Origin of the sequence: Nocardiopsis sp. NPDC058631, from assembly GCF_042716955.1 — a bacterium.
Taxonomy (GTDB): domain Bacteria; phylum Actinomycetota; class Actinomycetes; order Streptosporangiales; family Streptosporangiaceae; genus Nocardiopsis.
In genome coordinates, this window is record NZ_JBHXQY010000024.1 from 1 (window position 1) to 57,671 (window position 57,671).

44 protein-coding genes and 1 tRNA gene (1 of these 45 running past the window's edge) are annotated in these 57,671 nt (G+C 71.2%); 29 read left to right on the forward strand and 16 right to left on the reverse strand.

Translation table 11 applies throughout. The features are described from left to right. Positions 1-305 precede the first annotated feature (305 nt). Entirely contained in the window at positions 306-974 is a 669-nt protein-coding gene (locus tag ACFWTE_RS10795; RefSeq protein WP_378779117.1) for a hypothetical protein, read from the reverse strand. A 428-nt stretch (positions 975-1,402) separates the two neighbouring features. Next, positions 1,403-2,158 carry an SDR family NAD(P)-dependent oxidoreductase gene (locus ACFWTE_RS10800; protein ID WP_378779118.1) on the reverse strand — a complete coding sequence of 252 codons (756 nt, stop codon included), beginning with the start codon at positions 2,156-2,158 and terminating at the stop codon, positions 1,403-1,405. 164 nt (positions 2,159-2,322) lie between these two features. Here ACFWTE_RS10800 and ACFWTE_RS10805 point away from each other — a divergent pair, with 164 nt between their 5' ends. Beyond that, positions 2,323-3,153, forward strand: a complete 831-nt coding sequence (locus ACFWTE_RS10805) for a helix-turn-helix domain-containing protein (protein ID WP_378779119.1) — start codon at positions 2,323-2,325, stop codon at positions 3,151-3,153. 175 nt (positions 3,154-3,328) lie between these two features. Here ACFWTE_RS10805 and ACFWTE_RS10810 read toward each other — a convergent pair. Then, positions 3,329-3,399 (reverse strand) — tRNA-Gly (locus ACFWTE_RS10810). 135 nt (positions 3,400-3,534) lie between these two features. Between ACFWTE_RS10810 and dcd the strand changes: the two genes are divergently transcribed. The 4 genes from dcd to ACFWTE_RS10830 all read left to right on the forward strand — a co-directional run bounded on the left by dcd (position 3,535) and on the right by ACFWTE_RS10830 (position 7,757). Further along, entirely contained in the window at positions 3,535-4,125 is a 591-nt protein-coding gene (gene dcd / locus ACFWTE_RS10815) for a dCTP deaminase (RefSeq protein ID WP_378779120.1), read from the forward strand. 429 nt (positions 4,126-4,554) lie between these two features. After that, positions 4,555-5,553 carry a glycine betaine/L-proline ABC transporter ATP-binding protein gene (locus ACFWTE_RS10820; protein ID WP_378779165.1) on the forward strand — a complete coding sequence of 333 codons (999 nt, stop codon included), beginning with the start codon at positions 4,555-4,557 and terminating at the stop codon, positions 5,551-5,553. After that, positions 5,550-6,782 carry an ABC transporter permease gene (locus ACFWTE_RS10825; protein ID WP_378779121.1) on the forward strand — a complete coding sequence of 411 codons (1,233 nt, stop codon included), beginning with the start codon at positions 5,550-5,552 and terminating at the stop codon, positions 6,780-6,782. The genes ACFWTE_RS10820 and ACFWTE_RS10825 overlap by 4 nt, the downstream gene beginning before the upstream one ends. Positions 6,783-6,824: 42 nt before the next feature. Further along, positions 6,825-7,757, forward strand: a complete 933-nt coding sequence (locus tag ACFWTE_RS10830; protein WP_378779122.1) for a glycine betaine ABC transporter substrate-binding protein — start codon at positions 6,825-6,827, stop codon at positions 7,755-7,757. Between the two features lie 111 nt (positions 7,758-7,868). On the opposite strand, the gene ACFWTE_RS10835 is transcribed toward ACFWTE_RS10830, so the two are convergent. Next, positions 7,869-8,483: a rhomboid family intramembrane serine protease gene (locus ACFWTE_RS10835; RefSeq protein ID WP_378779123.1), complete on the reverse strand. Its 615-nt coding sequence runs from the start codon at positions 8,481-8,483 to the stop codon at positions 7,869-7,871. A gap of 112 nt (positions 8,484-8,595) precedes the next feature. After that, a complete protein-coding gene (locus ACFWTE_RS10840) occupies positions 8,596-9,069 on the reverse strand; it encodes a hypothetical protein (RefSeq protein WP_378779124.1) in 474 nt (157 codons plus the stop codon). Positions 9,070-9,733: 664 nt separating this feature from the next. Here ACFWTE_RS10840 and ACFWTE_RS10845 point away from each other — a divergent pair. The 6 genes from ACFWTE_RS10845 to ACFWTE_RS10870 all read left to right on the forward strand — a co-directional run bounded on the left by ACFWTE_RS10845 (position 9,734) and on the right by ACFWTE_RS10870 (position 20,004). Then, positions 9,734-11,425, forward strand: coding sequence for an ABC transporter family substrate-binding protein (locus tag ACFWTE_RS10845; RefSeq protein WP_378779125.1), 1,692 nt, complete (start codon positions 9,734-9,736; stop codon positions 11,423-11,425). A gap of 180 nt (positions 11,426-11,605) precedes the next feature. Then, a complete protein-coding gene (locus tag ACFWTE_RS10850; RefSeq protein WP_378779126.1) occupies positions 11,606-12,616 on the forward strand; it encodes an ABC transporter permease in 1,011 nt (336 codons plus the stop codon). Positions 12,617-12,707: 91 nt separating this feature from the next. Then, entirely contained in the window at positions 12,708-13,547 is an 840-nt protein-coding gene (locus ACFWTE_RS10855; protein ID WP_378779166.1) for an ABC transporter permease, read from the forward strand. After that, the gene (locus ACFWTE_RS10860) at positions 13,544-15,784 is read left to right on the forward strand and encodes a dipeptide ABC transporter ATP-binding protein (protein WP_378779127.1); all 2,241 of its coding nucleotides are present in this window, start codon (positions 13,544-13,546) and stop codon (positions 15,782-15,784) included. Before ACFWTE_RS10855 ends, ACFWTE_RS10860 begins: the two co-directional genes overlap by 4 nt. 238 nt (positions 15,785-16,022) lie before the next feature. Continuing rightward, positions 16,023-17,642, forward strand: a complete 1,620-nt coding sequence (gene dacB, locus ACFWTE_RS10865; RefSeq protein WP_378779128.1) for a D-alanyl-D-alanine carboxypeptidase/D-alanyl-D-alanine-endopeptidase — start codon at positions 16,023-16,025, stop codon at positions 17,640-17,642. Positions 17,643-18,009: 367 nt separating this feature from the next. Next, on the forward strand, positions 18,010-20,004 hold the full coding sequence (locus ACFWTE_RS10870) for an ABC1 kinase family protein (RefSeq protein ID WP_378779129.1): 1,995 nt from the start codon (positions 18,010-18,012) through the stop codon (positions 20,002-20,004). A gap of 160 nt (positions 20,005-20,164) precedes the next feature. On the opposite strand, the gene ACFWTE_RS10875 is transcribed toward ACFWTE_RS10870, so the two are convergent. Then, on the reverse strand, positions 20,165-20,716 hold the full coding sequence (locus tag ACFWTE_RS10875; protein WP_378779130.1) for a TIGR03086 family metal-binding protein: 552 nt from the start codon (positions 20,714-20,716) through the stop codon (positions 20,165-20,167). A 139-nt stretch (positions 20,717-20,855) separates the two neighbouring features. Between ACFWTE_RS10875 and ACFWTE_RS10880 the strand changes: the two genes are divergently transcribed. Next, on the forward strand, positions 20,856-21,659 hold the full coding sequence (locus ACFWTE_RS10880; protein WP_378779131.1) for a DUF6597 domain-containing transcriptional factor: 804 nt from the start codon (positions 20,856-20,858) through the stop codon (positions 21,657-21,659). Here ACFWTE_RS10880 and ACFWTE_RS10885 read toward each other — a convergent pair. Together ACFWTE_RS10885 and ACFWTE_RS10890 are read right to left on the reverse strand one after the other, a co-directional pair. Then, complete coding sequence (locus ACFWTE_RS10885; protein ID WP_378779132.1) at positions 21,595-22,203, reverse strand: TetR/AcrR family transcriptional regulator; 609 nt, start codon at positions 22,201-22,203, stop codon at positions 21,595-21,597. The genes ACFWTE_RS10880 and ACFWTE_RS10885 overlap by 65 nt on opposite strands. Before the next feature lie 14 nt (positions 22,204-22,217). Continuing rightward, the gene (locus ACFWTE_RS10890) at positions 22,218-22,541 is read right to left on the reverse strand and encodes a DMT family transporter (RefSeq protein WP_378779133.1); all 324 of its coding nucleotides are present in this window, start codon (positions 22,539-22,541) and stop codon (positions 22,218-22,220) included. Between the two features lie 307 nt (positions 22,542-22,848). Here ACFWTE_RS10890 and ACFWTE_RS10895 point away from each other — a divergent pair, with 307 nt between their 5' ends. Continuing rightward, positions 22,849-24,147 (forward strand): Ig-like domain-containing protein, encoded by a 1,299-nt coding sequence (locus ACFWTE_RS10895; protein WP_378779134.1) that lies wholly within the window; start codon positions 22,849-22,851, stop codon positions 24,145-24,147. 90 nt (positions 24,148-24,237) lie between these two features. Here ACFWTE_RS10895 and ACFWTE_RS10900 read toward each other — a convergent pair whose 3' ends face one another. Next, the gene (locus tag ACFWTE_RS10900; RefSeq protein WP_378779135.1) at positions 24,238-24,888 is read right to left on the reverse strand and encodes a TetR/AcrR family transcriptional regulator; all 651 of its coding nucleotides are present in this window, start codon (positions 24,886-24,888) and stop codon (positions 24,238-24,240) included. A 214-nt stretch (positions 24,889-25,102) separates the two neighbouring features. Here ACFWTE_RS10900 and ACFWTE_RS10905 point away from each other — a divergent pair, with 214 nt between their 5' ends. The 5 genes from ACFWTE_RS10905 to ACFWTE_RS10925 all read left to right on the forward strand — a co-directional run bounded on the left by ACFWTE_RS10905 (position 25,103) and on the right by ACFWTE_RS10925 (position 32,876). Continuing rightward, positions 25,103-27,610, forward strand: coding sequence for a beta-glucosidase (locus tag ACFWTE_RS10905; RefSeq protein ID WP_378779136.1), 2,508 nt, complete (start codon positions 25,103-25,105; stop codon positions 27,608-27,610). Continuing rightward, positions 27,607-28,995 (forward strand): ABC transporter substrate-binding protein, encoded by a 1,389-nt coding sequence (locus ACFWTE_RS10910; RefSeq protein ID WP_378779137.1) that lies wholly within the window; start codon positions 27,607-27,609, stop codon positions 28,993-28,995. The genes ACFWTE_RS10905 and ACFWTE_RS10910 overlap by 4 nt, the downstream gene beginning before the upstream one ends. Next, positions 28,992-29,966: a carbohydrate ABC transporter permease gene (locus ACFWTE_RS10915; protein ID WP_378779138.1), complete on the forward strand. Its 975-nt coding sequence runs from the start codon at positions 28,992-28,994 to the stop codon at positions 29,964-29,966. Before ACFWTE_RS10910 ends, ACFWTE_RS10915 begins: the two co-directional genes overlap by 4 nt. Next, on the forward strand, positions 29,963-30,889 hold the full coding sequence (locus ACFWTE_RS10920; RefSeq protein ID WP_378779139.1) for a carbohydrate ABC transporter permease: 927 nt from the start codon (positions 29,963-29,965) through the stop codon (positions 30,887-30,889). Before ACFWTE_RS10915 ends, ACFWTE_RS10920 begins: the two co-directional genes overlap by 4 nt. 127 nt (positions 30,890-31,016) lie before the next feature. Continuing rightward, positions 31,017-32,876, forward strand: coding sequence for a discoidin domain-containing protein (locus ACFWTE_RS10925; protein ID WP_378779140.1), 1,860 nt, complete (start codon positions 31,017-31,019; stop codon positions 32,874-32,876). An 88-nt stretch (positions 32,877-32,964) separates the two neighbouring features. Here ACFWTE_RS10925 and ACFWTE_RS10930 read toward each other — a convergent pair whose 3' ends face one another. From ACFWTE_RS10930 to ACFWTE_RS10950, 5 genes are all read right to left on the reverse strand, one after another. Then, a complete protein-coding gene (locus tag ACFWTE_RS10930) occupies positions 32,965-34,338 on the reverse strand; it encodes a hypothetical protein (RefSeq protein ID WP_378779141.1) in 1,374 nt (457 codons plus the stop codon). A gap of 223 nt (positions 34,339-34,561) precedes the next feature. Beyond that, positions 34,562-34,804, reverse strand: a complete 243-nt coding sequence (locus tag ACFWTE_RS10935; protein ID WP_378779142.1) for a hypothetical protein — start codon at positions 34,802-34,804, stop codon at positions 34,562-34,564. A 510-nt stretch (positions 34,805-35,314) separates the two neighbouring features. Next, a complete protein-coding gene (locus ACFWTE_RS10940; RefSeq protein ID WP_378779143.1) occupies positions 35,315-36,064 on the reverse strand; it encodes an SDR family oxidoreductase in 750 nt (249 codons plus the stop codon). Positions 36,065-36,164: 100 nt separating this feature from the next. Further along, entirely contained in the window at positions 36,165-36,734 is a 570-nt protein-coding gene (locus ACFWTE_RS10945) for an NADAR family protein (protein WP_378779144.1), read from the reverse strand. Positions 36,735-36,887: 153 nt separating this feature from the next. After that, complete coding sequence (locus ACFWTE_RS10950) at positions 36,888-37,676, reverse strand: dioxygenase (protein WP_378779145.1); 789 nt, start codon at positions 37,674-37,676, stop codon at positions 36,888-36,890. Positions 37,677-37,757: 81 nt separating this feature from the next. Here ACFWTE_RS10950 and ACFWTE_RS10955 point away from each other — a divergent pair, with 81 nt between their 5' ends. The 6 genes from ACFWTE_RS10955 to fxsT all read left to right on the forward strand — a co-directional run bounded on the left by ACFWTE_RS10955 (position 37,758) and on the right by fxsT (position 47,340). Continuing rightward, entirely contained in the window at positions 37,758-38,264 is a 507-nt protein-coding gene (locus tag ACFWTE_RS10955) for a MarR family winged helix-turn-helix transcriptional regulator (RefSeq protein WP_378779146.1), read from the forward strand. A 186-nt stretch (positions 38,265-38,450) separates the two neighbouring features. After that, positions 38,451-38,894 (forward strand): DoxX family protein, encoded by a 444-nt coding sequence (locus ACFWTE_RS10960; protein ID WP_378779147.1) that lies wholly within the window; start codon positions 38,451-38,453, stop codon positions 38,892-38,894. A gap of 246 nt (positions 38,895-39,140) precedes the next feature. After that, a complete protein-coding gene (locus tag ACFWTE_RS10965; protein ID WP_378779148.1) occupies positions 39,141-40,061 on the forward strand; it encodes a trypsin-like serine peptidase in 921 nt (306 codons plus the stop codon). Next, positions 40,058-41,617: a hypothetical protein gene (locus ACFWTE_RS10970; RefSeq protein WP_378779149.1), complete on the forward strand. Its 1,560-nt coding sequence runs from the start codon at positions 40,058-40,060 to the stop codon at positions 41,615-41,617. Before ACFWTE_RS10965 ends, ACFWTE_RS10970 begins: the two co-directional genes overlap by 4 nt. A 21-nt stretch (positions 41,618-41,638) precedes the next feature. Beyond that, a complete protein-coding gene (locus tag ACFWTE_RS10975; protein ID WP_378779150.1) occupies positions 41,639-42,832 on the forward strand; it encodes an AAA family ATPase in 1,194 nt (397 codons plus the stop codon). Continuing rightward, entirely contained in the window at positions 42,829-47,340 is a 4,512-nt protein-coding gene (gene fxsT / locus ACFWTE_RS10980) for an FxSxx-COOH system tetratricopeptide repeat protein (RefSeq protein ID WP_378779151.1), read from the forward strand. The genes ACFWTE_RS10975 and fxsT overlap by 4 nt, the downstream gene beginning before the upstream one ends. Positions 47,341-47,377: 37 nt before the next feature. Here the strand turns inward: fxsT and ACFWTE_RS10985 are convergent, their stop codons facing one another. Next, on the reverse strand, positions 47,378-47,575 hold the full coding sequence (locus ACFWTE_RS10985; protein WP_378779152.1) for a DUF397 domain-containing protein: 198 nt from the start codon (positions 47,573-47,575) through the stop codon (positions 47,378-47,380). 810 nt (positions 47,576-48,385) lie between these two features. Between ACFWTE_RS10985 and ACFWTE_RS10990 the strand changes: the two genes are divergently transcribed. Further along, positions 48,386-49,063 (forward strand): response regulator transcription factor, encoded by a 678-nt coding sequence (locus tag ACFWTE_RS10990; protein WP_378779153.1) that lies wholly within the window; start codon positions 48,386-48,388, stop codon positions 49,061-49,063. A 3-nt stretch (positions 49,064-49,066) separates the two neighbouring features. After that, complete coding sequence (locus ACFWTE_RS10995) at positions 49,067-50,467, forward strand: ATP-binding protein (RefSeq protein WP_378779154.1); 1,401 nt, start codon at positions 49,067-49,069, stop codon at positions 50,465-50,467. Between the two features lie 48 nt (positions 50,468-50,515). Here the strand turns inward: ACFWTE_RS10995 and ACFWTE_RS11000 are convergent, their stop codons facing one another. Next, positions 50,516-51,469: a TAXI family TRAP transporter solute-binding subunit gene (locus ACFWTE_RS11000; protein WP_378779155.1), complete on the reverse strand. Its 954-nt coding sequence runs from the start codon at positions 51,467-51,469 to the stop codon at positions 50,516-50,518. Between the two features lie 167 nt (positions 51,470-51,636). Here ACFWTE_RS11000 and ACFWTE_RS11005 point away from each other — a divergent pair, with 167 nt between their 5' ends. The 3 genes in view from ACFWTE_RS11005 to atzF are tightly spaced (at most 50 nt apart) and all read left to right on the forward strand, a layout consistent with a single transcriptional unit that may run on beyond the window. Next, positions 51,637-52,404, forward strand: coding sequence for a GntR family transcriptional regulator (locus tag ACFWTE_RS11005; protein WP_378779156.1), 768 nt, complete (start codon positions 51,637-51,639; stop codon positions 52,402-52,404). A 50-nt stretch (positions 52,405-52,454) separates the two neighbouring features. Continuing rightward, the gene (gene uca / locus ACFWTE_RS11010; RefSeq protein WP_378779157.1) at positions 52,455-56,117 is read left to right on the forward strand and encodes an urea carboxylase; all 3,663 of its coding nucleotides are present in this window, start codon (positions 52,455-52,457) and stop codon (positions 56,115-56,117) included. After that, on the forward strand, positions 56,117-57,671 hold the 5' portion of the coding sequence (gene atzF / locus ACFWTE_RS11015) for an allophanate hydrolase (RefSeq protein WP_378779158.1). The gene runs 143 nt beyond the window's last position; the window shows 1,555 of its 1,698 coding nt (coding positions 1-1,555); the start codon lies at positions 56,117-56,119; its stop codon lies off the right edge, out of view. Before uca ends, atzF begins: the two co-directional genes overlap by 1 nt.

Sequence of the window (57,671 nt, forward strand, 5' to 3'; positions counted from 1 at the left end):
GGCCGCGACATCGACCACCGCACCCACAGAACAGTCGTCCACATCACGATCGAAGCCTTGCCAAGCCCACCAGACGGCTAACCGAACGGCATTGGGCCTAGGTGTGCTGGCCCAGGAGGCCAGGTACACGGGTAGCGGGCAGGCCGCGTAGCCGGAGGACGGCCCCGCGCAGGTGGGCGCGGCCGGCCCCGGCTACGTCCGGTGTCGGCTGCCCCGAGCCGGGTCCTGCCGCGCCGGCGCGGGGCACGGCGCCGTGCCCGCCGCCTCCCATGCAAGGGGCGGCGCGGGCATGACGGTGCCGCAGGTCAGACGACGAAGAACGTGAACGCCCCGTACATCGAGATGCTCAGGGTGTACTCGTCGGCCTCCCCGGTCGTCTCGTCCAGTGCCAGGCAGGTGAACGGCGCGTCCGTGTCGGGCTCGCCGCGCACGAGGTCGGCCTCCATGTCACAGAGCACGTACTCGGTTTCCGCCTGCACGCGCAGCGTGTCCTCGACCGCTTCGCGGACGAGCGGGCCCTCCGGGAGCTCCTGCTGGTAGGAGATGAGGACACCGGAGGACTCCACGGTGATCGTGTAGTCGAACTCCTCTCCGAGGAAGCTCACCGTGCACGTGGCGGACTCTCCCTCGGTGCCGGCGATGTCCGGGCACGTGGAGGTGGCGTCCGGGTCGACGACGGAGGCGAAGACGGAGACCTGCTCCAGGGCTTCCCAGGCGATGCGGTCGCCCAGCGGCGCGGCGCTGTCGGGCTCGGCGGGCAGGTCCTCCTCCGTGACCTCCGGCGCGGCGTCGGGGATCGGGCCCTGGTTGAAGTCGGCGGTGTCGACCTCCGGGGTCTCCTCCTCGACCACCTCGGTGGCCTCCGGGGTCGCGTCTGCTTGCGGGTCGGGTCCGCCGCAGGCGGCGAGGGCGAGAGCGGATCCGGCGGCGACGACGCCCAAGGCGACGCGGTGCGTGCGGGGAGAGTTCAGCATGGATACCTCATGGTGTGCTGGAGGGATGAGAGCCCAGGGTGGAGGGACGGGCTCCTGTTGTAGGAGTGCGATGACACCGGATTTGTTGCACTTAAAATCGGTGTCGTCGCACAGCCCACTTCGACGGTCTCCCGACCCGGACGCCACTCCGCGACGGGGGAGCCGGTCCGGTTGTTCAGGGGCGGCCGTCGGCTCAGGCGAGGGCCGCCACGTCCCGCGCGTGCCGTGCCAGGAAGGGGGCCGACACCTCCTCGTCGCACGGAGGCGGTCGTCGTGGCGCCACGCCACGTCCGGTGCGTGGCACGCGGCCCGGGGACGCTGCCCCGAAAACGCGAGAGGTCAGGTCACCGCACCACCGGTCCGACCTGGCCTCGTGCTCGCGCACGACGCGGGCCGCCCCACCCGGATGAACCACCTGTCGGGAGCGGTCACCACGGGATGTCGACGCCCTCCCAGAGGGTGAAGGTACCGGTTGGCCCGTTGGGCCCGAGACGGGCGACGCGCACCACCTCGCGGGATGCGTCCTCGACCGACTCCGTCCCCTCGAAGTTGACCAGCGCGGTGTTCGCGAACCCCGGTGAGACGAGGTTGACCTTGATGCCGGTCGTTTCCAGCTCGGTCATCATGGACAGCGTCACGGCGTTGAGCGCTGACTTGGACGCTGCGTAGATCGGTTCGAACGCCGAGTGGTGCGCGAAGGCCGGGTCCGAGATGGTCGTCAGCGATCCCAGCGCGCTCGTCACGTTCACGATGCGTGCGTCCGACGACTCGCGAAGCAGCGGCAGCATGGCCTGGTACACCGCCAGAGGGCCGAAGACGTTCACCTCCCAGACGGCCCGCACCTCGTCGAGCGGGGCCGTGCTCGCCTTCGCCATGGCGATGAGCTCGGCCATGTCGCGGACGTTGGTGCGAGTGGTGGAGATGGCGGCGTTGTTGACCAGGAGGTCGAGCCGACCGGCCTCCTCACGGATCCGCTCGGCGGCGGAGGCGATCGAGGCCGCGTTGGTCACGTCGAGCTGGAGCGCCGTGGCGCCCTCGCCGATCTCGGAGGCCGCCGCCTCGCCGCGGGCGAGATCGCGCGACCCGACGTACACGGTGACCCCGTCGGAGACCAGCTCTCTCGCGACGTGCCTGCCCATGCCCTGGTTGGCTCCGGTGACCAGAGCGATGCGGTTCGTGGACACGAGGACTCTCCTTTGTCTGGTGTGGCGGTGTTGGAGGAACGCTCATGCCGCCCGGCGCGCGTCCTCTACGGCAACTGTGCCGAACCGACCAAGGGCGAGGAAGACCCTCTTGAACCTGGTACCGGCAGGGCCAGTCGACGGACGGTTACGGCACAATGGCGTGCATGCCGACGGGGATCAGGGCGGGCTTCGGGAACTACCTGCGTCATCGGCGCGCCGTGATGGCGCCTCCCGGGAAGGCCACCAACGGTCCGGGCGCACAGCGCCGGGTCCCGGGACTGCGACGACAGGAACTGGCCGAGGCCGCCGGGATCTCCGTCGAGTACTACACCCGCCTTGAGCAGGATCGGGCGCCGCGTCCCTCGCGGGAGGTCCTCGGCGCGCTGGCACGGGCCCTCGGCCTCTCAGCCGCTGAGCGGGACCACCTTTTCCGGCTCGCCGGTGAGCTGCCCCCCGAACCGCTCTCCCCGGACAGCCAGGTCCGTCCAGGGCTCCTCCGGCTCCTGCGCGGCCTTGACGACACCGTCCCGGTCACCGTCCACGACGGGCGCCTGGAAGTGATGGCGCGCAACGCCGCCGCCACCGAGCTTCTCGGGCTGGAGCACGGCACGGGCCGGTACCGGCGCAACATCGTTCACCACGGCTTCACGGCCACGGCGCGCCGCGTCCTCGGAGACGAGGGGGCCCACCGGTACGCCCAGTGGGCAACGGCGGAGCTCCGCTCGGCCATGGTCCGATACCCGGACGACGAATACCTCCAGTCCCTGCTCGTGGAGCTCTCAGCGACCAGCGCCACCTTCCGGAGCCACTGGGAGCGAGGCGAGGTCGGGGCAGGCCGCTCCCTCGTGAAGCACCTGCTCCATCCGACCCGGGGATGGCTGGAATTCCAGAGCGAGATGCTGCACGACGCCGAACGGGACCACTGGATCGTGATCTACTCTCCTGCCGGCGCGGTTGACCGCCCACCGGCGTCAGGCGAGGCACTACGGGCGTGAGCCCGGGGTTTTCGAGGCGATGGTCCGCTCAGCGGCGGTCGGAGCGGAGCACCGCCCCGGACAGCGACCCTCTGGGCATCCGGCGGCCCCGTGCACCCGCTGGTGCACCCCCAACGCGAAAACGGCCCCTGGTGTGCGAAGGGTCTTCACAGGCCAGGGGCCGTTTTTCGAACGGAGCGGATGACGGGAATCGAACCCGCGCTATCAGCTTGGGAAGCTGAAGTTCTGCCATTGAACTACATCCGCCTGCGACCGCCGGAAGTCCGGTTGTCGACGCACGTCATCCTAGCCCAACTCCGCCCCCCATGGGCAACTCGGCGCGGGGGCTGGGGCCTGGTGATCGAGCCTACGCCGCGTTGTCGCAGGCGGTAGGTTCGGACCGTGCTGCTCTCCGATCGCGATATCAAGTCCGAAATCGATGCCGGGCGGGTCCGGATCGACCCCTACGACCCGAGCCTCGTCCAGCCCTCCAGTGTCGACGTGCGGCTGGACCGCTTCTTCAGGGTGTTCGAGAACCACAAGTACCCCCACATCGACCCCTCGGTCGAACAGCCCGGCCTGACCCGGCTGGTCGAGGCCGACGGGGAGGAGGCGTTCATCCTCCACCCCGGAGAGTTCGTACTGGCCTCCACCTACGAGGTGGTGAGCCTGCCTGACGACATCGCGAGCCGGCTGGAGGGCAAGAGTTCCCTGGGCCGCCTCGGCCTTCTCACCCACTCCACCGCGGGGTTCATCGACCCCGGATTCTCGGGGCACGTCACCCTCGAACTGTCCAACGTCGCGACCCTGCCGATCAAGCTGTACCCGGGCATGAAGATCGGCCAGCTGTGCATGTTCCGCCTGTCCTCCCCGGCGGAGTTCCCGTACGGCTCCGCGGGCTACGGTTCCCGCTACCAGGGGCAGCGCGGCCCGACGCCGTCCAGGTCGCACCAGGGCTTCGCCCGGACCCCGATCAGCCCCGACGCACCCTGACCGGGGGCGCCCCGGAAACCGGCGGGCACTGACGGTACGCTTACGGGCCACCACATACCGTCGTATGGCACATCTGTCTCGCATATGTGACAAGGGTCACCAATAAATCAATAGTGGTATAGATCACATATCGACGTCTTGCGGTGCCTGTATCCGGTGTCATAGGTCGGCGGACGGTTTTTATGCCGTCTAAACATGTTATTTGCCGGTTACCAACCGTCTGAACTGTGCGTACGTATCTCTGTAGGGTTTGCACCCGACGTGAACCAGGTAGCGGTACCGCCCTGACCAGGGGGCGCATGGGGGCCCTGCGCAAGCCAGCTACCTGCGGGAACCGTGGGATGGCAAGGGGCAGGAGTGTGCCCTGGTGCGCCCCGCGGTCAGGACAGCCCCTTAGAGGAGACCGTGCCAGCAGTACGCGCAGACCACTTGTACAAGGTGTTCGGAAGACAGTCCGGAGCCGCCGTCGAGCGGCTCCAGGACGGCAGCCACCGTGACACCATCGCCGACCTCGACGTGACGGCAGCCGTCATCGACGTCTCCTTCGAGGTCGAACCCGGCGAGATCTTCGTCGTCATGGGCCTGTCCGGATCGGGGAAGTCGACCCTGATCCGGATGCTCAACGGCCTCCTGGAACCCACCGCGGGGACGGTCGAGGTCGACGGGGTGGACATCACCGCCCTGAGCAGGAAGGGGCTCCTGAACCTGCGCGGCGAGAAGATCAGCATGGTCTTCCAGCACTTCGCGCTGCTGCCCCACCGCACGGTTCTGGAGAACGCCGCCTACGGCCTGGAGCTCCGCGGGATCCCGCGTGCCGAGCGCAGCCGCAGGGCCCAGGAGACCCTCGAACTGGTCGGTCTCGGCGGCTGGGAGGGCAAACTCCCGGAGCAGCTCTCCGGGGGCATGCAGCAGCGTGTGGGCCTGGCCAGGGCACTGGCCGCGGACACCGACATCATCCTCATGGACGAGGCGTTCAGCGCGCTCGACCCGCTGATCCGGCGGGACATGCAGACCCAGCTCCTGGAACTCCAGAAGAGCCTGGGCAAGACCATCGTCTTCATCACGCACGACCTCAACGAGGCCATGCGCCTCGGCGACCGGATCTGCGTGCTCCGCGACGGGCGCGTCGCCCAGATCGGCACCGCGCAGGAGATCCTCAGCGAACCCGCCAACGACTACGTCGAGCGGTTCATCGAGGACGTCGACCGCACCCGCGTGCTCACCGCCGCCTCCGTCCTGGACTCCGCCGCCCCGTCGGCCGACGCGTCCTCGCCGCAGGTCGCCGCGAGCACTCCGGTGGCCGACCTGTACGCCAGCATGACGACCGCCGACCGCCTCCGCGTGGTCGCCGAGGACGGCAGCGTCCTGGGCACGGTGACACGCAACTCCGTGCTCGCCGCCCTCGCGGCAGGGAAGGAGACCCCGTGACCCCCGTGGAGTTCCCACCGCGCCTGCCGATCGGCGAGGGCTTCGAGGCGGTCAACGCCTGGTTCAAGGCCAACTTCGGTCTCGTCTTCGACGCGCTCGGCGCGTTCATCCGCTGGGCCGTCGAAGCCCTCGCCGGGTTCTTCGTCGAACCGGGTGCGGGCCAGCTCGCCTTCATCGCCGCGGTCATCATCGCCGTGCCGCTGCTGAGGACCCGCCGGCTGCCGCTGGTCCTGATCGTCGCCGTCGTCTCGCTGCTCTACGTCCTCCAGGGGCAGATCGGGTTCGGCGACACCGTCGTGAACCTCCTCGGACGCCCGGCCTTCGGATGGGCGATGGCGCTCTTCGACCAGCAGTACGTGGACGCGTACCTGTGCATCTCGCTGCTGTTCCTGATCGCCGTCACGGTGCTGGGCCTGCTGGACCGGGGGACCCGGCTCAGGACCGGCGTCGTCGCGGGCGGCTGGCTCGCCCTGCTCGTACTGGGATGGCTCGTCCTGCCGACCGTGGTGACGAACCCGACGTCGCTGCTGATGATCCTGCTGCTGAGCCTGCTCGCACTCTCGGTCGCCGGGTGGAGGCTGGGCCTGTTCGCCCTGGTCGCCCTCACCCTCATCGCGTCCGTCGGCCAGTGGACCAACGCCATGGACACCCTGGGCCTCGTGCTCGTGGCCAGTGCCATCGCCGTCGTCATCGCGATCCCGATCGGCGTCCTCGCGGCCTACAACGACACGGTCAGCAAGATCGCCAAGCCGATCCTGGACCTGATGCAGACGCTGCCCGCGTTCGTCTACCTGATCCCGGCGATCTTCTTCTTCTCGATCGGCGCCGTTCCGGGCGTGGTCGCGACCATCGTGTTCGCGATGCCCCCCGGCGTCCGCCTGACCGAGCTCGGTATCCGCCAGGTCGACCGCGAGCTGGTCGAGGCGGGCGAGGCGTTCGGAGCTCCGAGCCGCAAGATCCTCACCGGCATCCAGCTCCCGCTGGCCCTGCCCAACATCATGGCGGGTGTCAACCAGGTCATCATGCTGGGACTGTCGATGGTCGTCATCGCCGGCATGGTCGGCGCGGGCGGACTGGGCAGCCAGGTGTACCAGGGCATCACGCGCAACGACGGCGCCCTCGGCTTCGAGGCCGGTATCGCCGTCGTCATCCTGGCCATCTTCCTGGACCGCCTCACGGCGGCCGTCACCCGTAAGGGGCCGAGGGCGCGCGCCGCCCAGACCTCCTGAGTAGTCCCGCCACACAGAATGACCGAGCGAAGGAACCCCACGATGTACAGCCGCAAGCGCATGACCGCGCTCTCCGCCGCCGGAATGAGCACCGCCCTCCTCCTGACCGCCTGCGGTGGCGGCGGTGAGGACCTGACCGGCCCCGCCGACGGTGAGGCCGGTGACAACAAGGAGATCAACATCGCGCGGATCGCCTGGGAGGAGGGCATCGCCACCACCGCCATGTGGGAGGTGATCCTGCAGGAGCTGGACTACGACGTCACGATCACCGACGTCGACGTCGCCCCCATGTACCAGGGCGCCGCCAACGGCGACGTGGACCTGTTCCTCGACACCTGGCTGCCGATCACGCACTCGGACTACTGGGAGGACTACGGCGACCAGCTGGAGGACCTCGGTGTCTGGTACGACAACGCCATCCTGACGATCACCGTCCCCACCTACATGGAGGACGTGAACAGCATCGCGGACCTGGCCGACCACGCCGACGACCTGGGCGGCGAGATCATCGGCATCGACCCGGGCGCCGGTCTGACCCGGGTCACCAAGGAAGAGGCGATGCCGGGCTACGGGCTGGACGAGGACTTCGAGCTCATCGAGTCCTCCGCCGCGGCCATGCTCGCCGAGCTGGACTCGGCGATCGCCGAGGAGGAGCCCATCGTCGTCACCCTGTGGCGTCCCCACCCCGCCTACGCGCAGTACGACCTGAAGGACCTTGAGGACCCCGAGGGCCTCATGGGCGACGCCGAGCAGATCCACGCGGTGGGCCGTGACGGTTTCACCGAGGAGTACCCGGAGCTGACCGAGTGGATCGGGGACTGGGAGATGTCCGACGAGGAGCTCGCCTCCCTCGAGGTGCTGACCGTCGGTGAGGACGTCGAGGACCCGCAGGCGGGCGCTCGCACCTGGCTGTCGGAGAACCCCGAGTTCCTGGAGCGCACCCTGGGCGAGGACGCCGAGGGCCTGGAGTTCTAGGACTCCCACTCCACCGGGCAGGCAACGCGTGATCGCGTGCGCCGCGTCCGCGGCGAAGACGTGAACGGGCTGTTCCCCTGAGGGGAGCAGCCCGTTCACGTCGTGTGGGGGTCAGGGGGCGTAGTAGCCGCCCTGGGCGCCCCCGTATCCCTGGTTGAGCTGCCGGGCCCTCTCCCGCCTGGGGAGCAGGTACGCCGCGAACAGGCCGCCGAGGAAGCCGAAGAGGTGGGCCTGCCAGGAGACGCCGGGGTACTGGGGGAGGACACCCCAGATCATCGTCCCGTAGAAGATGATCACGCAGATCATGATGACGATGTCGACGGTCTTGCGCTCGACGATGCCGCGCAGGACCGTGTAGCCGAAGTAGCCGAACACCAGGCCGCTGGCGCCGACGGTGATGGAGAAGGGCGAGCTGAACAGCCAGACCCCGACCCCGCTGACGAGGATGATGATCAGCGTGGTGAGCAGGAACCGGCCCAGACCGCTGAAGGCCACGAGGGAGCCCAGGACGAGGAACGGCAGTGAGTTGCCGATGAGGTGTTCGAGGTTGCCGTGCATGAAGGGCGCGGTCACCACGGTCCAGGGCTGGTCGAGGTTCCAGGCCCGTAGGCCGAACCCCTGGTCGAGCGCCCCCCGGAGGAGGAAGCTGTCGAGGATCTCGAGGACCCACATGGCCGCGAGCATCCCCGCTACGGTCAGGATGGCGGTGATTCTGGACTGCTTCACGCCACCGAGGGTAGAGGACACGCGCTTGCGACGGTATGTCTGTGGGGCGTGTGGTGGGTAATTGTCTGCTGTGTCCAGAGTCGTCCGGTCGGCGGGGGAGGCCCCCGGCCGCTCAGGAGGTCAGTGAGCGCTTGCGCGGCGGGATGCCCGCCACGGCCATGAACGACTCGACCTTCGCGGGGCTGGTCATCCCGGTGAGCGGCAGGTACGTGCGCGAGGCGCGGCGGTTCTGGAGCGAGGGGAAGCGCTTGGGCCGCCCGGTGGGGTCGCACAGTCCCAGGGACCGGATGCGGCCCGGCAGGACGTAGTAGGAGCCGATGTCGTGGAAGGGCACGCGCACGATGTACCGGCCGCGCTGGTAGCGGAACTCGCCGTCGGAGATCTCCAGGACCGGTGCCTTGATCATGTGCCCGTGCGCGGCCAGGGCGGCGCCGATGAGCGCGATGAGCACCCCGAACGTGATGTGGGCCCAGTGCAGGGGGTCGATCGCGACCACCACGACCCCGAACACCACCAGAGCGTAACCAGCCCACAGCTCCACGTGCTTACGGCCTACGGGGCAGACCATGCGGACTGTTTCGGACACGGCAGATGCCTCTCTCGCTGGATGCTGCGGTGGGATCACGGCGGTCGCCGTTTCCGACCCTATCGGCTCCACAGGGATGCGAACGGTGGTTTCGGACAGTCTGGGCGGAGGATTCGGCATGGGATATGAGTGCTTTGTTGTGATTAAAGATCTTTGCCGCGTTTATCTGATTAACATCAGATCATCCTATGAATGACTTCGAGGTGTGAGGTTGTCCCGTGCATCGACGTCCGAGAGTGAGGCGAGTTGGGGCTTTCGAGCCTGATGGGGATTTTTGTGCCCAGTGTCCGATTTTCTCTCGGTAATCGTGTGGGGGCGAGCTGTAGTCAAACGTCGTTTACTCCATAGTAAACAACGTTGACGCCATCGAATGTCCTGCAATTCATTTCCGGCTGGTCCGAATCCGGATGATGGCGTCTCTCGTGAGGATCTCCCGCTGACCTGCGATGACGGTCGGTGTTACCGGAGCATTGAGGGTTTGTGTCGACGCCCAAGGACGATGGGCGCGAACCGGTTGCGGATGGGTCACGAATCCGGCAGTGGGGCTATACAGACATTTCGCTCAATGGTCTTCTGATCGACTAATCGCCTAAGCTCGGATGGCTGTGCGTGAACCGCACAAACCCGCGCGTCCGGCTCGCATTAGTGATCAAGGGTGTGACTGATGGAGAATCGAAGGAAAATGTTGGCCGTCGCCGCTGTCGGCGTTTCGGCTGCACTGGTGCTGGGCGCCTGCTCACCGCCGGAGGACAGCGGCGGCGGCGGTGAAGGCAGCTCCGTCACCTGGATCGTCAACCAGCCCGGCGGCGGCTGGAACCACAACGCCCCCGAGGGCGGTTCGGTCTACGTCATCCAGATGGTCCACGGCGTCCTCCCGGTGCCGGGCTTCTACAACCCCGAGGGCGAGTGGGAGTGGAACTCCGACCTCGTCACCAACACGCCCGAGCTGATCAGCGAAGACCCCATGACCTGGGAGTACGAGCTCAACCCCGACGCCAACTGGAGCGACGGCGAGCCCATCGACGCCGACGACTTCATCTGGGCCTGGAAGATGAACAGCGGCAACGAGGACCTCTGCGCCGAGATCTGCAACTCCCGCGGCTCCGACGTGGACCTCCTCATCGACAACGTCGAGGGCTCCGAGGACGGCAAGACCGTCACGGTGACCATCGAGGAGGGGACGCAGTTCCCCGAGTGGTACACCTTCGCCGGGGACGGCCTCTACCCGTCGCACCTGGCCGAGGCCGAGGGCTTCGACCTCGACACCCCCGAGGGCATGCTGGAGTCCTCCCACTGGTTCAACGAGAACCCGGTCACCGTCTCCGGCGGCCCGTACATCTTCGACGGCACCCCGGAGCTCGACGGGCGGACCGTCAAGGTCGCCAACGAGGAGTACTACGGCGCCACCCCGGAGGTCCAGGAGATCATCCTGGAGGTCAACACCGAAGAGGGCAGCTGGGTCCCCGCGCTGACCAACGGCGAGGTCCAGGGCGGCTCCCCGGCCTCCTGGTCCGACGACGTCATCACGCAGCTGGAGGACGCCCCCGACGTCGAGTTCGGCATCGAGTCCGGCGGCAGCTGGGAGCACCTGGACCTCAACCTCGACAACGAGGCCCTGTCCGACCAGGCCCTGCGCCAGGGCATCTTCGCCGCCATCGACGTCCAGAACATCGCGACCCGCACCTACGGCGAGAAGTTCCCCGAGGTCGAGCCGCGCACCAACCACGTCTTCTCCGCGTCGAGCGAGTACCACGAGGACGTCATCACCGAAACCGGCCAGGGCACCGGTGACACCGAGGCCGCGCTGGAGGGCCTGGAGGAGGCCGGCTACGAGCTCAACGGCGACACCCTCGAACTCGACGGCGAGGCGGTCCCCCCGCTGCGCCTGCGCTACACCGCCGGCCACGTCGCCCGCGAGATCATCGCCGAGCTGATCCAGGCCGACCTGGCCGAGATCGGCGTCACCGCCGAGATCGAGACCACCGACGACCTGGGCGGCACCCTCGCCGAGCAGGACTTCGACCTGATGATCTACGGCTGGAGCACCACGCCGGCCTTCGCCAGCTCGCCGTACAACTACTGGCACAGCGAGAGCCTGAGCAACCACGGCAAGCTCGACAACTCCGAGGTCGACGAGCTCGTGGAGGCCGCTCAGAACGTCGCCACCTCCGACGAGGCCGCCGAGTACGCCAACGAGGCCGCCGCGCTCGTCGCGGAGGAGGCCTACGTGCTGCCCTTCGTGGACACCCCGTCGTTCTACTTCTACGACACCAACTACCTCGGCAACGTCACGGACAACAACGCCCAGTCGCGCCGAGCCCAGTGGAACCAGCACGAGTGGACCGCGGTCAACTAGCGCACCTCCCGGCCCGCAACGCTCCGTGCTGAACAGCGGGGAGACGCCCCAGGACCGGTGACCTCCGCCGGGACGCGAGTCCCGGCGCAGGCCCGGGCCAGGGCAGGCACCGCCCGCCCGCCCCCCGTGGCGGGCGGTGCCGCCTCCCCGTTCCGGGAGCGCTCACCGAAGGACCTTCCCATGCTCGTATACACCGCGCGCCGCCTCGCCGTGGCGATCCCAGTGCTCCTGGCGGCGTCGGTTCTCGTGTTCCTCATGGTCGACCTCAGCGGCGACCCGCTGGCGGACATGCGCCTCGCGCAGCCACCGCCCAGCGCGGAGGCCATCGCCGCCGCGGAGGCCCGCTACTACCTGGACCGGTCGACCCCGGAACGGTACTGGCTCTGGATGACGGGGATCGGCGGCAACGGAGACATCGGCCTGCTCCAGGGCGAGTTCGGACCCTCGGTCCGAGGCGGCGCCTTCGACATCGGCGAAGAGCTGGCCTCAGGCATCGCCGTCACCCTCCGACTGGTCACTGCCGCCCTCGTCTTCGCCCTCGGCCTCGCCGTCATCGCCGGCGTCGTCAGCGCGATGCGCCAGTACTCCAAGCTCGACTACGCCCTCACCTTCATCGGCTTCCTCGCCCTCGCCATGCCGACGTTCTGGCTGGGCGCGCTGATCCGCGAGGGAGGCCTGGCCTTCAACCAGGCCACGGACACCTCGTTCTTCTTCACCATCGGGGCGAACTCGGCCCGGGTGGGCAACATGACCAACTGGGAGTACTTCCTCGACTCCGCCGGCCACCTCGTGCTCCCCACCGTCACCCTGATGCTGACCAGCTACGCGGCGTGGAGCCGCTACCAGCGGACGTCGATGCTGGAGGTGCTCAACAGCGACTACGTGCGCCTCGCCAGGTCCAAGGGCGTGCGCAACAGCGTGGTCGTCCGGCGCCACGCGCTGCGCACCGCACTGATCCCCCTGGTCACCGTCGCGACCATCGGCTTCGTCGGCATCATCGAGGGCGTGGTGATCACCGAGACCATCTTCCAGTGGCGGGGTCTCGGCTACTTCTTCATCGAGGCGGTCAAGGCACAGGACGCGTTCGCGCTCATGTCCTGGCTGATGCTCAGCGGCACCCTCGTCGTCGTCGCCAACCTCATCGCCGACATCCTGTACGGCGTTCTCGACCCGAGGATCCGCTATGAGTGACACCGAAAGCCGTACGGCGAGCGGGAAGGGCCCGGTCGGGCTCCCCGCCGGAGGGGACGTCAACCGGGGGGAGGAGCTGAGCCAGGTCCAGATGGTCTGGCGCCGGTTCCGCAGGCACCGGGCGGCGATGGTCAGCCTGGTCGTCCTGGGCCTGATCACGGTCTTCGCCTTCATCGGTCCCTTCGTGTGGCCCTGGGACCACACCGTCAGCCGGGACATCCTCGGCAACCAGGGGCCGAGCCTGCAGCACCCCTTCGGCACCACCAACCAGGGCAACGACGTGTTCGCGCAGACCATGCGCGGCACCCAGCAGTCCCTGAAGGTCGCCCTCACCGTCGCGGTCCTGTCGACCGTGATCGGCTCGGTCTGGGGCGCGGTCGCGGGCTACTACCGCGGACGGATCGACGCGATCATGATGCGCGTCGTCGACGTGTTCCTCATCGTGCCGCTCATCGTCGCCGTGGCCGCGATCAACGGCAACGTGCGGGGCGGGACCACCTGGTACGCGGTGGCGCTGATCATGTGCCTGTTCTCCTGGGCCACCATCGCCCGCGTGGTCCGCGGCGTGGTGCTCTCCCTGCGCGAACAGGAGTTCATCGAGGCGGCCAGGGCGGTGGGGGCCAGGGCCTCGCGGATCATCTTCCGCCACCTGCTGCCCAACGCGGCCGGACCGATCATCGTGGCCGCGACCCTGCTGGTGGCGGTGGCGGTCCTCACGGAGGCCGCGCTCTCCTTCATCGGGTTCGGCATCCAGCCGCCGGACATCTCCCTCGGAAAGATGGTGGAGGGCTCCAGGACCGCGGCCTTCACCCGGCCCTGGCTGTTCTATCCGCCCGGCGTCCTGATCGTCATGATCTGCCTGACGATCAACTTCATCGGTGACGGACTCCGGGACGCACTCGACCCACGACAGACGATGGTGCGGCGATGACCACGACCGAACACATGAGCGACGGCTCCACCCCGACCACCGGGAACGACGTCGTCCTGGACGTCCGGGACCTCAGCGTCACCTTCTCGTCCGAGGACGGCCCCCTGAACGCCGTGCGCGGCGTCACCTACCAGGTCCGCCGCGGCGAGGCGCTGGGCATCGTCGGGGAGTCGGGCTCGGGCAAGTCGGTGACCTCGATGGCGATCATGGGCCTGCTGCCCAGGACCGCCGAGGTGACCGGCTCGGCCAGGGTCCTCGACCAGGAGGTCATCGGGCTCGGTGACGCCGCGATCAGCAGGATCCGCGGCGAGAAGATCGCGATGATCTTCCAGGACCCCCTCACCTCGCTGAACCCGGTGTACACGGTCGGCTACCAGATCGCCGAGGCCGTGCTCACCCACCGGGACGTGAGCAAGAAGCAGGCGCGGGAGCGCGCCGTCGAACTCCTCGACAAGGTGGGCATCCCCAACCCCGACCGCCGGGTCGACCAGTACCCGCACGAGCTCTCCGGAGGTATGCGCCAGCGGGTCGTGATCGCCATCGCGATGGCCAACGACCCCGACGTCATCATCGCCGACGAACCCACCACCGCCCTGGACGTGACGGTCCAGGCCCAGGTGCTGGAGGCGCTGGAGGCGGCCCGCAGGGAGACCGGCGCCGCCCTCGTGCTGATCACCCACGACCTCGGCGTGGTGGCCGGGCACGTGGACCGGGTGGCCGTCATGTACGCGGGCCGCCTGGTGGAGACGGGCACGGTGGAGGACGTCTTCTACCGTCCGCGCATGCCGTACGCCCTGGGTCTGCTGGGGTCGATGCCCCGGCTGGACGGGGGGCACGAACGGCTCACCCCCATCCTGGGCACGCCTCCGTCACTGCTCAACCTCCCCCGGGGGTGCGCGTTCGCGCCGCGCTGTCCGATGGCGCAGGACATCTGCCGGACGGAGATGCCCGAGCTCGCAGAACCGGCGAACATCGAGGCGTCCGCCACGGGGAAGCCGGAGGAGGATCCGCTGCGTCGGCACCGGTCGGCCTGCCACTTCAGCGAGCAGCTGGCCGGGGTCCGCCCGGACGACCTCTTCCGGCCCACCTCCGTGGACGCGGACGCGCCCGCCGAGGTCCTGGCGGCCGAACTGGGGACCGCTCCCGTCGGAGGGGGTTCCGCACAGGAGGCCCCGAAGGAGCGGGCGGAGAAGGAGGACGGCGCGGGGGAGGGCGCGGACGGGGCGCGGGCCGAGGTCCTGTTGAGCGCCACCGACCTGGTCAAGCACTTCCCGATCCGGTCCAAGGGCATCCTGCGGCGCAAGATCGGTGAGGTCCAGGCGGTCTCCGGGATCTCCCTGGAGCTGCGCGAGCACGAGACCCTCGCGCTCGTCGGCGAGTCCGGTTGCGGCAAGTCCACGACCGCGCGCCTGCTGCTCCAGCTGATCCGCCTGACGTCGGGAGACGTCCGGTACATGGGACGGCCGCTGCACGACCTGTCGGACGCCCAGATGCGGCCGCTGCGCCGCGACCTCCAGCTGGTCTTCCAGGACCCGTTCGCCTCCCTCGACCCGCGCATGACGGTCTCGGACACGGTCGCCGAGCCGTTGCAGATCCACGGCAGGGCCAAGGGTGCGAGGACCCGGGTGAAGGAACTCCTGGAGCTCGTGGGCCTCAACCCCGAGCACGGCTCTCGCTACCCGCACGAGTTCTCGGGCGGCCAGCGGCAGCGCATCGGCATCGCCCGCGCGCTGGCGCTCAACCCCAAGGTGCTCATCCTGGACGAGCCGGTGTCGGCTCTGGACGTGTCGATCCAGGCGGGTGTGATCAACCTGCTGGAGGACCTCCAGGACGAGTTGGGCCTGTCGTACCTGTTCGTCTCGCACGACCTGTCGGTGGTCAGGCACATCGCCGACCGGGTCGCCGTGATGTACCTCGGCAAGATCGTGGAGACGGGCACGACCGACCAGCTGTTCAGCGCCCCGGCGCACCCGTACACGCAGGCGCTGATCTCGGCGATCCCGCTGCCGGACCCGGTCAAGGAGAGGACCCGGGAGAGGATCGTCGTCACCGGTGACGTCCCCAGCCCGGCCGACCCCCCGTCCGGCTGCCGGTTCCGTACCCGGTGCCCGAAGTTCGCAGGCGAACTGTCGGAGACCGAGCGGGTCAGGTGCGTGGAGGAGCCCCCGGGCCTGCTGGACAGGGGGGCCGGGCACCAGGACGCCTGCCACTACTCCCAGGTGGTCGAGCTGATCTGAGCCGTTGCGCGACGACGGGCCGGTGACGGGGCGTGAGCTCCGGCGCCGGCCCGTCGTCGTCCCCGGCAGGCGTCCGTCTCCGGCCCTGGGGGTCTTGGCCGCTGCGGCCGCCACCCGCCCCGGGGACGGCGGATGAGGCGGGAACCCCTGCCATGCCGGACGACCCGCGCGCCGGATGGTGGATCGGCGGCCGTTCCTGGGCTAGGGTGCGTTGCTGTTGCCCTCATCGAGGAGACCCATGAGACCAAACACCCTCCGTGACCCCCTGCGCCCCCGCCGTGCCGGAGGGCGCGGCGCCTGGACGGCCGCCGCCGCCCTCGTCACGATCCCCTTGCTGCCGATGACACTTCTGGGAGCGTCCCCCGCGCTCGCCGACACCTCCGCCGCCCGCGTGGCCGACCTGCGCGAGGACATCGACGCCATCCTGGAGGACCCCGCCCTGGAGGGCGCGGTGTCCGGGGTGGTCGTCGTGGACCCCGCGACCGGCGAGGAGCTGTACTCGCGCGACGGCGGCGAGCAGCTGCTGCCCGCGTCCAACATGAAGCTGTTCACCGCGGCCGCCGCCCTGGAGGTCCTGGGCACCGACCACACCTTCGGGACCGAGGTGGCGGCCGAGGACGCCCCCGGGCGCCGGGGGCAGGTCCAGGACCTCTACCTGGTGGGCCGGGGCGACCCGACGCTGTCCGCCGAGGATTTGGACGCCATGGCCGCCGAGGTGGCGGCCTCCGGGGTCCGCACGGTCAAGGGCGACCTGTACGCCGACGACACGTGGTTCGACTCCGAGCGGCTCGTGGACGACTGGTGGCCCGAGGACGAGCCGTACGCCTACTCGGCCCAGATCTCGGCCCTGACGGTCGCCCACGGGGAGCGCTTCGACACCGGTGTCACGGAGGTCTCGGTGGCCCCCGCGGCGCAGGGTGAGCCCGCCGACGTGGACCTCGGCGCGGCCGAGGGCTACGCCGAACTCGACAACCAGGCCGTCACCGGTGCCCCGGGCAGCGGCAACACCCTCGTCATCAACCGTCCGGTGGGCACCAACACCATCGCGGTCACCGGCTCGCTCCCCGCGGACGCCGCCCCCGTGACCGCGTTGCGGACGGTCGACGAGCCCGCCGCGCTCGCCGGGCACCTCTTCGAGGAGGCGCTGGAGAACAACGGCGTCACCGTGAAGGGCGACGTCGGCCTGGGCGGCGTCCCCGCCGACTGGGAGGCGCCCGAGGTGCTCGCCGACCACACGTCGGCCGAGCTCTCCGAGCTCCTCGTCCCCCTCATGAAGTTCAGCAACAACGGGCACGCCGAGATGCTGGTCAAGAGCATCGGGCAGGAGACCTCCGGCGAGGGCACTTGGGACGCCGGGTTCGTCGGCGTGGAGGGCGCTCTCTCGGGTCTGGGAGTGGACACCGCGGACCTGGTCCTCAACGACGGCTCCGGCCTGTCCCGGGGCAGTCTGGTCACCGCGGACGCTGTCGTCGACCTGCTGGGGCGGGCGAGCGGCGCCTCCTGGGAGGAGCCCTGGTCCGCCTCGCTGCCGGTGGCGGGCGAGAGCGACCCGTTCGTCGGCGGTACCCTCGCCAACCGCATGCGCGGCACCGCGGCGGAGGGCGTGGTGCAGGCCAAGACCGGCACGATGAGCGGGGTCAGCGCCCTGTCCGGGTACGTGCCCGGTCCGGAGGGCGAGCTGGTGTTCAGCATCGTCAACAACGGCCACTCCGGCCCCGCGCCCCTCGCGGTCCAGAACGCGATCGCGGTGCGCCTGGCCGAGTACGCGGGCCACCAGGCGCCGGAGGGCGTCAGCCCGCTGCGCGCCCCGGTCCAGGGCAGCGGTGAGCTGGAGTGCTCCTGGGAACAGGCCTGCTGACCGGCGGGCACACCGGCCGACCGGTGCGGTGATCTGAGGGCGTGTTGATCTGAGGGCGCACCGGCCGACCGGTGCGGTGGCCTGAGGACACGGCGACCTGAGGGCGTGCCGGTCGGACGGAGCGGAGACGAGGGTCACGGGGCGAACCCGTGGCCCTCGGGTTTTCCACAGGCGCGGGACCGCGCTTTCGCGGCCGCCCCCGGGATGGCAGTCTGGAACCACGACGCCACCCCACCTCCCACGCGATCGCGTCGCATTCCCTGGCGGTACCCTCCGCGTGCGTGGGGACCGCCGTTCCCGACCTCTCCTCCTCCCGGAGCGGTACCTCCCCGCACGCGCGGAACCACGGAAAGTGAGCGTTCGGATCGTGACCTACCTGGGTGAGGGCATCTCCCAACTCCTGTCGCTGGCCGTGTTCGTCGTCCTGCTCCTCGGGGTCGGCACGCTCGCCAGCCGGATGATGGGCGTGCCGTTCAGCGCGCCCCGGCTGGCGCTGGCCGGCATCGTCGGCCTGTTCCTGGGCTCCATCGCCTCCGTGGTCCTCTACTACGGGTCCTTCGAGGCGCTCGCCGGGCTCGAACGCACACCGGTCCCCGCGTTCGTCGCCGTCATGACCGCGGTATCCGCCGCCGCGTCCCTGCTGGCCTTCGTCGCCCTGGAGCTCGCCCTGCCCCGGGGCACCCGGCTGCGGCCGGTCCAGGCCGCCCGCGCGGTGCTCGACTGGGGCGGGCGGATGCGCCGCTACCGGCAGATCATGTGGATCCTCGCCCGGCGGGGACTGGGAGGCTACGTGAGCGGTCGGCGGGAGACGGGCGAGGGCGCGTCGGGACAGCGCCGCCTGGCCCGCTCCCTGGCCAGCTCGCTGGAGGAGGCCGGGGTGGTGTTCATCAAGCTCGGCCAGGTGCTGGCCACCCGTCGCGACCTGCTCCCGCCGGTGTTCGTGGAGGAGCTGGGACGGCTGCACAGCGAGGTGGCCCCGGCCCCGGCGGACGAGGTGCGGGCGAGCGTGGAGCGCGAGCTGGGCCGCCCCCTGGACGAGGTGTTCGACGACTTCTCCCAACACCCTCTCGCCGCGGCCTCCATCGCCCAGGCGCACACAGCCCGGCTGCGCAGCGGTGAGGAGGTGGTGGTCAAGGTGCAGCGTCCCGGGATCGGCCCGGTCGTGCACCGGGACCTGGACATCATCCGCCGACTGGCCTCGCGCTTCGAGGAGAGCACCGACTGGGGGCCCGCGATCGGCGTGGTCAACCTCGCGCAGGGGTTCGCCGACGCGCTCCGGGAGGAGCTGGACTTCGAGGTGGAGGCCGCCAACATCGCCGCCGTGTCCGAGGCGGCCCAGGGCTCCCGGGTCCGCATCCCCCGGGTGTACGACGCCTACACGAGCAGGCGGGTCCTGGTCATGGAACGCCTGCACGGAGTTCCGATCGGCGGGGCCGACCCGGCCACAGCCGACGGCCCCGGGCTGGCCAAGGCCCTGCTGGAGTGCCTGCTTGAGCAGGTGATGATCAGCGGCATCTTCCACGCCGATCCCCACCCCGGCAACATCCTGCTGCTCGACGACGGCGACCTGGGCCTGCTCGACTACGGGTCGGTGGGCCGCCTGGACGGCGTGACCCGCGAGTCCCTCCAGACGATGCTGGTCGCCCTGGACCGGGCCGACGCGGTCCTGCTGACCGACACCCTCCTCGACGTGGTCACCGACCCGGAGGGGGTGGACGAGGAGCGCCTGCGGAGGGCACTCGGCCAGTTCATGGCGCGGCACCTGCACCAGGGGATGACCGTCAGCATGAGGATGTTCACCGAGCTGCTCCTCATCGTCACCCGGTTCGGGCTCGGCCTGCCCGCGGAGCTGGCGGCGGTCTTCCGGGCCCTGGCCACCCTGGAGGGCACCCTCGTGTACCTGGACCCGGGGTTCGACACGGTCACCGAGGCCAAGCGCTTCGCGGAGGCCCGGATGTCGGAGCGGTTCACCAAGGACAGCCTGCGCGACACGGCGCTGGACGAGGTGATGGCGATGCTGCCCACACTCCGCCGCCTTCCGCGCAGGCTGGACCGGATCACCGACCAGCTGCACAAGGGCAGGTTCACCGTCCTGGTGCGGCCGTTCGCGCACCCGGAGGACAGACGCCTGCTCATGGGGCTCGTCCACCGGATGATCCTCACCGTCCTGGCGGTGACCACCGGCCTGACCGCGGTGGGCCTGTTCAACGTCACCGACGGCCCCCACGTGGTGTGGGCGGACATGTCCACGCGCGCCCAGGTACTCAACGCCTCGGCCTGGCTGCTGCTGGCGCTGGCGGGGCTGCTGGTCCTCCGGCTGCTGGTGGGCGTCTCCAGGGACGGGTCCCCGAGGAGACGCTGAGATACCCGCCGGGCTCCGACGGAAGCCGGACGGGAGCTCCGCCCGGACGGAGCGGCCCGTGCCCGTCCACCCGGCGGGGTGAGGGGAGCCGGCCCGGCCCCTCGGCCCGCCGGGCAGGTCGGCCGCACCGGTCCGCGACCCCGTGGGCGGGGCCGACCGGCTACCAGGCCCGGCGTCCGACGAACGCGAGGAACCGCGTCTGGGCGTCCGCGCCCTCCGGCGGGGTGAGCTCGGGGCCGCAGACGCCCGCGCCGCGCATGCCGTCGCCGAACACGGCCGTGTTCCCGTGTGCCCAGCGCACGTCCTCGGGGGCCAGCCGCTCGTCCAGGCCCGCGGCCCGTGACAGGTCCCAGCGGTGCACGACGAGGTCGAAGCTGAGAAATCGGTCGACGGACAGGGCGAACGTGGTCCGCCCGAAGTACCCGTCGTATGCGGCGTTCGCGAGCTCCGGGGTGTCCAGGTCGGCCTGGACCACCGCGCGTGCCGCGTCCCAGGCGGCGGCGGGGGCCGCGTCCACCGAGGGGATGTCGCCCAGGTCGCGGCCGACCAGGCGGAGGAACATGCCCTGGGTGTCCACCACGTGGCGGACCACGTCCAGGGCGGTCCACCCCTCGCAGGGAGAGGGGGCCGACCAGCGGCTGTCGGGTACGGCCGCGACCGTGGCGGCGAAGTCGTCGGAGAGGCGGGCGTAGCGTGCGCGGATGTCGCTCATGAGGATGTCCCCTTGGTCGTTCGTGGTTCGGACCCATCCTCGTGCGGCGGTCCCGCCGGGGTCTTGAAGAAACGCGACAGGCGCGGTGGCCCGGCTGGTGCACCGGGAACCGTCCGACCGGGGTCCTACGCTGGTGGGTGTGAGACCGGAGCCCGTGGAGCGGGACGCGCGGGGCATCATCGATCCGGAGGCGGGGCTGACCCGCTTCCGGATCGACAGGTACGCGCCCTCCGCGTCGGTCGCCCGCTTCGTGGACCGCTACTGGGTGGCCGCGTGGAACCTGACCGGCCGCGAGCCGTACACCCAGCGCGTCCTCGCCCATCCCGTGGTCAACGTGGTGTTCACCGCCGGCACCGCCACGGTGCACGGGCCCGCCACGGAGGTCACCCCCCGCCGCCTGGAGGGGGAGGGGTGGGCCCTCGGGGTGATGTTCCGACCGGCCGGGTTCCGTCCCTTCCTCGGCCGCCCGATGGTCGGGATCGCCGATGCCGCGCTGCCGGTGGCGGAGGTGTTCGACGGGGAGGAGTTCCCCGGGGAACCGGGTCCCCTCATGGCCGCTGTGGACCGGATCCTGTCCGAGCGGCTGCCCGGAGGGCGCCACCCGGCGGAGGGCACCCGCGACCTCGTGGAACGGGTGGCCGCGGATCCGACGGTGGTCGGCGTCGCCGCCCTCGCCGAGCGCGAGGGGGTCGGTGTGCGGCTGCTCCAGCGCAGGTTCGCCGACCACGTGGGCCTGGGGCCCAAGACGGTGATCCGCAGGTACCGCCTCTACGAGGCGGCGGAGCGGGCGAGGCGGGGGGCCGTGCCCGACTGGGGCAGGCTGGCCGCCGAACTGGGGTTCAGCGACCAGTCCCACCTGACCAGGGAGTTCACCTCCGTCATCGGTGTTCCGCCGGCCCGTTACGCGGCGCGGGGGAGGAGCGGAGGACGAGCAGCCGGTTGAGGATCCGGTGGATGCCGTCCGAGGTCAGTTCCGGATCGGTGCAGGCGCGTACGAACAGGCCGTCGACGGTGGCGGAGGCGGCTTCGCGATCGCCGGGATCGGGGAGGTGCGGTGCGAGGAAGGCGTCCACCGCACGGTTCCACCGGTCGATCTGGGGCCGCAGCGCGGGCCGCCGGGCCGCGAGCAGGAACAGTTCGTACTCGGCGACCGCGGAGGTCCGGCCGTCCCCCGACCCCGCGCCGGCGATGAGTTCGGCGAGCCCTCGCAGCGCGGGGTCCGCGTCGCGGGGGAGGGCCTCCATCGCCTCCACGTAGGTGTCGTTGACCCGGGTGAGGGTGTCCACGAGCAGGTCGTCGACGGCCGCGTAGTAGTAGGTGACGGTGCTGGGCGGCACGCCCGCCTCGGCGGCGACGCGGCGCTGGCTGACAGCGGCCACGCCCTCGCGTTCGACGAGCCGCATGGTGGCGTCGAGGAGCAGCCGGCGCCGTTGCAGCCCCTTGAGCCTGCGGCCGTCGGTGGTCTCCTCGTCGCGGGTGCCGCGCACCGCGTTCCTCTCCGTCAACGCCCGCCGCCCAGCTCCAGCGCCATCACTCCGCCGATGATCAGGGCGATGCCGCCCACCTGTACCCAGGTGAGGGACTCGCCGAGGAAGAGGGCTCCGATCGCCGCCACCAGCGCGATGCCCGCGGCCGCCCACACCCCGTAGGCCACACCGAGGTCCATGCCCCGGGTGAGGGACTGGCTGAGCATCGTGAAGGCGGCGACGTAGCCGACCACGACGACCACCGAGGGGACGAGCCGGGTGAACCCCTCGGAGAGTTTGAGGGAGGTGGTGGCGACCACCTCGGCGGTGATGGCACCGACCAACCAGAGCCAGGGCATGAGACCTCCGGAGGAGAACTGGGCAGGTGCTCAGGTTTCTTTCGGCAAGAAACCTGTTCGTTCGCTCAAGATGTTACCGGTAGGGGCAGCCCGGTGTGCGGATCGGTTGTGGGATGCCCGTAATCTCATATCTGGAGGGCTTCTGGGACGTACCCCCTGGGTGTATGGTCGGCCGTTCCGGTGTCTCGTCTCGTGCCGGTGGTAACCGCTCTATACCGATGTGCGGTTTTTCAGAACCTTTTTCACGCAAGTGCGTCCTAGTAGCAGTAGGCACACGGCGTTCGAGGTACGACATGGAGGTCCAGACGTGACGGGCAAGACCCCTTCGGCGGTGACACGTCGGTTCGGTATCGGACTGGCGGTGCTCGCGCTCGTCGCCACGGCCTGTACGTCAGGTGAGGCTGAGACACAGGGCAACAGCCCCGACGACGCCGCGGACGCGGCCGAGTTGGTGATCACGCCCGAGGAGGGCGCCGAGGAGGTCGCTCCGAACTCCCCCGTCACGGTGGCCGCCGAGAACGGCGTCATCACCGATGTCCAGGTGGAGCAGGTCGTGGTCAGCGAGGCCGCGGCGGAGGGCGAGAGCGAGGACGACGCCGACCTCTACGCCATGACCGGAACCCTCAACGAGGACGAGACCGAGTGGGTCAGCGACTGGAACCTGCGCCCCGGTTCGGAGATCGTCGTCACCGCTACCGCCGAGAACGAGACCGGTGAGGCCACCGAGCTCGTCCAGGAGTTCACGACCCTGGACGCGGTGCCCGGTCAGCGCCTGGAGCTGGAGTCCAACTACCCGAGCTCCGGCGACACCGTCGGTGTCGGGATGCCGATCGTCATCAACTTCGACCTCCCGGTGAGCAACAAGGCGCAGGTCGAGAACTCGATGGAGGTCGTCTCCGAGCAGGAGATCGCGGGCGCCTGGAACTGGGTCAACGACAAGACCGCGCAGTTCCGCCCCGAGGAGTACTGGGACCCGCACCAGCAGGTCAGCGTGGACCTTCGCCTCGCGGGTGTCGAGGCGTCCGAGGGCGTCTACGGCGTCCGCAACTACCGGATCGACTTCGAGATCGGCCGCGAGCTCATCGCCACCATGCACGTGCCCGACCACGAGATGGTCATCACCGTGGACGGCGAGGAGGAGCGCGTCATCGAGGTGAGCAACGGCAAGGCCAGCCGGCACTTCGACACCACGAGCAGCGGCACCCACGTGCTGATGGAGCGCTACGAGAGCCTGACGATGGACTCGGCGACGGTCGGCATCCCCGCCGACTCGCCCGGCTCCTACAAGGTCGACGTCCAGTACGCGGTCCGCACCTCAAGCAGCGGCGAGTTCGTGCACGAGGCGGCCTACAACGGCAACATCGGCTCGGCCAACACCTCCAACGGCTGCACCAACCTGCGTATGGACGACGCGCTGTGGTTCTTCGAGAACACCCTGATGGGTGACGTCCTCGACACCACGGGCACCGACCGTGAGAAGGAGTGGGACAACGGCTGGGGCGTCTGGCAGAAGTCCTGGGACGAGTGGGTGGAGAGCAGTGTGACCGGCGAGGCGCAGGTCACCGACGGCTCCGGTACCCCCGGCTCCGTGCACGGCGACCAGTAGCCGCCACCGCGTCCACGCCCGAGGGGGCGTCGGGAACCATCCGGTTCCCGACGCCCCCTCGTCGTTTTTCCCGGCAGTGGGGGGCCGGTCTCAGCCCTCCCGGGAGAGCCGTGCGACGAGGGCGTCTATCACCAGCCCGGTCACGGCGGCCATGTCCACGGCGTCGGGGTCCAGGAGCCACTGCACCTGGAGGCCGTCCATCACGGCGATGACGGCCGCGGCGGCTGCTCCGGCCGGTGTGTGCCCGTCCGGGCCGGGTGTGGACGCGGCCTCCCTGTACGCGGGGTCGAGCCGGTCCAGGACGGCGTCGCCGATCTCCTGGCGCAGCACCGTGTAGCGGTCCCGGAACCACTCCTGGGCGGGGTGCTGGTCGGTGGCGCTCTCCGCGGACAGGACGGCGTACAGCTGGGTGGTCCCCGGACGGGTCGCGTTGCGCTCGGCCGTGGTCACCAGGTGGTCGAGCATCCGGCTGCCCCCGGGTGCCGGGTCGGCGTCGTCCCGCAGTTCCAGGACGGCGGTGAGCAGGTCGGTCTTGGAGCCGAAGTGGTGCAGGACCCCGGCGGGGGTGATGCTGAGCATCGCCGCGATGTCGGCGAGGGAGGTGTTGTTGAACCCCTGGGCCGCGAAGACGTCGGCGGCGGTGCGCAGGATCTGCTCCCGCCGGTTCACCCGCTTCCGGGGCGTCGGGGCCCCGGAACCGTCGGGCTGCCGGGTGTCCGGTGCGGGGGTGGTCTCGCTCATTCCTGCTCTCCACTTCGTTGTACCCGGCGGGTACTCCGGGCCCGTGGCCGGGGTCGGGGCCCCGACGTCCACGGTATCGAGATTTCCGTTCCTCCCCTTGCTTAATAAACATTAAGTAAGTAAAGTTCCCGCTCAAGAGACGTACGTCACAGTGCGGAGTGGGTCCCGTCGCGCCGCGGCGCGGAGCCCGCCGGGAAGGGCACAGCGGGAACCCATGACTCCAGACCTTCACGCCCGCGTCGCGCGGCTCTCGACCGAGGCCAAGGTGCGCCTGCTCACCGGGCGAACCGGATGGGTCCTACACGGGAACCCGGAGACCGGCCTCCTGCCCATCACCGTCTCCGACGGGCCGGCGGGCGTCCGCGGAACCGAGGCCACCCAGCAGGACCACTCCGCCAGCACCCCCAGCCCCACCGCGGTCGCCGCGGCCTGGGACACCGACCTGATGGAGCGCACCGGCCGCTTCTTCGCGGCCGAGGCCCGCCGCAAGGACGTCGACGTCGTCCTCGCCCCGGTCCTCAACCTCCACCGCTCGCCCGTCGGCGGCCGGCACTTCGAGTGCCTCTCGGAGGACCCCCTCCTCACCGGGGCGCTGGGCGCCGCGTTCGTCCGCGCGGTCCAGGGAGAGGGCGTCGGCACCTGCCCCAAGCACTTCATCGGCAACGAGACCGAGCACGAGCGCACCAGCTACCGCGCCGCCATCGACGAGCGCACGCTCCGCGAGGTCTACCTGCCGCCCTTCGAGGCCGCCCTCGACGCCGGTGCGTGGACCGTCATGGCCGCCTACAACGGCGTGGACGACGGCACCGAGTCCAACAGCATGACCGACCACCACCGCCTCCTCACCGGGCTCCTCAAGGAGGAGTTCGGCTTCGACGGCGTGGTCGTGAGCGACTGGACCGCCACCCGCACCGCCGCCCCCTCCGCCAACGCCGGGCTCGACCTGGTGATGCCCGGCCCACGAGGCCCCTGGGCCGAGGGGGACGCCCTCCTGGAGGCGGTCCGGTCCGGTGAGGTCCCCGAGTCGGCCGTCGACGACAAGGTCGTCCGCCTGCTCCGCCTCGCCGCCCGGGTCGGCAAACTCGACCAGGACACCTCCCGCACCGTCAAGGGCGAGGACGAGCGCGTCGTCCTCCGGGAGATCGGCTCACGCGGCCACGTGCTACTGCGCAACGAGGGCGGACTGCTCCCCCTCGCCGCCAACGGTGTACGCCGGGTGGCGCTCATCGGCCCCAACGCCGTGGACGCCTACACCCAGGGAGGCGGCAGCGCCCACGTCAACTCCGCGTACCTGGTCACTCCGGCCGAAGGCCTGCGCGAGGCCCTGCCGGAGGAGGTCGAGCTCACCGTGACGCGTGGCGGAGACCCCCGCCGACTGCTGCCGGTGGCCTCCCGCGACCTCGTCACCCGGTGGGAGACCTCCCTCCACGACCCGGACGGCGCCCCGCTCGGAACCCTGCCGGTCGAGGGCCCGTCCTTCCACGCCGACGTGCCTGATCCCGCCGCGACCCGGGCCGTCGTCACCGCCGAGCTCACCCTCACGGAACCCGGGACCCACCAGGTCGAGGTCGGGGTCGTCGGCCGCCACGCCGTGCGGGTGGACGGCGCGGTCCTGTCCGAGGGCGGGCGCACCGCGTCCGACGCCGAGATCCTGGAGTCGCGCCACAGCCACCCCGACGGCCCCCGGGTCGCCGTGGAGGTCGGCGCGGGCGAGGGGCCCCGCCCCGTGCTCGTCGAGGTCGACGTGGAGGTCGGCGACTTCGGCGGGTTCGGCCGCGGGGTCGTCGTCCAGTTGCGCCACCTCCCGCCCGGCCCCTCCACCGAGGAGGAGATCGAGGAGGCAGTGCGGGCCGCGGCCGGGGCCGACGTCGCGGTCGTGGTGGTCGGCACCAACAACGAGGTCGAGTCCGAGGGCTACGACCGCCCGACCCTCTCCCTCCCCGGCCGCCAGGACGAACTCGTCCGGCGCGTGGCCGCGGCGAACCCGCGCACCGTGGTCGTCGTCAACGCCGGAGCCCCCGTGCTCCTGCCCTGGTTGGACGAGGTTCCCGCGGTCCTGTGGTCGTGGTTCGGCGGCCACGAGTACGGCCACGCCCTCGCCGACACCCTGACCGGGCGGTCGGAGCCCACCGGCCGCCTGCCCTGGACGCTGCCCCGCGACCACGCCGACGTGCCGATCATGGACACCCGTCCCAGCGACGGGGTCCTCGCCTACGAGGAGGGCGTGTTCGTCGGCTACCGCGCCTACGACCGCGGCGGCAGGGAACCCCACCGGCCCTTCGGTTTCGGACTCGGCTACACCGACTGGGAGATCACCGGGGCCTCCCTGGACGGCACCACTCCGGAGCAGGAGGGCGGGCTGCTCACCGCGCCGGTCCGCGTCACCGCGACCGTCGGCAACACCGGCCCCCGCGCGGGACGCCATGTGATCCAGGTCTACGTCGAGCCCCCCGCCCACAGCGCCGGCACCACCCGCCCGGTACGGTCCCTGGCCGCGTTCGCCCCCGTGCACGCCGCCCCCGGTACGGAGAGCACCGTCCACCTCGACATCCCCCCGCGAGCGTTCGCGGTCTGGGATCCCGCCACCCACTCGTGGCGTACGCCGGAGGGCGTCTACCACCTCGCGGTGGGCGCCTCCAGTCGCGCCGTCGCGCACCGGATCCCGCTCGACGTGCGCCAGTCCACCCCCCCACAGCAGGTTTTCCCCAAGGAAACAGCATGAGAGTTCCCCTCCCCCGCAGAGGCCCGGGACGCCTGTCCCGGCGCGGGCTGCTGCGCGCGGGCCTGACCGCGTCGGCGGTCGGCTCCGTCGCGGCGCTGGGCGGATGCGCCGCCACCGTCGGCCCCGCCGAGAGACGCCCGCTCGTCCCGCCCAAGGGCCCCGACGAGAACATCACGCTCACCTACTGGACCTGGTGGCCCGCGCTCCAGGCCGTCGCCGACATCTGGAACGCGGAGCACCCCGACATCCAGGTCCGGGCCGTCACCATCCCCGGCGGGCTCGACGGCGGGTACGCGAAGATGTTCAACTCGCTGGTCGCGGGCAACCAGCCCGACCTCGCCCAGGTGGAGTTCTTCCAGATCCCCTCCTTCCTGCTGGAGAACGGCCTGGAGGACCTCGGCCGGTACGGCGCCCTCGACCACGCCGACCGCTACGACGAGTGGCAGTGGCTCCAGGCGGCCTACGTCGACGGCCACTACGGCATCCCGGTGGACTCCGGCCCGATGATGTACTTCTACCGCGCCGACAAGTACGAGGAGTGGGGCGTCGGCGAGGCGCCCGCCACCTGGGAGGAGTACGCGGAGGCGGCCCGCCGTGTGGCCGCGTCGGGGGACGGCGCCACCATCGAGTCCTTCCCCGTCGGTGACGCCGACTGGCTCGCGGGCATGTGCATGCAGGCCGGGGCCCGGTGGTTCAGCACCGAGGGCGGCGAATGGTCGGTCAACCTTCTGGACGACGCGTCGGTGAGGGTCGCCGAGTTCTGGGAGGGGCTGGTCCGCGAGGGCGTCCTCAACCTCACCCAGCCCGTGTGGTCCACCGGCTGGTTCCAGGGGCTCCAACAGGGCACCATCGGCACCTGGACCGTCGGCAGCTGGGGCGACGCCATCATCAGGGGCAACGACCCCGACAACCCCGGCCGCTGGAGGGTCGCCGGGATGCCGCAGTGGGGGGAGGGGCCCCGCATGGAGGGCACCTGGGGAGGTTCGTCCTCGGTGGTCCTCAGCGGGGCGCCGCACCCCTACGAGGCGGTGCAGTTCGCCAACTGGCTCAGTACCGACCAGCGCGCGGTCGACGCCATGATCACCGAGTGCGGGATCGGATGGGCCGCCTCCGAGGAGCTCAACGACGGATCGGTCCGCAACCAGGGCCCCGACCCCTTCTTCTCCGACCAGAACTACACCGGCGTCGTCGCCGAGACCACCGAGCACATCCCCACCGACTGGGTCTGGGGGCCGACCCTCAGCGCCACCAAGAACCACATCGGTGACGCGTTCCGCGCCGCCGTCGCCGACGACACGTCCTTCGTGGACGCGCTGGCGTCCGCGCAGGAGAACACCGTCAGCGACATCCGCGCCAAGGGCCTGTCCGTCAGGAGCGCGTCATGACCGCGACCGCGCGCACCACCCCGGACACCCCGGGTACGCCGACCAGGCCCCGCACGTCCGCGCCGGCGCCGCGCGGCCGGCGGTCCGGGGCGGGCGCACTCGTGCCCTGGGCCTTCCTCGCCCCGTTCGTGGGGCTGTTCGTCCTCTGCTTCCTCCTGCCGATCCTGTACGCCGTCTACCAGAGCTTCCTCCGGGTCCGGCGGCTCGGCCTGTTCGGCGAGGACGGGCGCGAGACGGTCTTCGCGGGGTTCGGCAACTACGCGCGCGCCCTGGGACAGGACGGGTTCGTCGACTCGCTCGGCCGCGTGCTGCTGTTCGGCGCCGTCCAGGTGCCGGTCATGATCGGGATGGCGCTGGCCCTGGCCCTGCTGCTGGAGTCGGCCTCGGCGAAGTGGCCCGGCTTCTTCCGCGCCGCGTTCTTCATGCCCTACGGAGTCCCCGGTGTCGTGGCGTCGCTCCTCTGGGGGTTCCTGTACACCCCGGGCCTGTCCCCGATCGTCGACGTGGCCGGCTTGGTGGGCCTGGAGCTGGACCTGCTCGGTCCCGACACGGTCCTGTGGTCGATCGCCAACATCATCACGTGGCTGTTCATCGGCTACAACATGCTGATCCTGGTCGCGCAGCTCAAGACCATCCCCGACGAGCTGTACGAGGCGGCGCGCATCGACGGCGCGGGCCCCCTCCAGACCGCCTGGCTGATCCAGATCCCCCTCATCCGCCCCGCCCTGGTGCTGACGGCGATCTTCTCCATCATCGGGACCCTCCAGCTCTTCGCCGAACCCCTGATCATCAAGGGCTTCACCGTCAACATCGACACGGCCTACACGCCCAACATGGCGGCGTTCAACTCCGCCTTCACCGACAACGACTACAACGTGGCGGCCGCGCAGTCGGTCATCGTGGCGCTGACCGCGTTCGTGCTCTCGTTCGGATTCCTCTGGCTGGTCAACAGGAAGGACCGGCAGCGATGACCACGACCGGAAACACCACCGGGCCGACCGCCCCCCGCGGAGCGCGGCCCGCGCGCCGCGACGGCAGGGGGACCGCCACCGGTGCCCCGCTGCGCTCCAAGATCCTGGTCACCGGCATCCTCGCCCTCTTCACGGCGTACTTCCTGGTGCCCGTGGTGTGGGTGTTCGTCGCGTCCACCAAGACCACGTCGGATCTGTTCAACTCGTTCGGCCTGGCCTTCGGCAGCGAGTTCGCGCTGTTCGGGAACATCGCCGAGGTGTTCGCCACCAACAACGGGATCTTCTGGCGCTGGACGCTCAACAGCCTCCTCTACTCGGTGTTCGGCGCGCTGCTGGCCACCCTGCTGGCCGCGGCGGCCGGGTACGCCCTGGCCAAGTACAGGTTCCGGGGCCGCGAACTGGTCTTCGGGCTCGTGCTCGGCGGGGTCCTGGTCCCGGCCGCGGCCACCGCGCTGCCCCTGTACCTGCTGTTCAGCCAGATCGGGCTCGCCAACACCTACTGGGCCGTCCTGCTGCCCGGCCTGGTCTCCCCCTTCGGCCTGTACCTGTGCCGGATCTACGCCGACGCCTCGGTGCCCGACGCGATCATCGAGTCGGCCCGTCTGGAGGGCGCGGGGGAGGGGCGCATCTTCTTCACCCTGGGCCTGCGGATGATGGCCCCCGCACTGGTGACGGTGTTCCTGTTCCAGATGGTCGGCATCTGGAACAACTACTTCCTGCCCCTGGTGATGCTGGCCGACGAGGAGCTGTACCCGATCACCCTGGGCCTCGTGACCTGGCAGTCCTACCAGGGCCGTGACATCGGGATGTACACGAACGTCGTCACCGGCTCCATGCTGTCGGTCATCCCGCTGGTCATCGCCATCATCGTCCTCCAGCGCTTCTGGCGCGGCGGGATGACGTCCGGTGCCCTCAAGGGCTGACCCCACAGACCGGCGGGGCCTCCGTCCGAGCCCTTCGGGGGTCCCGCCGCCCCAGACCCTCCTCCCTTCGTGTCCACCCCCGAGAAAGGGAAGTGCAGTGAAGCGATCCCCGAGGTTACGTTCAGCTGTGGCAACAGGAATGGGAGCGCTGCTCCTGGCCGCCGTGCTCCATCCGCTCCCCGCGACGGCGGAACCGTCCGACGGCCCCACCGCGCTCGCGGAGTGGGACGGCGACCGGGCCCAGGAGGCCCACGCCGCCGACCCCGCCGCCGCGACCTCCTCCGGCAGCGCGGGAGGTGTCGAGGAGGCCGGAGCAGCCTTCGACGCAGACGCCGCGACCCGCTGGGTCAGCGACGCCGACGAGGGGGCCTGGCTCCAGATCGACCTCGGTACCGAGATCCGGGTCCTGCGCGCGCAGGTCGACTGGGACGGGGCCCGGTACGGCGAGCGCTACGCCCTGGAGGTCTCCTCCGACGGCTCCGACTGGACCGCCTTCTACGAGGAGAACGCCGGGACCGGCTCCGCACTGACCGCCCACACCTACCCGCAAGAGGTCGTGGGCCGCTACGTGCGTCTGCGCGGGATCGAGTCGGCGTCCGGCACCTACGCGGTGTCCTCGTTCCGGGTCCTCGGCGGCGAACAGACCGGCCGCTCGCAGGAGCGCACCAACCTGGCCCTGTACAAGCCCGCCTTCGGCGACGTCTACCAGCACGCGGGCAACTCGCCGGCGTTCGTCACCGACGGCGGCGTACCCGACGGGCTGACCGGCGACGTCAGCCGCTGGGCCACCGACTGGATGGAGGACCGGTACGTCGGCGTCGACCTCGGCGGCCCCTCCGTCATCGACCGGGTCGACCTCCACTGGGAGTCCGCCTTCGCGGTGGACTACGAGGTGCAGGTGTCCGACGACCGGGAGTCCTGGACCACGGTGCACCGGCCCTCGGCAGCCGAGGCGGACGCACGCAGGGCCGATATCGGCACCCCGGGATCGGCCGCGGGCCTGCACGACGCGATCACCCTGGACCAGCCCGTCACCGCCCGGTACGTGCGGGTCCAGGGCCTGGAGCGCCGCTCCTTCCACAACCCGGCCCCGCACGTGGCCCAGTTCGGCTACTCGCTCTACGAGATCGAGGTGTGGGGTACCGGAGGCGGCGACGCCGCCTATCCGGAGCTGCCCACCGGCAGCGGAGGCGAGTACTCGACCATCCTCTTCGACGACTTCGACGGAGCGGAACTGAACCGGGACGACTGGCGCGTCATCACCACCGGCGAGAACATGCGGCCGGTGAACGGGGAGTCGCAGGCCTACGTCGACTCGCCCGACACGGTCCGCGTCCAGGACGGCAACCTCGTCCTGCACGGCAACCACTGCCTGGACGGCTGCGTCACGAACGGGGCCGGGACCTTCGACTTCACCTCCGGCCGCGTGGACACCTTCGAGCGGCACGACTTCACCTACGGGCGCGTGAGCGCCAACATCAAGCTGCCCGTGGGCGAGGGCTACTGGCCCGCGTTCTGGCTGCTGGGCAGCAACGTCGACGACCCGACCGTCTCCTGGCCCGCCTCGGGGGAGATCGACGTCATGGAGAACATCGGCTACGCGGACTGGTCCAGCAGCAGCCTGCACGGACCGGGCTACTCGGCCGACGGCAACGTCGGGGAGAGCCACGAGTACCCGGCCGGGGGCGGCGCGGGTGGCTGGCACGAGTACTCGGTGGAGTGGACACCGGAGGCGATCCGCTTCCACGTCGACGGCGTGATGGTGCAGGAGACCACCCGGCAGAAGCTGGAGTCCACCCGGGGCCAGTGGGTGTTCGACCACGACCACTACGTGATCCTCAACCTCGCTCTGGGCGGCGCCTACCCGGCGGGCCACAACGGGGTGACCGAGCCGTACTGGGGTCTGCCCCGGTCCAGCGTGGACCGTGTCGCCGCCGGGGAGATCCGCGCGGAGATCGACTGGGTGCGCGTGGAGCAGCTCGGCTGACCCGGGCGGCCCTCGCAGGAGGCGGCGCGGCGGACGGTCTCCGCCGGGCCGCCTCCCCCGGTGCGGCGCCGACCGGCGGGGCCGGGCCTCAGACCTCCGCGCCGCAGTCGGCTCCGGAGGGCTCACAGGACAGCATGATCAGGCGCAGGGTTTCCGGTCCGCTGACCTCGACGGTGACGGCCCCGGCAGGTTTCGAGGGGAGGCCCGCCACGGTGTCCGGCCGCTGCGCGTCGGTGGTCTTCCGCCCGTCCTCCACCGCGCAGGGGCCGGTGCAGCCGAACACCCTCGTGCTCCCGCTCCGGAGCACCTCCACGCGTGAGTCGACCGGCGCCCCCGCCTCGTCGGAGCACACGCTGTCGGCATCGCACACGCGCAGGTAGAGCGTGGAGGACCCGTGGTCGGGATCCGTGCGCCAGCGGGCGGCCACGACCTGGCCGCCGACCCGGGCGTGCGACCCGTCCGCGTCGACGTGTGCGCCGCGGTCCGGCTCGGCGGGGCCGGTGACGCACTCCGGCCCGCAGCCGGCCTCGGTCAGCCCTTCGGGGCCGACCTCGAACAGGTGGGCGGTGCCGTCCGCGTCCTCGATCTGCACCGTCGTCCGGCTCTCCGCCGACGCCGTGAGGGCGGCCGCGGGGACGGACGGAGGATCCGCGGGGGCGGGCCGGAGGAGCCCGGGGACCGCGAGCGGAAGGAGCGCCAGCACGCAGACCAGGGCGGGCACCACGGCAGGGACCCCGTGGGAGTCGCCGGAAGCGGAGCTGGGAAGGGCGGCGCGCACCGGCGCGGCCAGACGGGCGGCGCTCCGGTCGCGGACGGTCCGCCAGGCCTCGGCCAGGGCCCGGCCAGGGCCCAGGTCGGCCAGGACGCCGAGGGGGAGGGCGAGCAGCAGGAGGGGGGACACGGCGAGCGCCACCGCCACGGCGGCGGCCGGTACTGACCACACGCCCTCCGCGGCGATCCGGGGCAGGCCCCAGACCAGTCCGCCGACCGTCGCCGTCGGCGGGAGGAGCAGGGTGAGGGTCGTGGGCACGCGGCGCACGGCCCGCCGCCAGGCCGCCCGCACGCCGACGCTCCTGCCGAGCAGGGCGCCGCCCCCGACGAGCAGCCCCGCGTGCACGGAGACCGGAAGGCCGACCAGGAAGGAGGCCAGGACGAGGCCGGCGAGGACCGCGAGGCCCTGGGACGGTTGCGCCAGGGCGGAGCCGAGAGGAGAGGCGTCCCCGCTCTCATCCGGGAGGAGGAGAGCGTGGGAGGTGGCCGCCACCGAGGTGACGGCGAGGAGGAGCACGGCCGGCAGGAGGGGGAGCAGTACGGCGGTGGACAGGGAGCCGGTGAGCGGAGACCGGTGCCGTGAGCCGCGCCGTCCGCGGGTCCGGTCGCGCGAAGGGCCGTCCGGCGCCCGGTGAGGGATCGCGGGGTGCGCGGTCCGACGGATTCCGCCGAAGCCGGTCTGACCGTCCATCGCTGTCTCCCTCACTGTGCCCCAACCGAGACTACACAGGCCTTCCGGGGCGTACTGGGCGCTCGTGGAGGGAGGGGCCGGGGGGTTCGCCACACCGCGTCGCGCGGTGCCGGGGGGCCGCGGAGTCGAGGGTCCTACGGGGCGCCGCCCCGGTAGCGGGCCGCGCCCGGCTCGGAGGCGCCACGGCGCCCGCCGAACCGGGCGCGGCCCCGGGTCGGGTGCGTCACCAGGCCCGGACACCGCCGACGGGTGCGGGCAGGTGCTCGTTCAGCCAGGTCCACGTGCCGTCGTTCTCGGTGAAGCGGCGCTGGACCCGCTCCACGTCCGTGAGGGGGTTCGCGAACACCTCGTTCCACGCGCCCGCCGCGCGCTCCTCCAGGTAGAGGCTGCGTGCGTCGGTCCGCATGCGCACCGCCTGGAGGGTGTGGGAGGAGCCGTTGCTCAACTGGATGCGGTAGTAGGCCATGGGAAGTCCCTGGGGTCTGGTTCGTCCTGGAAGGAAGAACGGTGCGTTCCCGGAACGCGCGTGCCGCGCCTGGTGGCGGCAGGGGGATCTGTTTCCCGGGGCGTGCGGCGGGACGCGAGTGGTCGGCCGCGGGGGTGTGCCTGAAGGGTGGCGGCGAGAATGCCGAGACCCGGAGTGCTCCGGGGAACGGGTGCGGGTGCCGGGGCACCGTGCCGTCCGTGTACTGGGACTCTACTCCTCCAGGCGCCGAGGATGGCCGAAACCAGGGTGACGGGTGGTGAAATCCGGGTGATCCGTGGGTGATCGCAGCATCAGATTCGGAAACAGCAGAACATAACGCCTGGTACCCCTGTGATTCGTGTGATCGTCGTGACCTGAGGGAAGTAATGGCGACCAGGGACGGGGATCGCGCACCGCGATCGGCGGGATCCGACAGGGGGACTGGTCGACGAGGCCTCTGTGGGACGGCGGTTCCGGGGCCCGACCCGCCGGGGCGGGCCCCGGTCCGCGTCAGGCGCTGATACCCCCGTCCACGCTGATCACCGTGCCGGTGACGAACCGTCCGCCCGGCCCCGCCAGGTGGGCGACCGTCTCGGCGACCTCCTCGGGCCGGCCGAAACGGCCGAGCGGCACCAGTGAGCGGATGCCGTCGGCGTTCGGGCCGTCGGCGGGGTTGGCGTCGGTGTCGATGGGGCCGGGGTTGACCTGGATCACGCTGATGCCGCGTGGCCCGAGGTCGCGGGCCAGGCCCCGGGTCATCCCGGCCAGCGCGGACTTGCTGATGGCGTACAGGGTCAGCCCTCCGAAGGGGATCCGTTCGGCCACGTTGCTGCCCACGGTGATGACGCGCCCGTCCTCGCCCATGTGGCGCAGCGCCGACCGCGCCGCCAGGAAGGGCGCACGGACGTTCACGGCCAGGACGCGGTCGATCTCTTCGACCGAGGCGGCGTCGTGGGGGCCGAAGGGGAAGAGCGCCGCGTTGTTGACCAGGACGTCCAGTCGCCCGAAGGCCTCCGCCGTGTGCTCGACCGCCCAGGCGACCGCGTCGGGGTCGGCACTGTCGGCGCGTACGGCGAGGGCGCGCCGCCCGGTCCTCCCGACCGCCTCGACCACCCTGTCGGCCGCCTTCTCGTCCCGTTCGTAGGTGAGGACCACATCGTGCCCGGTCTCGGCCAGTCGCAGCACGATCGCGGCACCGATGCCACGGCTGCCACCGGTGACGAGCGCGACCCTGTCCTGTGTGCTCAGATTTTCGTTCATGAGTTCGATGATGCCGGTTCGGGCTGGGGAAGTCCGGCAGGAATCGGACACGGCATTCTGCCTCGCCGGGCGCTGCCGCGGGAGTTCCCGGAAGCGTGCTCTAGGCGGTCGCGGCCAGTCGTGAACGGGCCTCCATGAGCGCGAATCCCAGCAGGTTGAGCCCACGCCAGTGCGCCGGCTGCTCGGCGTGGTCGTGCAGGGCGCCCATGCCGATGCCCCACACGCGGTCACGCGGGCTCGCCTCCACCAGCACGCGGGATCCGGTGCCGAGCAGGTACGCCCCGAGGTCCCCGTTCTGCCCGAACTTGGCCACGCTGCCCTCGACCACGATGTCGAACCGGGTCGCCTCCCAGACCTCCTGGTCGAAGCCGCGGACCTCGCGGCCGATCACCTTGGCGTCGCGCGGGTGGGCCGCCGCGACGATCCGGGACTCCGCCTCGGTGTCGCCGAACAGGCGTGCCTTCCCGGCCATCATGTAGTGCTCGGCGGTCCGGTAGGCGACTCCGTCCACCGTGAAGTCGGCGGGCCACCACTGGGACAGGCAGCTCGCCGAGACACCTCCGGCGGCCGGCGGCCGGTGGCCCCAGAAGCACAGGTACTTGGCCCGCTGGGTCGAGGCGAGGAGGTCGCTCACCGACCGGGCGTCCGCGGGGTCGTGTATGTCGGTCATGACCGGCAAGTGTGGCAGGGGGCACCGACGTTCGGCCTGCGGATTTCCCGGTGCTTCTCCGGGACCCGGGGGACCCCCGGGTCCCGGGGTGTGCGGGCGCCCGCAGCCCTCCCGCAATCCGGGCCGGAGCGCGGGGGAGGTTCGGGCACGCCGTCAGTCGAACTGGAAGGAGCGCTTGGCCATGCCGTGCCAGAAGCCGTCCACCGCGGACCGCGAGCTGCGGTGGTCGTCCAGGCCCGCGCCCAGGGCGACGAACAGCGGCGCGAAGTGGTCGCTGCGCGGGTGGGCGATCTCGGCGGCGGGGGCCTTGCGACCGAAGTCGAGCAGGGCGTCCACGTCGTGGTCGGCCACGGCGCGGTTCACCCAGTCGTCGAACTCCACCGACCAGGAGGGCGCCTCCCCGTGTGCCTGCGGGGACATCTCCCGCAGGTTGTGCGTCGTGAACCCGCTGCCGACGATGAGGACGCCCTCGTCGCGGAGCAGAGCGAGGCGGCGCCCCATGGCGAGGAGCCGGGCCGGGTCGAGGGTCGGCATGGACACCTGGAGGACCGGGATGTCCGCGTCGGGGTACATCTCCCGGAGGGGCACGTAGGCACCGTGGTCGAGCCCGCGATGCGGGTCCTGGTACAGGGTCTGGCCCGGACCGGTGACGAGGTCGCGGACCCTTCCAGCGAGGGCCGGCGCTCCCGGGGCGGGATAGGTGACTCCGTAGTAGCGTTGCGGGAAGCCCCAGAAGTCGTAGGTCAGAGGGGCTCCGTCCGTCGTCGCGCCTACGGTGAGCGGAGCGTCCTCCCAGTGCGCCGAGACGATGAGGATCGCGCTCGGCCGGGCGAGGCCACCAGACCAGTCCGCCAGCTCCCGGGTCCACCGGGTGTCGTCGGCCAGCGGTGGCGCCCCATGGCTGAGGTACAGGGTCGGCATGCGTGTCGGACGCGGTGCCATGGAGGTCCTCCTGTGACTGGGAGATCGGATTTTGACCAGAACACAATTGAACTCTCAAGTATTCCGGGGGGCACGGGCCCGATGGCTGACACGCGGTGGCTCGACGAGGGCGAACAGCGGACCTGGCGGACCTTCCTGGCCGCCGTCCACCTGTTGGAGGGGTCGCTGGACCGGCAGCTCAGGAGGGACTCCGGGCTTCCCCACGCCTACTACCAGGCCCTGGTGGCCCTGTCCGAGGCGCCCGGTGGCGCGCTGACGATGACCGAACTGGCCCGGATGCTGCGATCCTCGCCGAGCCGCCTCTCGCACGCTGCGGCCAGGCTGGAGGAGGACGGCCTGATCCACCGGTTCAAACGGCCGGGGGACAGGCGCACCACGATCGCGGAGCTCACGCCGCGCGGGCTCAGGACGCTCCGGGAAGCGGCGCCTGGCCACGTGCACGAGGTGCGCCGGGTGCTGTTCGACTCCCTGACGGAGGAGCAGGTCGACCAGTTGCGCGAGATCTCCGAGGTGATGCTCGGCGAGTTGGACCCCGACGGGCAGGAGTCACGGTACGCGGGCCCGGAGGGTGCGGGGGTCCGGGACTGAGCGGGGTTCTGGTACACGCCCTGAGCGGGGTCGACGGCAGACGGGGGAAAAACAACAGGGCGACACTCTATGTGTTCGGGCGGATGCGTATTATCATCTTGCTTCCCAGGAAAAGGTTGCAGTCTCAAGTGTTGGGATGGGGCTGCGGTCCCCCTGGGATACCCGCTCACAGAACAGGAATCACCCATGACCGAGAAATCAGTCGTGTCAAGATTGAGCGACACCACCTCGCTCCTCGCGAGAGTGGTCGTCGGCATCGTTTTCATCGCCCACGGTTGGCCGAAGGCGACCAACATCGAAGGCACCGCCCAGGGATTCGCCTCCATGGGAATTCCCTTTCCCCAGTTCTCGGCCCTTCTCGGCGCGAGCATCGAGGTGGGCGCGGGTCTGGCGCTCGTCGTCGGATTCGCCCTGCCCCTCGCCGGACTCCTCCTGGCCTTCATGATGGCCGGCGCCTACTATTTCGCCCACCTCGGTGACGCCTTCATCGGCGGTTACGAGTACCTGGTGGTCCTCGCCGTCACCGCCGTCGCCCTCGGCTTCTCCGGCGGGCGCTACTCCCTGGACCGTGTCATGCCGTGGGGCCGCGCCTCACGCCGGCGGACCCCGGAACCACTACCGGCCTCCTGACAGGGGTGCCCGGTCGCCCGCTGCCGGAGGCGGGCGGCCCGGCCGCCAGGAAATCACACTTTTAACTTACTTAACTCCTTTCACAAAACCGACGTAATTTCGCACTTCCCGTGTTTCTGTTCGACGCTCATGGTGTTTTGGGGTCGATTGGTAGAATCATCGGTAAAGATAATCCACGTTGACAGCGGGGTCGCGTCACCGGGTCCGTCCCCCGTCTCCTGACCCCCTGTGCCGAACGGGAGTACCGTGTCCCCTCTGGCCACTCGACCGAACACCCCTGACTGGCAGCTCCGCGTCACCGACCGGGACGGTACCGTCCTCCACGGAGCGGCGGTACTGGTGGCGCCGGAGTACGTCCTCACCTGTGCCCACGTCGTCATCGAGGCCGTCGGGCCGACCGCGGGCCCCGGCAGCACCGTGCGCCTGGACGCGCCGCGCGGGCTCCCTGGTTGGGAGTCCGCCGGCACCGTCCTCGCCGACGGGTGGTGGTGGGAGGGTTCCGCACCCTGGGACGCGGCCGTGCTGCGCCTCGACCGCACCGCCCCCGGGCCGCCCGCCACCGTCACCCGCCACCGTGTCGGGGACCGCGTCAGGGTCCTGGGCTTCCCCAACGCCGAGACCGGACGTTGGGTGACCGGACGGATCACCGGCGACAGCGGCAGCCGTTTCGACTACACGCAGATCGACGTCGACTCCGTCACCGGCTTCACCGTCCTGCCGGGCTTCAGCGGCAGTGGTGTCCGAGAGGAGAGGAACGACGGCCTCTTGGGCATCGTCTGCGAGGCGGCTGCGAACGGCAGGGCGGGCTGGATGATTCCGATGGACGGCGTTCCCCGGGTGTGGGGGGTCGGGACCGACCGGGGGGCCGGGACCGACACCGGGACCGCGGTCGCGCTGACCGCCCGTGCCATGACCGACCTGCGCACCCTCCTCTCCCCCGACCTGAGGTTCGACCTCTACACCGCGCTCGACCCGCGGCTGCGCCGCAGACTCCGCGCGGACCAGGACCTGACGGCCTTCGCCTCGCAACTGGTCTCCCTCGCCCACGGCGAGTACCACCTCCTCGGGGCCGTCCTCGACCTCCTCGACGAGAGGGAGGACGGGAGCGCGGGCATGATCCGGGTGCGCGAGGCGGCGGCTCCGCTCCTGACGGGGCACGACGGGTGAGCAGGGCGGCCGGTATCGAGGACCAGCCCCTGGAGGGCCCCGTCCCACCCCGGGTGGACGAGGCCGACTACGCCAGGCTGGCCAAGGCCCTGTGCTCGGTCACGTGCGTCACCTCCCCCGAGTACCACGAACTGCTGCTGGGCAAGCTCCCCCGGGTCCGCTCCGGGGTCAACCGCAACGCCGTGCCGGTGGTCTTCACCGACGCGCTGGTCGGCCGGTGCCGGGAGAGCCGCCTCCTCGGCGTCCTCATGCGCTGGATCGGCTACTGGTCGGACGACAGCCAGAGCTGGAGGGCGGCCTCCCTGATCGCCGAACCCCTGGTGCGGGAGGAGGAGTGGATCCAGGTCAGCCAGGCGATCCCGGAGGCCACACGGCAGCAGGTCGACGTCGTCCGCGAGGAACTGGGCCGGTACGAGGCCGCAGCCTTCCGGGGGGAGGCCGACCGCGTACGGGGATCGCGGCATATCGACCGGACGCCGTCCGACACGGCGTGGCACACGTTCGTGGCCCTGGCCGAGATACCGGGCACGGGAGGGGAGTCCGCGCTCGTCGAGTTCTGTGCGCTCCTGGGCGCGGGGGGAGTGCTGCGCTGCGCGGTGCTGCTGGAGGGCTGGGGCGGGGGAGCCGTGCCCGAGGCACCCGGCGGGGTCCCCGGTCCGGACGCCGGGCAGGACGTACCGGCGCGCCTGGTCGTCCACGTCGAGAGGGGCGAGGAGAGGGGCCGCCACGACCTCCGGTACTGGACGGTGCTCAGGGAGCACCGGGGCGGCCCCGCCGACTTCTGCGACTCGGGCACCCGGAGGGGCGTCACCCAGGACAGGATCGCCGACAACGTGGGGATCCTGCTCGGCCTCGTGGAGGTGGACCACCGCAGGGACCTCCACGAGGGGAGGATGCGGGTGGAGCTGGTCGGAGAGCTGGACCTGTTCCGGGAACTGGAGGCCGACCGGTGGCAGGAGGCCCGCACCGGGCCGGGCCTCCTGCCGCTGGGAGCCCGCGCGGAGGTGGTCTACCGGGCGGCGGAACTGGAGGTTGCGACCTGGCGCGACTACGACGCGGGAAGGAAGGCCCTCGCCCAGCGCTGGGCGGCCCTGCTGCGGTGCGGATCGGGGCTCCACCTGGACACGGCGCACGAGCCGCGGACGAAGGAACGGCTGAGCGGACGGACCTACCGGGAACCGCTGGAGGACCGACTCGCGGACGACAGGATCGCGCTTCTCTCGGTCCCCTCCCACCTGGACGACTGCCACCAGTCCGTCCGGTCCGCGATCAGGTTCGGAATTCCGGTTGTGGTGTGGCGTTCCGCCGACAATGGCCGAGGAATCGGACCGTGGCTCAATCTGGGGCAGGTGGGACGGGAGGTGACGGTGTCATCAGAGAAAATCCAGGCAATCCCCCAGGTGCTCCACAAGTCCCGCGCGGGGGGCGTTTCGCCGGACGATAGCGGGTACATCGAAGAAAGCTTCGAGGTCGCCGTCTTTTATCACGATTCCCTGCCGGTCCTCCCCGACCCCCCGCCGCTGACCGCCAGCAGTATCCGCACCGCCCCCCGTTGACCGAGGCTCGAAGGGCTCGCCATGACCACATCAGCCGAACCCGGGCCCACCGACTCCGTGCCGGAGTGGTGGGTCTTCCACGGCACAGGTCAGCCGCGCGCGCACCTCGACCTCGCGACGCGGTTACCTCCGCCTCCGCAGTGGCGTACCTACGGCGGGGCGTTGAACTCCGGTTCGGCGTCCCCCTTCTACGAGCCGTCCGCGCCCCCCGGCGAGCCGGCCGAGCCGGAAGAGGACGAGACCTCCCCCGGAGAGAGCACGCGGCACCTCGGCCCCCTCCACGGCCGTACCGGTACGGTCCCGCTCGGCCCCCACCGCAGGCACCTCCTGGACAAGGTCAACGCGGCGATTCACCTGCGCAGGCCGCTGCTCGTCACCGGGCCGCCCGGGGTGGGCAAGTCCAGCCTGGCCCACCAGATCGCCCGCGAACTCAACCTCGGCCGGACGCTCCGCTGGGCCGTGACCAGCAGGAGCACCGTCCGGGACGGTCTGTACTCCTACGACCCGCTCACCCAGATCCACGACCTCAACCTGGAGAACGCCCACCGCCGGGCCACGGGACAGGCGCCGGACCGGCGCTACGCGGGCGACGGCGACGCCCACCTGCGCAGCAGCGCGGAGGCGATCAGCCGCTACCTGGCCCTGGGTGCCCTGGGCACCGCGTTCCTCCCCACGAGGACACCCCGCGTCCTCCTGATCGACGACTTCGACCTGGGCGACTTCGACCTGCCCGGTGACCTGCTCGACCTGTTCGAGAACGGCGGCTACCGGATCCCCGAACTGGCCCGGCTGTCGGGAGTGGCGCCGACGATCGAGGTGGGCACCGACGACCCCGGCCGCACCGTGCCGGTCTCCCACGGTGAGGTGCTCTGCTCGGCCTTCCCCATCACCGTGCTCACCTGCAACAGCGGTCGCGACCTCTCGCCCGCGTTCATGCGGCGCTGCATCCCGGTCGAGATGGGCCTTCCGGACGAGCAGGAGCTGCTTGCCGCCGTGGCCGGGCACTTCAGGGGCGACCTGCCCCCCGGTGCGCGACTCCTGGTGACCGAGTTCCTGGAGAGGAGTGGGAGCGGGCACGAGCTCGCCATCGACCAGCTGCTCAACGCCGTGCACCTGGTCGGAGCGCTCGGCCCCGACCAGACCGGCCCCGAGGGAGGACAGGTGCGGGAGCTCTCGGAGCTGCTCTGGCACCGGTTGACGGAAAGCCCGGGATGAGTTCGGGGCGGGTACCGGGGAGCGAAGGCCCCCGGGTTACAGGCGACGCGGGAGGATCTCCGGACCAGGGGTTCGGGCTCACCGCGACCGACCTGGCGGACGCGATCCATCTGGCGGCCCTGTGTGACGCGAGCGCGCGCCGGGCCTCGCGGACGCACCGTCTCGGGCAGGACCCGGGCGAACCCCCGGCCGACCCCGGTCCCGGCCACGGGCCGGAACCGCCACCGTGGCAGTCGGCCCCGGACCTGCCCGGCGGCGCCGACCGCCCCCCGGGTGCCGGGTCCGCCGACCGGGGAGTGGCCGGGGCGAGTGCCGCGAGGGGACACGTCCAGCCGGACGCCGACCCCTCGGACAGGTCCGGGCCGGCCCCGGGCACCGTGTCGGCCCCGGGCACCGGGTCGTGGGAGGGAACCGAACCCCCGCGGTTCGTCCAGCCGGTCCTTGAGGGGCGGCAGGACCTGGTCGCGGCGCTCTCACCGTTCAATCTCAAGGCTCCGCGGGGCGTGGCCGACCAGGTCGACCCGGAGGGCACCGCGCGTGCCTACGCCCGGTCGCTGCTGGACAGCCTCCACTGGCCGGAGGACGAACACGAGGGTGCCGGCGTCCCCGTCGTGCCCGTACTCCGGGCGCGGGAACAGAGGGCGGTGGACCTGACCCTCCTCCTCGACGAGGGCGTCACCATGCTCTTCCAGCGCGGCCTGGCGGGCGAGTTCGCGGGGCTCCTCGGGGACAGCGGGGTCTTCCGGAGGGTGCGCGCACTGCACTTCGACTCCGAGCGCACGGGGCGGCCGGACCTGAGGGACGCGAAGGGGCGGCGCCGCAGGCTCGGCGGGCGCCGTCCGACCGGCGCTCACGTCACCCTGGTCCTCACCGACGGACTCGGCGGAGCCTGGAGGGACCGGGAGTTCCAGAAGTGGGTGGCGGGAGCCGCCGGGCGCGGTGCCCTGGCGATCCTGCACCTCCTCCGTCCGCGGTTGTGGCGCCGCGGCGCCATCGCCACCCTCCCCACGGAGCTGGGCATGGTCTGGCCCGCCGCCGCAGGTGCTCCGAACACCCGGTACGTGCGCGAGCGGACGCTCGCCGACCTCCTCGCCGAGGAGGACGAGCCCGCGGCGGGGACGCTGGTCCCGGTGCTGCCGCTGAAACCGTCGGCGCTCCACGACTGGGCGTCGTTCGTGATGGGCCTCGGCCGCTCACGGCTGTGGGCGCACACCGCGGAGTTCCCCGGGCGGCCCGGACCGGTTCTGTCGGATGCGCCCGACGCCGGGGACGACGGGGTGTTCGACGCGGCCCAGGAGGTCCTCCGCTTCCAGAAGGCGGCGACCCCCGAGGCGTTCGACCTGGCCGTGGCACTGGCGGCCGTCCCGCTGGATCCGCGCCTCGTGGAGGCCGTGTGCGAGGACGTGATGGGCAGGGCGACGCCGTCCGAGCTGACCGAGGTGTTCTTCAGCGGTCTCGTCCGGATGAGGGACCCCTCCGAGCACGGGGCGGTCCGGTGGGACTTCCGTGACGGCGTCCGCAAGGCCCTCCTGGCCAGGGGAGGGCGGGTGTCCGACATCCGCCGGATGCTCGGTCTGGCGGCGGAACGCCTGCTGCGGGTGGACCCCTGGTTCGGCGACCTCGCGAGGATGCTCAAGGGCGAGCACGTGGTCTCGCCGACGAGCACGGTGACGTCGCGTCCGTGGGTGCGGTTCATGCTCCCCGCGGTGGAGAGCGCGGCTCTTGTCCGCCGTTATTCGGCTCCGATCAGGCAGTACGCGGAAGCGGCCGCAAACAGCGGGTCCCGCGATCCTGTCGCGCCAGAGGTAGGGGCCCGGTCTTCCCCTGGTTTAGGATTGCCGAAGGTTCCCGGATCTGCGCAAACGGGCAAGAGTGATAAGAGGAAGACACGGAATACCGCACCCTTTTCTGATCGGTCGGGTGAAAAGCCAATCATGTCTACAAACCCTTCAATTGGGGACAGAATGAACGATTCTGGCGACATTCACACCGGCCACATGGGCAGGTCGTCCACCAGCGGTCGCCCGCTGAGTGCCGTCTGGGTGCAGGTTCCCCGCAAGAACAGTGCCTTCACGGGGCGCGAGGAGCTGCTCTCCTCGCTGAGGGCCCAGCTCCTCACGGGACAGCGCCAGGTCATCACCGCGCTGAACGGTATGTCAGGGGTGGGCAAGACCGAACTCGCGAAGGAGTACCTGCACAGGTACGCCTCCGAATACGACCTGATCGTCTGGATCCCCTCCGCCCACAGCAACCAGCTGCGTGAGAGCTTCTCCGTGCTGGCATCCCGCCTGAGGCTGGACAGCGCCGGGGCGGGCAGCGGTCACGTCGTGGAGGACGTGCTCGCGGCACTCCACCAGGGCGGGCTCTTCCAACGCTGGCTTCTCGTCTACGACAACGCGCAGGCTCGGACCGAACTGGAACAGTATCTTCCTGTTGGGGGCGAGGGGCACGTGATCATCACTTCTCGGGACAACAGCTGGACGGTGGCGGGGGGTGACGCCTTCCTGGCCGTCCGGGAGTTCGAACGCAAGGAGAGCATCGAACTCCTCAAACGACGCGGACCCGCCACTCTCACCGATGACGAGGCGGACGCCCTGGCGCGGGAGCTGGGCGACCTTCCGCTGGCGCTCAACCAGGCGGCGGTGTGGCTGCACGAGAGCGGTATGGCGACCGAGGAGTACCTGCGCCAGTTCGCGGACAAGAGCGAGGAGATGCTCGCGCTGCTGCGGCCGGACGGAACGTACCCCGTGGCGGTCGCCGCCGCGTGGAACGTGTCCCTGGACCGGCTGGCCACGACCAACCCGGCCGCGCTCCAGGTGCTCCAGCTCTGCTCGTTCATGGCGACGGCGCCCATCCCCCGCGCCCTCTTCAACCACGCGCGGGGCATCGAGGGCCCGGCCGAGCTGCGGGCCGCGCTGGAGGACCCGGCCAAGCTCGGCATGGCCATCCGGGACATCGGGCGCAACAGCCTGGCCCACATCGACCACCAGCGCAACACGATCTCCCTGCACCGGCTGGTGCAGCGGGCAGTCCAGGCGCCCATGGGCGAGGCGGAGCGGGAGGAGATGCGCCACTGCGCCCACCAGCTGCTGGGCCGCAGCGACCTCCAGGACGTGTCGACCGGCGCCGGCCGTTTCACGGACCTGCTGCCGCACGTGTGGGCCGCCGAGGCCTGGGACTGCGAGGACCCGTGGGTGCGTGCCGTCGTGGTCCAGATGTGCCGGATGGCCCTGCTGCGCCAGGAGTTCGACGACGCCCGGCGCCTGGGGGACACCGCGTGGGCGTGGTGGCGCGAGCACCTGGGGGAGAACCACCCGTCCACCCTCAGCATGGCGGTCCAGGTCGCCGTGGCGATGCGCGGACAGGGCCATCTGGCGGAGGCCCTGCAGCTGGGGGAGTCCACCCTGGCCACGCTGCGCGAGCTGCAGAACCCGGAGGACCCGGAGACCCTGGAGGCGGAGATCGAGCACATCCGCAGCCTGCGGTTCGTCGGCCGGTTCCGGGACTCGCTCACCGCCGCCGCCGACGCCTACCACCGCCGGGTGCGCCTGTTCGGCGAGGAGGACCCCCACACGCTGCTCACGGCCCACTTCCGGGCCTTCAACCTGCTGCTCAGCGGTGACCCTGCGGCATCGGCCGAGCAGTACCGCGACACCCTGACCCGGCTGGAGATCGTCTTCGGCCCCGACCACGGGCGCACCCTCGGTACCAACAACGGGTACGCGGAGGCCCTGATGGAGCGGGGCCTGTACCAGGAGGCGGAGGCGATCCAGACCAACCAGGTCGAACGGGTCACCAACCTGCTCGACGAGGACGACCCGGGGGTCCTGAGCAACGTGCGGACGCTCGCCGTCATGCGGCGGCGGATCGGCCGCCACCGGGAGGCCTTCGCCCTCTCCGAGAAGGCATGGCAGCGCTTCCGGATCAAACAGGGCGCGGACAGCAACGACACCATGTACGCGGCACTCGTGCACTCGATGTCCCTGAGCGCGGTCGACCAGCACGACGAGGCCCTGGAGCTGGCGCAGACGACCGGTGAGCGCTACGTCAAGCTCCTGGGCGACCAGCACCCGTACGTGGGAGCCGCGAACATCAACCAGGCGATCATCCTGCGCCGCCTGGGCAGGGTCGCCGAGGCGCGCGAGTTGGACGAGCGTGCCCTGGTGCTGTTTCGGGAGAGGATCGGCGGCCACCACCCCAGTGCCCTCTCGTGCCTGGTCAACCTGGCCAACGACCACTTCCTCACGGGGGACGTGGTGGGGGCCAGGGAACTCGACGAGGAGGCGCTGGCGGGGTGTACCAGGGAGCTGGGCCCGAGGCACCCGCTGACCCTCCTGGCCCGCCGCAACCTGCTCGTGGACCGCAGGGCCCAGGGTGAGGACGTCGATCCGGAGTTCATCGAGGTGGAGGACCAGTACCGGGAGGCCATGGGCGCCGACCATCCCGCGACGCTGAGCATCCGCAAGAGCGTGCGCGGCGACGCGGACATCTACCTCGCCCAGATGTGACCGCGGTGGTCCGGGGGCCACCCCGGACCACGCCCGGTCAGGCGCGGTCCACGAGCCGGAGCAGCGTGACCCACTGGTGCGCGGGCAGCGAGAGCTCCGTGCGGTCACGGTGTGTGGAGTCGCGGACCCCGACGGCGTCGGGGGCGCGCAGGACAGCCTCGACGCACGAGTTGTTCACTCCGCCGCTGCGGCTCGACGTGCGCCACTGCCCGGGCTCCCGTCCCAACCCCCTCACGAGAGCACCCGTCCGGCTCGTCTTTCCTGGTCGTTTCTATGCACGCGGCGGCCTCGATTCTTCCGGTCCCACCATTGGTCGCTCCTGTTTCCCGCGCGGTCCTGTCAGTTGGGTCGGGTCCGACTTCGGCTCTCCCATATATTCTGCTGACTTTCGAGCCGACTTGTACATGCCCACTGGGGTAGTGATCATGTTGTCCGGATGCATCCATCCTCGGACTGTTCATAAAACGATGCCTACAGAACGTTTCCCGTTCCCCGGGGCGAACGCGGCCGACAGGAACTGTGAAGAGATTTACGAAGTGTCCTGTTCGGTGCGGGTTCGGTGTTCCCCGGCGTCCCTGGGGCCCCGGCGTCATCGGAGGTGGGCCCGTGTCGGTCGGTAAAGCGTTTTAGGTGGACCTGTCCGGAAAAGATCAGATCCCCGCGGTCTCAAAGTGATGTCGGACGTGAAAGAGCCGGGAGCTTCGGGTCGGCGATGGCGAAGGCCTTGACCGGTGGAAAGCGGATGGGTGTGCCGCGGCCTATAGGGAGAACTTCGCGAAGTAGGCCCTAGGGGGGTTCCCGCAGGTAATCCATTGTGGACGCGCCCGGCCGGGGCCGGTTTCCACTTCTCCAGGGAGGCGAAGGGCTTTTCCTTCTCCCGAGTCGGCCCGGCAGTGCGGGAGGAGGATGGTGCAAATCGGTGCAAAACCCACCATTGTGTTAACGGTGATGGCCATGGAGGGCCGATCCGCTCCTTCCCCCACGGAAGTCGCGGGGGCACCTGCCCGGGCGCCGCCGTCCGCGGCGGCCCGCAACACTGCCTACCATGCTGGACATGCGCATTCTCGTGGTGGAGGACGACGACCGGGTCGCCCGCGGCCTGGTGACCGCCCTGCGGGCGGCGTCCTTCGACGTGCAGCGGGTCGCCACCGCCGAGCGCGCGCTCACCGCCCCGGCCGCCGACGTGGTCCTGCTCGACCTCGGTCTCCCCGATGCCGACGGCATCGACCTGCTGCGCAAGCTCCGGGAGCGGCCCCGGACCGCCATCATCGCCGTCACCGCGCGGGGCGAGGAACGCGACCGGGTGCGCGGGCTGCGCGCCGGGGCCGACGACTACGTGGTCAAGCCCTTCGGCGTCGCCGAACTCCTCGCCCGCATCGACGCCGTCCTCCGGCGCACCCGCCCCGCGCGGGCCGAGGCCGCCCCGGCCGAACCCCCGCTCACGGTCGGCGCGCTCACCATCGACCCCGACTCCCGCGAGGCGCGGGCCGGCGGCCGGGAGCTCCAGCTGACCCGCAAGGAGTTCGACCTGCTCTCCCTGCTGGCCTTCCGCTCCCCGGCTGTCGTGGCCCGCGACCAGATCCTCGACCAGGTGTGGGGCGAGGCCTGGGAGACCTCCTCCAGGACCCTCGACACGCACATCGCCTCGCTGCGCGCCAAGGTCGGCCGTGCCGTGCGCATCCGCACCGTGCGCGGTGTCGGCTACCTCCTCGACGGGGCCTGACCGTTGCTGCGGCGCCTGCTCGCCATCCTGCTCCCGGTCGCGTTCGTGATCGTCGCCGCCGTGTTCGTCCCCCTGGGCACGGTCATCGCCCAGCAGCGGACCCAGGAGGTGTACGTCGACAGGCTGGGTGACGCCGGGAGGTTCGCCTCCCTGGCCCGCACCGTCCTGGAGACCGACCGCCTCGACCCCCTCGCCCAGGAGATGGCCCGCTACGAGGAGCTGTACGGAATCCCGGCACTCGTCGTGGCGCCCGACGGGCAGCTCATCGTCGGCTCCGGGGACCTGCACCGGATGCGTGGCGTCCTCGACGGGATCCCCGACCCGGGGACCGTCGGCGCCGCGCTGGCGGGGGAGCGCCCGGCCCCGCCGTCCACCGTGTGGCCGTGGGACCCCGATCCGCTGGTGGTCGCCGAACCCATCGGGCGCGACAGCGAGGTCGCGGGAGCGGTGGTGGTGGTCGCCCCCACCCGTGAACTCGGCTCCGACATCCTCCAGGTCTGGGGCCTGCTCGGACTGCTCAGCATCGTGCCCCTCACCGTGCTGGTGACGGCGTCGATGCCGCTCTCCCGCTGGGTGCTGCGGCCCATCCGCAAGCTGGACGCCGCCACGACCGCGGTCGCCTCGGGCGACCTCGACGTCCACGTGGACGCCGAGCGCGGCCCGCCGGAGCTGCGCCGCCTCACCGAGTCGTTCAACACGATGGTGGAGGTGGTGCGCAGGGCCCTGGAACGCCAGCGCTCGTTCGTCTCCGAGGCCTCCCACCAGCTGCGCAACCCCCTTGCCAGCCTGCGGTTGTCCGTGGAGAACCTCGCACCGCACCTGGAGACCCCCGAGGCCAGAGAGGCCCACGAGATCGCCATCGACGAGGCGACGGTCATGCACAGGATGTTGAACTCGCTGCTGGCCGCCACCCGCCTGGAGAGCGTCACCGGGACCGAGGCCGTGGAGGCCGCCGAGGTCCTGGAGAGCAGGGTGGAGCGCTGGAGGGCACTGGGCGACGCCCGGGGCATCGCCGTCACCACCGAGGTCCCCGCCGGGGTGCGCGTGTACGCCCCGGCGGGCGGCCTGGGCAGCATCCTCGACGAACTGGTCAGCAACGCCCTGCGACTGTCCGGCGGTACCCGCGTGGTGGTGGAGGCCGTCAGCGGTGACCCGGTGCGGATCAGCGTGCTGGACGACGGCGACGGCCTGGCGGAGGAGCAGTACACGGCGGCACTGGAGCGGTTCTGGCGTTCTCCGCAGCACCAGAACACCGAAGGCACCGGCCTGGGCCTGGCCATCGTCGCCGACCTGGTCCGGGAGGCCGGCGGGCGACTCACGCTGGGACCCGGCCTGCCCGGAGGGGAGCGCCGCGGGCTGGGCGTGGTGATCACTCTTCCGCCGGTGCGCGACACCGGGGGCTGAACCGGTCGGACGGCACCCGCGGTCCGGACCCGCCCCGGCCGTGCCGCCTCAGGCGGGCTTGTTGGCCCGGTACCAGCGTTCGGAACCGGGGTGCAGGGGGACGACACCGGTGGAGATGCCGGTACGCACGTTGATCTGCGCGGCCTCCGGGCGCTGGGCCGCCAGCCGCGCCTGGCCCCGGTAGACGGTCTCGGTGACCTGGTAGGCCAGGGCGTCGTCCAGGTTCGCCCGGCACAGCAGCAGGTTGGGGATGGACATGGTCGGGCAGGCCGGGACCTCCGAGTAGGTGGTCGCGGGGAGCGTCGCCGGGAAGTAGGCCTCCGGGTAGGCGTCGGCCATCACGTCGGCCGTGTCGGCGAGGTCGATCAGCCGCACCGCGTGCCTGTCGGCGAGATCGGCGACGGCCGGGGTCGGCAGCCCGGTCAGCGAGAACATGGCGTCGATCTCCCCCGAGGACAGGGCCTCGGCCGAGGCGGCCTGGTCGAGCCGGACGGAGTCCACGGTCAGCCCGGTCCTCTCCAGGATCTCGGCGACGGTGAACTCGGTGCCGGAGTTGACCGACCCCACGGACACCCGCAGGCCCTCCAGATCGGAGAGTTCGCGCACGGGCGAGTCGTCGAGGACGACCAGGTGGACGAAGCTGTCATAGAGGCGTCCGACGGCGTTGAGCCAGGCACCCGAGCCGGTGTCGTTCTCGTACGACAGCACGGTGTCGAGGCTGGCGAAACCCAGGTCCGCCGCGCCGTCGTCCAGCAGGTACAGGTTGTCGAGGGAGGCGCCGGTCTGCACCGTCGTCACCTCCAGGGAGGGCAACGACTCCCGGAGCAGGATGGCGAACTTCGCGCCGATCTCCCGGAAGACCGCGCCGGGCGGCCCCGTGGCGACGACCAGATCGGTGATCCCGTACTCGGGACCGCGCGAGCAACCGCCCGCGGCCGCGGCGACGGCGGCCCCCGCCGCACCCAGCAGCACGCTGCGCCGGTTCGGTCCCATCGGATACATGAATGCAGCTTAGGCAGGCCGGACGGCCGCCGGGGACGGGAACCCCGTCCGGGCTCCACCGGCCCCCGTTCGTGACACCGCGCGCACACAGGTACGAAACACGCGGAAACGCAGGCTTCACGGGGAGGCAGGGCCGTCGAAACACGCCCTTCCTAGCGTCGGGCCCCATGGACACACCGATGTATACGGAGGCGGGACCCGCCGCGGAGGCTTCCCTCCACGGCGGGCGGCAGACGGGCGAGAGGGCGGAGCGAACCGCCACCTCGCGCCGGGACCGGGTCTACGCCCTGATGCGCGAAGAGGTCCTGAGCGGGCGGACCGCCCCCCACACCCGGCTGGGCGAGGTCCGGCTCGCCGAGCGCTTCGGCGTCTCCCGCACCCCTGTGCGCGAGGCACTCGCCCGCCTGCACTCGGACGGCCTGGTCGAGCGCCGCGAGAACGGCTTCTACGCCACCGTGCCCAACCTCGCCGAGCTCCGCGACCTCTACGAGCTCAGGGTCACCCTCGAACTCCGCGGTATCTCCCGCGCCATCGAGGACCCCACCGTCAGGCACGACCCCGACATCCTCCTGACCGAACTGGAACGGTGGGAGAAGCTCCGCGCCGACCCTCCCGCGCCGGACCCCTCCTTCGTCCTTGTGGACGAGGAGTTCCACGCAGCCCTCTCCCGCGCCTCCGGCAACCGGGCCCTCACCGACTCCCTGGTCTCCGTCAACCAGCGCATCCGCCGGGTCCGCATGTACGACTTCCTGACCGGGGACCGGATCACCTCCACCATCACCGAGCACATCCGTATCACCGAACACCTCATCGCGGGCGAACTCGACTCCGCCTACCGCGCCCTGCACGAGCACGTCGGCGCGTCCATGGAGGTCGTCCTGGAGCGCGCACGGCGCGCGCTGACGCAGATGGCCCTCCACTCCGACGCCCTCTGACCCGGACGCCCCGCCCCGCCGCACTGATCATCGGACCAAGGAGAGCCACCGTGTTCGACTCCGTGCTCGTCGCCAACCGCGGCGAGATCGCCTGCCGCATCATCCGCTCCGCCCGCGACCTCGGCCTGCGCACCGTGGCGGTGTACTCCGACGCCGACGCCGGTGCCCTCCACACCCGGCTCGCCGACGAGGCCGTACGGCTCGGGCCGGCCCCGGCCGCCGAGAGCTACCTCGACATCGAACGCGTCCTGGCGGCGGCCGCGGCGACGGGCGCCGGGGCCGTCCACCCCGGTTACGGCTTCCTGTCCGAGAGCGCGGAGTTCGCCCACGCCGTCGAGGCCGCCGGACTGGTGTTCGTCGGACCCGAACCCCGCCACCTGGAGGAGTTCGGCGACAAGCACACCGCGCGCAAGGCCGCCGCCGCGGCCGGGCTCCCCATGGTCGCGGGCAGCGAGACCCTCCCCGACGTGGAGCAGGCGGTCACCGCCGCCGAGCGCATCGGCTACCCCGTCATCCTCAAGGCCACCTCCGGAGGCGGCGGGATCGGTCTGCGCCCGTGCGCCGACGAGGAGACCCTCCGCGCGGCCTTCGACCAGGTCAGCCGGATGGCCGCGACCCACTTCGGCGGCGGGGGCGTGTTCGTGGAGCGGTTCGTCTCGCGCGCCCGCCACGTCGAGGTCCAGGTGTTCGGCGACGGCCGCGGCAACGTCGTCACCCTGGGGGACCGCGACTGCTCCCTCCAGCGCCGCAACCAGAAGGTCGTCGAGGAGGCCCCCGCGCCGGGGCTCTCCGACGGCCTGCGCGCCGAACTCCACCGCACCGCACGCGACCTGTGCGCGGGCGTGTCCTACCGCAGCGCCGGGACGGTGGAGTTCGTCTACGACGTCGAACGCGCCGAGGCCTCCTTCCTGGAGGTCAACACACGGCTCCAGGTGGAGCACCCGGTGACCGAGGAGATCACCGGGGTCGACCTGGTCGCGTGGATGCTGCGCCTGGCCCGGGGCGAGGACGTCCTCGCCGACGTACCCCCGGAGGGGCCGGCGCGCACCGGACACGCGGTCGAGGCCCGCGTGTACGCCGAGGACCCCGCCCACGACTTCCGGCCCAGTTCCGGTCTGGTCACCCGTTTCGAGACCCCGCCCGGGGTGCGGGTGGACGGCTGGATCGAGGCCGGACAGCGTGTCACCAGCGACTACGACCCCCTGCTCGCCAAGGTCGTCGTGTGCGGTACCGACCGGGCCGAGGCACTCGACCGGCTCGGTGACGCCCTCGCGGAGGTACGCGTCGACGGCCTCCAGACCAACCTGGGCCTGCTGCGCGCCCTCGCCGGTCACGCCGGCGTCCGCGCGGTCGGGCACACCACGGCCACGTGTGCCACGGTCGGTGATCCGGAGCCCCGCGTCGAGGTGGAGCGGGCCGGAACCCTCACCACCGTCCAGGACTTCCCCGGACGCACGGGCTACTGGCAGGTCGGCGTCCCCCCGTCGGGCGCCATGGACGACCTGTCCCTGCGCCTGGGCAATCGCGCCCTGGGCAACCCGGAGGGCGCACCCGGCCTGGAGTGCACCATCGAGGGCCCGGCGCTGCGGTTCTCCGCCCCGTCCACGGTGTGCGTCACCGGAGCCCCCGCCGACGTCACCGTGGACGGGGAACCGGTCGCCCAGTGGGAGCCGGTCGGGGTCCCCGCCGGCGGACTCCTCGACGTCGGCCCCGCCCGAGGGCCCGGCATGCGCACGTACGTGCTGGTCCGCGGAGGGTTGGACGTGCCCGGGTACCTGGGCAGCGCGTCCACGTTCACCGCCGGGGAGTACGGCGGCCACAGCGGCCGTGCCCTGCGCCTCGGAGACGTCCTGCGCCCCGCCCCCGCCCGGGCAGGGGCACCCGCGCCCCGACCGGTCCCCGCGGCCGAACGCCCCGACTTCGACGCCCCGCCGGACACGGCCGCGCCCCCCGGAGCACGGGAGGGCGAGCCTTCCCCGGCCACCACCGCCGGCAGGAACACCCACTGGGACGTGGAGGTGTCCGAGGGGCCGCACGCCGCCCCCGAGTTCCTGACCCGCGAGGGCCTGGCCGCCTTCTACGCCACCGCCTGGAAGGTCCACCCGCAGTCCGCCCGCAACGGCGTCCGGCTCTCCGGCCCCAAGCAGGCCTGGGCGCGCCCGGACGGCGGCCAGGCCGGACTGCACCCCTCCAACGTCCACGACACCGCCTACTCCATCGGCGCCGTCAACCTCTCCGGCGACACCCCCGTGCTCCTGGGCCCCGACGGTCCCAGCCTGGGCGGATTCGTCTGCCCGGTGACGGTCGTCACCGGCTCCCGCTGGAAGGTCGGACAGCTCCGCCCCGGCGACACCGTCCGGTTCCACCCGGTCACGGAGGCCGCCGCCGAACGGCTGCACTCCGAGCCCACCGCGGCCCCGCTCCTGCGCGGCACGGGCTCCGACGGCGACGACGGCGTCCTCGCCCGCGTCCCGGCGGGCGAGGGCGCGCCCGAGGTCACCTACCGGCGCGGCGGCCACGACAACATCCTGGTCGAGTACGGGCCCATGGAGCTCGACCTGGGCCTGCGCCTGCGCGTCCACGCCCTCATGGCCGCCCTCGACCTGGCCGCGCCCGCCGGGATCGTGGACGTCACGCCCGGGGTGCGGTCCCTGCACCTGCACACCGACCCGGCGGTGCTGCCCCTGCGCACCCTCCTCGGCCTCCTCCGGGAGATCGAGGCCGAACTCCCGCCCACCTCCCGGCTGCGGGTGCCGAGCCGCACCCTGCACCTCCCCCTCTCCTTCGACGACCCGTCCATCCACGAGGCCGTCGCCCGCTACCGGACGGGCGTGCGCGACGACGCCCCCTGGAACCCCGACAACATCGAGTTCATCCGCCGCGTCAACGGCCTCGACTCGGTCGGGCAGGTCCGGGACATCGTCTTCGACGCCTCCTACCTGGTCCTGGGGTTGGGAGACGTGTACCTGGGCGCGCCCGCCGCCACCCCGCTCGACCCCCGGCACCGGCTCGTCACCACCAAGTACAGCCCCGCGCGCACCTGGACCCCCGAGGCGGGGGTCGGCATCGGCGGCGCCTACCTGTGCGTCTACGGCATGGAGAGCCCCGGCGGCTACCAGCTCATCGGCCGCACCGTCCCCATCTGGTCGGGGCTGCGCCAGTACGGCCCGTTCGAGCCGGGGACCCCGTGGCTCCTGCGGTTCTTCGACCGGATCAGCTGGTACCCGGTCGGCCACGAGGAGCTCCTCGACGTCCGCGCCGACCTGCTCGCCGGCCGCCACGAGCTCGCCATCGGGGACGGGGAGTTCGTCCTCGCCGACCACGAGCGGTTCCTCGCCCGCAACGCCGGGTCCATCCGGGCGTTCGAGCGACGCCAGGCCGCGGCGTTCGAGGCCGAACGCCGGGCCTGGGAGGCCGCGGGCGAGTTCGAGGACCGGCCCGAGCCCACCCCCGTCACACCCGCCGCGCTCGACCTGCCGTCCGGCGCCGCACTGGTCGAGGCGCCCCTGTCCGGCTCCGTCTGGAAGGTGGACGCGGCCCCCGGCGACACGGTGGAGAAGGGACAGCCCGTGGTCCGTCTCGAAGCCATGAAGCTGGAGGTCGTGGTCCGCGCACCCTGCGCGGGAAGGATCTCGGACATCCTCGTCGGACCGGGCCAGCACCTCGACCCGGGAAGCGCCATCGCCGTCATCACGCAAGGAGAACCCGCCTGATGCCCCACCCCACCGACCGCGTCCGCTCCGCCTACCGGCGGATCAGCGAGGCCGACCGGCCCGAGGTATGGGTCACCCTGCGCCCGGAGCAGGAGCTGGCCGTGGAGGCCGAAGCCCTGGAGGACCGCCTCGCGTCGGGGGAGGACCTGCCGCTGGCCGGGACTCTCCTGGCGGTCAAGGACAACATCGACGTGGCGGGCCTGCCGACGACCGCCGGCCACCCCGGCTACGCGTACACCCCGAAGGTGAGCGCACCCGCGGTGGCGCGACTGGTGGGCGCGGGCGCGCTCGTGCTCGGCAAGACCAACCTCGACCAGTTCGCGACGGGCCTGGTGGGCACCCGCAGCCCGTACGGCGCGGTCCGCAACGCCTTCGACCCCGCACGGGTCTCCGGGGGGTCCAGCTCCGGCTCGGCCGTGGCCGTCGCCCTGGGGGTCGCCGATATCGCCCTGGGCACCGACACGGCCGGTTCGGGGCGCGTACCCGCCGCCCTGCACGGTCTCGTCGGTCTCAAACCCACGCTCGGACTGGTGCCGTCGTCCGGGGTGGTCCCGGCGGCCCGCCCCTACGACTGCGTCACCGTGTTCTCCCGCGACCTCGCCTCGGGGCGCGCGGCACTGGCCGTGATGACCGGGCCCGACGCCGGCGACCCCTTCAGCCGGGACTGGCCCGCCGACGTGAGGCTCGCCCCGCGCGGTCGGGGGAAGGTGGCGGTGCCCGCGGAGGAAGGGCTGGAACCGCTCGGTGCCGCCGAGCGCACGGCCTTCCACACAGCTGTGGACGTGCTGCGCAAGTCCGGGACGGAGGTCGCCGAGGTGGACGTGGCCCCGCTGCTGGAGGCGGCCCGGCTGCTCTACGACGGGGCGCTGGTCGCCGAACGCCATGCCGCCGTGGGTGAGTTCCTGGCCGGGCACCCCGAGGGCGCCGACCCCACCGTGGCCGGGATCGTCCTGGCCGCCGGTGACGTCCCCGCCCACCGCCTGGCCGCCGACCAGCACCGGTTGGCCGCCTACAAGGCGACCGCACGCGCGCTCCTGGCCGGCTTCGACGCGCTGGTCCTGCCCACCACGGTCGGCCACCCCTCGCTGGCGGAGGTCGCCGCCGACCCGGTGGGCGCGAACTCGCGACTGGGCACCTACACGAACTTCGTGAACCTGCTGGACATGGCGGCGGTCGCGGTTCCGGCGGGGACCGCCGACGGCCACCCGTTCGGGGTCAGCGTCATCACCCGTGCGTTCGAGGACCAAGTGGCCCTGGACCTGGCGGCCGACCTCGTCGGCGAGGAACGGGGCGGGGCCTACCCGGAGCCCGGTGTCGAACTGGCGGTGTTCGGCGCACACCTGCGCGGACAGCCGCTCCACCACCAGCTCACCGACCGGGGAGCCCGGTTCGTCGCGGAGGAGGCCACCAGCGCCGACTACCGGATGGTCGCCCTGCCGACCACGCCGCCCAAACCCGGTCTGCTCCGCGTCGGCGGGGGCGGAGCGTCCGTGCGCTGCGAGGTCTGGAGGATCTCCCCGGCGGGTCTCGGGACGTTCCTGGCCGCGCTACCCG

Excerpts from the sequence above, each read along its gene's own strand:
- ACFWTE_RS10795 (WP_378779117.1), bottom strand. The coding sequence starts at position 974 with ATGCTGAACTCTCCCCGCACGCACCGCGTCGCCTTGGGCGTCGTCGCC.
- ACFWTE_RS10805 (WP_378779119.1), top strand. The coding sequence starts at position 2,323 with ATGCCGACGGGGATCAGGGCGGGCTTCGGGAACTACCTGCGTCATCGG.
- ACFWTE_RS10830 (WP_378779122.1), top strand. The coding sequence starts at position 6,825 with ATGTACAGCCGCAAGCGCATGACCGCGCTCTCCGCCGCCGGAATGAGC.
- ACFWTE_RS10845 (WP_378779125.1), top strand. The coding sequence starts at position 9,734 with ATGGAGAATCGAAGGAAAATGTTGGCCGTCGCCGCTGTCGGCGTTTCG.
- ACFWTE_RS10850 (WP_378779126.1), top strand. The coding sequence starts at position 11,606 with ATGCTCGTATACACCGCGCGCCGCCTCGCCGTGGCGATCCCAGTGCTC.
- ACFWTE_RS10855 (WP_378779166.1), top strand. The coding sequence starts at position 12,708 with ATGGTCTGGCGCCGGTTCCGCAGGCACCGGGCGGCGATGGTCAGCCTG.
- ACFWTE_RS10860 (WP_378779127.1), top strand. The coding sequence starts at position 13,544 with ATGACCACGACCGAACACATGAGCGACGGCTCCACCCCGACCACCGGG.
- dacB (WP_378779128.1), top strand. The coding sequence starts at position 16,023 with ATGAGACCAAACACCCTCCGTGACCCCCTGCGCCCCCGCCGTGCCGGA.
- ACFWTE_RS10875 (WP_378779130.1), bottom strand. The coding sequence starts at position 20,716 with ATGAGCGACATCCGCGCACGCTACGCCCGCCTCTCCGACGACTTCGCC.
- ACFWTE_RS10890 (WP_378779133.1), bottom strand. The coding sequence starts at position 22,541 with ATGCCCTGGCTCTGGTTGGTCGGTGCCATCACCGCCGAGGTGGTCGCC.
- ACFWTE_RS10900 (WP_378779135.1), bottom strand. The coding sequence starts at position 24,888 with ATGAGCGAGACCACCCCCGCACCGGACACCCGGCAGCCCGACGGTTCC.
- ACFWTE_RS10905 (WP_378779136.1), top strand. The coding sequence starts at position 25,103 with ATGACTCCAGACCTTCACGCCCGCGTCGCGCGGCTCTCGACCGAGGCC.
- ACFWTE_RS10910 (WP_378779137.1), top strand. The coding sequence starts at position 27,607 with ATGAGAGTTCCCCTCCCCCGCAGAGGCCCGGGACGCCTGTCCCGGCGC.
- ACFWTE_RS10915 (WP_378779138.1), top strand. The coding sequence starts at position 28,992 with ATGACCGCGACCGCGCGCACCACCCCGGACACCCCGGGTACGCCGACC.
- ACFWTE_RS10920 (WP_378779139.1), top strand. The coding sequence starts at position 29,963 with ATGACCACGACCGGAAACACCACCGGGCCGACCGCCCCCCGCGGAGCG.
- ACFWTE_RS10930 (WP_378779141.1), bottom strand. The coding sequence starts at position 34,338 with ATGGACGGTCAGACCGGCTTCGGCGGAATCCGTCGGACCGCGCACCCC.
- ACFWTE_RS10935 (WP_378779142.1), bottom strand. The coding sequence starts at position 34,804 with ATGGCCTACTACCGCATCCAGTTGAGCAACGGCTCCTCCCACACCCTC.
- ACFWTE_RS10940 (WP_378779143.1), bottom strand. The coding sequence starts at position 36,064 with ATGAACGAAAATCTGAGCACACAGGACAGGGTCGCGCTCGTCACCGGT.
- ACFWTE_RS10945 (WP_378779144.1), bottom strand. The coding sequence starts at position 36,734 with ATGACCGACATACACGACCCCGCGGACGCCCGGTCGGTGAGCGACCTC.
- ACFWTE_RS10950 (WP_378779145.1), bottom strand. The coding sequence starts at position 37,676 with ATGGCACCGCGTCCGACACGCATGCCGACCCTGTACCTCAGCCATGGG.
- ACFWTE_RS10955 (WP_378779146.1), top strand. The coding sequence starts at position 37,758 with ATGGCTGACACGCGGTGGCTCGACGAGGGCGAACAGCGGACCTGGCGG.
- ACFWTE_RS10960 (WP_378779147.1), top strand. The coding sequence starts at position 38,451 with ATGACCGAGAAATCAGTCGTGTCAAGATTGAGCGACACCACCTCGCTC.
- ACFWTE_RS10975 (WP_378779150.1), top strand. The coding sequence starts at position 41,639 with ATGACCACATCAGCCGAACCCGGGCCCACCGACTCCGTGCCGGAGTGG.
- fxsT (WP_378779151.1), top strand. The coding sequence starts at position 42,829 with ATGAGTTCGGGGCGGGTACCGGGGAGCGAAGGCCCCCGGGTTACAGGC.
- ACFWTE_RS10990 (WP_378779153.1), top strand. The coding sequence starts at position 48,386 with ATGCTGGACATGCGCATTCTCGTGGTGGAGGACGACGACCGGGTCGCC.
- ACFWTE_RS11000 (WP_378779155.1), bottom strand. The coding sequence starts at position 51,469 with ATGTATCCGATGGGACCGAACCGGCGCAGCGTGCTGCTGGGTGCGGCG.
- ACFWTE_RS11005 (WP_378779156.1), top strand. The coding sequence starts at position 51,637 with ATGGACACACCGATGTATACGGAGGCGGGACCCGCCGCGGAGGCTTCC.